At 50.4% G+C, this 57,671-nt stretch carries 52 protein-coding genes, 1 tRNA gene and 1 pseudogene (1 of these 54 running past the window's edge); 21 read left to right on the forward strand and 33 right to left on the reverse strand.

The features are described from left to right. Positions 1–78: 78 nt before the first annotated feature. From A7589_RS23135 to A7589_RS00565, 7 genes are all read right to left on the reverse strand, one after another. Positions 79–303 carry a DUF4222 domain-containing protein gene (locus A7589_RS23135; protein ID WP_108188683.1) on the reverse strand — a complete coding sequence of 75 codons (225 nt, stop codon included), beginning with the start codon at positions 301–303 and terminating at the stop codon, positions 79–81. Positions 304–333: 30 nt separating this feature from the next. Then, the gene (locus A7589_RS23140) at positions 334–762 is read right to left on the reverse strand and encodes a hypothetical protein (RefSeq protein WP_235613303.1); all 429 of its coding nucleotides are present in this window, start codon (positions 760–762) and stop codon (positions 334–336) included. A 226-nt stretch (positions 763–988) separates the two neighbouring features. After that, positions 989–1,180: a helix-turn-helix transcriptional regulator gene (locus tag A7589_RS00545; RefSeq protein ID WP_047668755.1), complete on the reverse strand. Its 192-nt coding sequence runs from the start codon at positions 1,178–1,180 to the stop codon at positions 989–991. 293 nt (positions 1,181–1,473) lie between these two features. After that, positions 1,474–2,718: an integrase domain-containing protein gene (locus tag A7589_RS00550; protein ID WP_108188684.1), complete on the reverse strand. Its 1,245-nt coding sequence runs from the start codon at positions 2,716–2,718 to the stop codon at positions 1,474–1,476. A gap of 206 nt (positions 2,719–2,924) precedes the next feature. Continuing rightward, positions 2,925–3,001, reverse strand: a tRNA-Pro gene (locus A7589_RS00555). Between the two features lie 74 nt (positions 3,002–3,075). Beyond that, positions 3,076–4,836: an LPS biosynthesis-modulating metalloenzyme YejM gene (gene yejM / locus A7589_RS00560; RefSeq protein WP_105282507.1), complete on the reverse strand. Its 1,761-nt coding sequence runs from the start codon at positions 4,834–4,836 to the stop codon at positions 3,076–3,078. A gap of 19 nt (positions 4,837–4,855) precedes the next feature. Beyond that, entirely contained in the window at positions 4,856–5,083 is a 228-nt protein-coding gene (locus tag A7589_RS00565; protein WP_001135667.1) for a YejL family protein, read from the reverse strand. A gap of 181 nt (positions 5,084–5,264) precedes the next feature. Between A7589_RS00565 and yejK the strand changes: the two genes are divergently transcribed. After that, complete coding sequence (yejK, locus tag A7589_RS00570) at positions 5,265–6,272, forward strand: nucleoid-associated protein YejK (protein ID WP_000050780.1); 1,008 nt, start codon at positions 5,265–5,267, stop codon at positions 6,270–6,272. Between the two features lie 164 nt (positions 6,273–6,436). On the opposite strand, the gene rplY is transcribed toward yejK, so the two are convergent. Beyond that, entirely contained in the window at positions 6,437–6,721 is a 285-nt protein-coding gene (rplY, locus tag A7589_RS00575) for a 50S ribosomal protein L25 (protein ID WP_000494183.1), read from the reverse strand. A gap of 124 nt (positions 6,722–6,845) precedes the next feature. Further along, positions 6,846–8,606, reverse strand: a complete 1,761-nt coding sequence (radD, locus tag A7589_RS00580; RefSeq protein ID WP_108188685.1) for a DNA repair helicase RadD — start codon at positions 8,604–8,606, stop codon at positions 6,846–6,848. Positions 8,607–8,755: 149 nt separating this feature from the next. Between radD and rsuA the strand changes: the two genes are divergently transcribed. The 3 genes from rsuA (at position 8,756) to A7589_RS00605 (ending at position 11,346) form a co-directional block, all read left to right on the forward strand. Continuing rightward, the gene (gene rsuA, locus A7589_RS00590) at positions 8,756–9,451 is read left to right on the forward strand and encodes a 16S rRNA pseudouridine(516) synthase RsuA (protein ID WP_001234832.1); all 696 of its coding nucleotides are present in this window, start codon (positions 8,756–8,758) and stop codon (positions 9,449–9,451) included. Positions 9,452–9,478: 27 nt separating this feature from the next. Next, entirely contained in the window at positions 9,479–10,669 is a 1,191-nt protein-coding gene (gene bcr, locus A7589_RS00595) for a multidrug efflux MFS transporter Bcr (RefSeq protein ID WP_000213383.1), read from the forward strand. 332 nt (positions 10,670–11,001) lie between these two features. Further along, on the forward strand, positions 11,002–11,346 hold the full coding sequence (locus A7589_RS00605; protein WP_000202796.1) for a YejG family protein: 345 nt from the start codon (positions 11,002–11,004) through the stop codon (positions 11,344–11,346). Between the two features lie 3 nt (positions 11,347–11,349). Here the strand turns inward: A7589_RS00605 and yejF are convergent, their stop codons facing one another. The 10 genes from yejF to yeiP form a co-directional block, all read right to left on the reverse strand. Further along, entirely contained in the window at positions 11,350–12,939 is a 1,590-nt protein-coding gene (gene yejF, locus A7589_RS00610) for a microcin C ABC transporter ATP-binding protein YejF (RefSeq protein ID WP_000194900.1), read from the reverse strand. Between the two features lies 1 nt (position 12,940). Beyond that, positions 12,941–13,966, reverse strand: coding sequence for an ABC transporter permease (locus tag A7589_RS00615; protein WP_108188686.1), 1,026 nt, complete (start codon positions 13,964–13,966; stop codon positions 12,941–12,943). Continuing rightward, positions 13,966–15,060 (reverse strand): microcin C ABC transporter permease YejB, encoded by a 1,095-nt coding sequence (locus tag A7589_RS00620; RefSeq protein WP_000501604.1) that lies wholly within the window; start codon positions 15,058–15,060, stop codon positions 13,966–13,968. The genes A7589_RS00615 and A7589_RS00620 overlap by 1 nt, the downstream gene beginning before the upstream one ends. After that, positions 15,061–16,875 carry an extracellular solute-binding protein gene (locus A7589_RS00625; protein WP_010354289.1) on the reverse strand — a complete coding sequence of 605 codons (1,815 nt, stop codon included), beginning with the start codon at positions 16,873–16,875 and terminating at the stop codon, positions 15,061–15,063. An 81-nt stretch (positions 16,876–16,956) separates the two neighbouring features. Beyond that, a complete protein-coding gene (locus A7589_RS00630; protein ID WP_000470613.1) occupies positions 16,957–18,513 on the reverse strand; it encodes a cyclic di-GMP phosphodiesterase in 1,557 nt (518 codons plus the stop codon). A 178-nt stretch (positions 18,514–18,691) separates the two neighbouring features. Beyond that, entirely contained in the window at positions 18,692–19,258 is a 567-nt protein-coding gene (mepS, locus tag A7589_RS00635) for a bifunctional murein DD-endopeptidase/murein LD-carboxypeptidase (protein ID WP_000241011.1), read from the reverse strand. Between the two features lie 412 nt (positions 19,259–19,670). Then, positions 19,671–20,384, reverse strand: a complete 714-nt coding sequence (lpxT, locus tag A7589_RS00640; RefSeq protein ID WP_016158632.1) for a Kdo(2)-lipid A phosphotransferase — start codon at positions 20,382–20,384, stop codon at positions 19,671–19,673. Positions 20,385–20,422: 38 nt separating this feature from the next. Further along, the gene (yeiR, locus tag A7589_RS00645; RefSeq protein ID WP_000198831.1) at positions 20,423–21,409 is read right to left on the reverse strand and encodes a zinc-binding GTPase YeiR; all 987 of its coding nucleotides are present in this window, start codon (positions 21,407–21,409) and stop codon (positions 20,423–20,425) included. A gap of 117 nt (positions 21,410–21,526) precedes the next feature. Continuing rightward, positions 21,527–22,993, reverse strand: coding sequence for a mannitol dehydrogenase family protein (locus tag A7589_RS00650; protein WP_001091946.1), 1,467 nt, complete (start codon positions 22,991–22,993; stop codon positions 21,527–21,529). Positions 22,994–23,215: 222 nt separating this feature from the next. Beyond that, positions 23,216–23,788 (reverse strand): elongation factor P-like protein YeiP, encoded by a 573-nt coding sequence (gene yeiP, locus A7589_RS00655; protein WP_001136831.1) that lies wholly within the window; start codon positions 23,786–23,788, stop codon positions 23,216–23,218. Between the two features lie 154 nt (positions 23,789–23,942). Between yeiP and A7589_RS00660 the strand changes: the two genes are divergently transcribed. Then, complete coding sequence (locus A7589_RS00660; protein WP_016158629.1) at positions 23,943–24,197, forward strand: YkgJ family cysteine cluster protein; 255 nt, start codon at positions 23,943–23,945, stop codon at positions 24,195–24,197. On the opposite strand, the gene setB is transcribed toward A7589_RS00660, so the two are convergent. Next, positions 24,194–25,375 (reverse strand): sugar efflux transporter SetB, encoded by a 1,182-nt coding sequence (gene setB, locus A7589_RS00665; protein ID WP_000551965.1) that lies wholly within the window; start codon positions 25,373–25,375, stop codon positions 24,194–24,196. The two genes, A7589_RS00660 and setB, sit on opposite strands and share 4 nt — an antisense overlap. Before the next feature lie 366 nt (positions 25,376–25,741). Between setB and fruB the strand changes: the two genes are divergently transcribed. The 6 genes from fruB (at position 25,742) to A7589_RS00700 (ending at position 33,152) form a co-directional block, all read left to right on the forward strand. Beyond that, the gene (gene fruB / locus A7589_RS00675) at positions 25,742–26,872 is read left to right on the forward strand and encodes a fused PTS fructose transporter subunit IIA/HPr protein (RefSeq protein WP_000487238.1); all 1,131 of its coding nucleotides are present in this window, start codon (positions 25,742–25,744) and stop codon (positions 26,870–26,872) included. Then, complete coding sequence (gene fruK / locus A7589_RS00680) at positions 26,872–27,810, forward strand: 1-phosphofructokinase (RefSeq protein ID WP_000091270.1); 939 nt, start codon at positions 26,872–26,874, stop codon at positions 27,808–27,810. Before fruB ends, fruK begins: the two co-directional genes overlap by 1 nt. 16 nt (positions 27,811–27,826) lie before the next feature. Then, positions 27,827–29,518, forward strand: a complete 1,692-nt coding sequence (gene fruA / locus A7589_RS00685) for a PTS fructose transporter subunit IIBC (RefSeq protein WP_000854431.1) — start codon at positions 27,827–27,829, stop codon at positions 29,516–29,518. Positions 29,519–29,941: 423 nt separating this feature from the next. Continuing rightward, on the forward strand, positions 29,942–30,883 hold the full coding sequence (locus tag A7589_RS00690; protein WP_001208149.1) for a pseudouridine kinase: 942 nt from the start codon (positions 29,942–29,944) through the stop codon (positions 30,881–30,883). Then, a complete protein-coding gene (psuG, locus tag A7589_RS00695; protein ID WP_001292438.1) occupies positions 30,871–31,809 on the forward strand; it encodes a pseudouridine-5'-phosphate glycosidase in 939 nt (312 codons plus the stop codon). Before A7589_RS00690 ends, psuG begins: the two co-directional genes overlap by 13 nt. A gap of 92 nt (positions 31,810–31,901) precedes the next feature. Continuing rightward, a complete protein-coding gene (locus A7589_RS00700) occupies positions 31,902–33,152 on the forward strand; it encodes a NupC/NupG family nucleoside CNT transporter (protein ID WP_000353892.1) in 1,251 nt (416 codons plus the stop codon). A 70-nt stretch (positions 33,153–33,222) separates the two neighbouring features. On the opposite strand, the pseudogene A7589_RS00705 reads toward A7589_RS00700, so the two are convergent. Next, positions 33,223–33,921, reverse strand: a pseudogene (locus A7589_RS00705) (transcriptional regulator YeiL). Between the two features lie 128 nt (positions 33,922–34,049). On the opposite strand from A7589_RS00705, the gene rihB reads away from it, so the two are divergent. Further along, positions 34,050–34,991, forward strand: coding sequence for a ribosylpyrimidine nucleosidase (rihB, locus tag A7589_RS00715; RefSeq protein WP_000415411.1), 942 nt, complete (start codon positions 34,050–34,052; stop codon positions 34,989–34,991). Positions 34,992–35,045: 54 nt separating this feature from the next. Here the strand turns inward: rihB and A7589_RS00720 are convergent, their stop codons facing one another. The 3 genes from A7589_RS00720 to A7589_RS00730 form a co-directional block, all read right to left on the reverse strand. Further along, a complete protein-coding gene (locus A7589_RS00720) occupies positions 35,046–36,134 on the reverse strand; it encodes a sugar kinase (RefSeq protein WP_105282577.1) in 1,089 nt (362 codons plus the stop codon). 2 nt (positions 36,135–36,136) lie between these two features. Continuing rightward, a complete protein-coding gene (gene nfo, locus A7589_RS00725) occupies positions 36,137–36,994 on the reverse strand; it encodes a deoxyribonuclease IV (protein ID WP_000873880.1) in 858 nt (285 codons plus the stop codon). Between the two features lie 73 nt (positions 36,995–37,067). Next, entirely contained in the window at positions 37,068–38,117 is a 1,050-nt protein-coding gene (locus tag A7589_RS00730; RefSeq protein ID WP_000182062.1) for a YeiH family protein, read from the reverse strand. 98 nt (positions 38,118–38,215) lie between these two features. Here A7589_RS00730 and yieE point away from each other — a divergent pair, with 98 nt between their 5' ends. The 3 genes from yieE to cirA all read left to right on the forward strand — a co-directional run bounded on the left by yieE (position 38,216) and on the right by cirA (position 43,047). Then, positions 38,216–39,097, forward strand: coding sequence for a DNA-binding transcriptional regulator YeiE (yieE, locus tag A7589_RS00735; protein ID WP_000548303.1), 882 nt, complete (start codon positions 38,216–38,218; stop codon positions 39,095–39,097). Positions 39,098–39,301: 204 nt separating this feature from the next. Beyond that, complete coding sequence (gene lysP, locus A7589_RS00745) at positions 39,302–40,771, forward strand: lysine-specific permease (RefSeq protein WP_000253268.1); 1,470 nt, start codon at positions 39,302–39,304, stop codon at positions 40,769–40,771. 284 nt (positions 40,772–41,055) lie between these two features. Next, positions 41,056–43,047 carry a catecholate siderophore receptor CirA gene (gene cirA / locus A7589_RS00755; protein WP_000489285.1) on the forward strand — a complete coding sequence of 664 codons (1,992 nt, stop codon included), beginning with the start codon at positions 41,056–41,058 and terminating at the stop codon, positions 43,045–43,047. 31 nt (positions 43,048–43,078) lie between these two features. On the opposite strand, the gene yeiG is transcribed toward cirA, so the two are convergent. Further along, positions 43,079–43,915: an S-formylglutathione hydrolase gene (gene yeiG / locus A7589_RS00760; RefSeq protein ID WP_000425476.1), complete on the reverse strand. Its 837-nt coding sequence runs from the start codon at positions 43,913–43,915 to the stop codon at positions 43,079–43,081. Between the two features lie 257 nt (positions 43,916–44,172). Between yeiG and folE the strand changes: the two genes are divergently transcribed. The 6 genes from folE (at position 44,173) to mglC (ending at position 51,082) form a co-directional block, all read left to right on the forward strand. Continuing rightward, on the forward strand, positions 44,173–44,841 hold the full coding sequence (gene folE / locus A7589_RS00775) for a GTP cyclohydrolase I FolE (RefSeq protein ID WP_001139613.1): 669 nt from the start codon (positions 44,173–44,175) through the stop codon (positions 44,839–44,841). 16 nt (positions 44,842–44,857) lie between these two features. After that, entirely contained in the window at positions 44,858–46,015 is a 1,158-nt protein-coding gene (gene yeiB, locus A7589_RS00780; protein WP_000440936.1) for a DUF418 domain-containing protein YeiB, read from the forward strand. 141 nt (positions 46,016–46,156) lie between these two features. After that, positions 46,157–47,197 (forward strand): HTH-type transcriptional regulator GalS, encoded by a 1,041-nt coding sequence (gene galS / locus A7589_RS00790; protein WP_000628678.1) that lies wholly within the window; start codon positions 46,157–46,159, stop codon positions 47,195–47,197. Between the two features lie 279 nt (positions 47,198–47,476). After that, positions 47,477–48,475 (forward strand): galactose/glucose ABC transporter substrate-binding protein MglB, encoded by a 999-nt coding sequence (gene mglB / locus A7589_RS00795; protein ID WP_001036961.1) that lies wholly within the window; start codon positions 47,477–47,479, stop codon positions 48,473–48,475. A 60-nt stretch (positions 48,476–48,535) separates the two neighbouring features. Then, a complete protein-coding gene (gene mglA, locus A7589_RS00800; RefSeq protein WP_000255011.1) occupies positions 48,536–50,056 on the forward strand; it encodes a galactose/methyl galactoside ABC transporter ATP-binding protein MglA in 1,521 nt (506 codons plus the stop codon). Positions 50,057–50,071: 15 nt separating this feature from the next. After that, positions 50,072–51,082 (forward strand): galactose/methyl galactoside ABC transporter permease MglC, encoded by a 1,011-nt coding sequence (gene mglC / locus A7589_RS00805; RefSeq protein ID WP_001275118.1) that lies wholly within the window; start codon positions 50,072–50,074, stop codon positions 51,080–51,082. A gap of 126 nt (positions 51,083–51,208) precedes the next feature. On the opposite strand, the gene preA is transcribed toward mglC, so the two are convergent. From preA to A7589_RS00845, 8 genes are all read right to left on the reverse strand, one after another. After that, entirely contained in the window at positions 51,209–52,444 is a 1,236-nt protein-coding gene (gene preA, locus A7589_RS00810; RefSeq protein WP_000956052.1) for an NAD-dependent dihydropyrimidine dehydrogenase subunit PreA, read from the reverse strand. After that, positions 52,438–53,676: an NAD(P)-dependent oxidoreductase gene (locus A7589_RS00815; RefSeq protein WP_016231820.1), complete on the reverse strand. Its 1,239-nt coding sequence runs from the start codon at positions 53,674–53,676 to the stop codon at positions 52,438–52,440. The genes preA and A7589_RS00815 overlap by 7 nt, the downstream gene beginning before the upstream one ends. A gap of 263 nt (positions 53,677–53,939) precedes the next feature. Then, positions 53,940–54,179, reverse strand: coding sequence for a DUF2542 family protein (locus tag A7589_RS00820; protein WP_000383083.1), 240 nt, complete (start codon positions 54,177–54,179; stop codon positions 53,940–53,942). 2 nt (positions 54,180–54,181) lie between these two features. Next, positions 54,182–54,901, reverse strand: a complete 720-nt coding sequence (gene sanA, locus A7589_RS00825; RefSeq protein WP_000920075.1) for an outer membrane permeability protein SanA — start codon at positions 54,899–54,901, stop codon at positions 54,182–54,184. A gap of 184 nt (positions 54,902–55,085) precedes the next feature. Beyond that, on the reverse strand, positions 55,086–55,970 hold the full coding sequence (cdd, locus tag A7589_RS00830; protein WP_000553573.1) for a cytidine deaminase: 885 nt from the start codon (positions 55,968–55,970) through the stop codon (positions 55,086–55,088). Positions 55,971–56,100: 130 nt separating this feature from the next. Next, positions 56,101–56,796, reverse strand: a complete 696-nt coding sequence (locus A7589_RS00835) for a CidB/LrgB family autolysis modulator (protein WP_000968208.1) — start codon at positions 56,794–56,796, stop codon at positions 56,101–56,103. Continuing rightward, positions 56,793–57,191 (reverse strand): CidA/LrgA family protein, encoded by a 399-nt coding sequence (locus A7589_RS00840; RefSeq protein WP_001516704.1) that lies wholly within the window; start codon positions 57,189–57,191, stop codon positions 56,793–56,795. Before A7589_RS00840 ends, A7589_RS00835 begins: the two co-directional genes overlap by 4 nt. 130 nt (positions 57,192–57,321) lie before the next feature. Continuing rightward, a protein-coding gene (locus tag A7589_RS00845) for a LysR substrate-binding domain-containing protein (RefSeq protein WP_000024643.1) crosses the window boundary here: on the reverse strand, positions 57,322–57,671 show its 3' end. Its footprint extends 559 nt past the window's final position; the window shows 350 of its 909 coding nt (coding positions 560–909); its start codon lies beyond the right edge, outside the window; its stop codon occupies positions 57,322–57,324.

Below are 57,671 nucleotides of genomic sequence, written 5' to 3' on the forward strand. Positions count from 1 at the left end.
AAATTAGGTAAGGTGGGACAAGTCCAGGCTGTTTTGGGACAAGTTGGGGGGGGAGGTGGGACAAGTCGAGCGAGTGAATCAAGCCGTGTTAGCGCGGTAAACCGACTGTGCCGCCGCAATTTTGCGTTGTCGGGAGGCCACCGTAACAGCCACCATACGCGCACAATCTTCGGTGGTAATGCGTCGTTCACTCACGCCCTTAATCATTACCGTGCTGCCGTATTTATCCCGGAAAATATCGCCGGGGCGGATTTCAGGCCGAGCGAATCCGCTGGCAGTAAAGCCAGAATTTTTTGTTTTCATTTGTCGAATTACGTTTTTGTTAAAGCTGTATTAATGAACTGTCGTCACTTCAACTACGGCATGGATCATCACCTGCGTGAACCCACAGCCGATTAACTCTTCTTTCAATATTGCTATAGCTGCACTAATGCAGGTGGCGTTCACGTTTTGCCGAATATCAATAACGTGGCCTTGATGATTTACAGCGCGTGCGGTTACAGACAACAAAAAAGACGCTGGCGCGTCATGTGTCGCCTTTTGCTTCAGCGGGGTAGCAATCCCGATCCCCGTTTTATAAGGGATTCGGCGAGTATATCCCGTTTTCCGGCTCATGTGGTCGGATGTGTTGAAGGTGTGCCCACCACACAAATCACATTGCCCACCAGCCGTAAATGTGGCATTGTTGGCGATGCATTCAAGTTTAATACATGTTCTCTGGCGACCCTCTGCGGTCGCCTTTATTTTGTTTGTAAAAAGCATATTTATTTTGTCGTTTAATCTATGCGATTGTTCGTTTCCGTTTAAAACGGAAGTGCGATTAGTTCAATTAATTCGTTCGTAAGGTTTGTACTGAGTAATAACATCAGCCATATTTTTTATGGTTGAACGAAAACCTGCCCCTGTTTGGGCATTTTTGCCAGTATTCATAATGTTCTCTCTTAATTGTCTTGTTGCTTGATAGTAATCAGGCGAGCGTTAATCACGCTTACGCTTCGCGAGTTTCTCTCTCTCGTTCTTTCAACCAGGCGAGCACCTCATCTTCATACCAGCCAATGCGACGCAGCCCGATACGGAATCCTTTGGGGAACCCGCCCTTGTTAATCATTTCCGTTAGGGTCGAGTCAGACTTGATGCGTAGCAAGGCCTTTACCTCTGGTCGTAAAAGAATAGCTCTCATCTTATTTCTCCTAAAGACAGCAAATATCACTTTTTGAATGAAAGTGACGGTAACCACATGAAGCATATAAAAAGAATACAAATCTATAAAAAAGCAAGTCAAGATTTATTTAATAAGAGTTGTGTGATTGATTATTTTTTAATTTTCTAACATAAAAAGAATTTAAATATATCTCAATATGAGACAGTAATGAGATAGAAATGAGGCAGAAGCGAGACAGAAATGGGATAGTAATGAGATACAAATTAGTTCCTAACTGACACCAATTAGGAACCAATAATTTTTTAAATATTTTATTTTATTCCGCGTAATCCTCTGTGCCCGCTGGCGATTGTTGTTCCGGTTGCGGCTGCTTCCACAAAATCACCCCACCAGCACATTAACACTTTACGTTTTTCCAGGTAGTTGCTTCGGTTGTATGCCCGTCTAACTTCGTTTGTGTCTACGTGGGCTAGTGCGGCCTCGATTACGTCCGGCTCGAATCCTTCTTCGTTCGCCGCTGTGCTGAATATGGCGCGTAGTCCGTGAGATACCAGCACACCAGCGTAACCCATTCGCCGTAATGCTGCGTTTGCTGTCTGGCTGCTCATTGGTTGCACTGGATTTTTAAGACTGGGGAAAACATGCTCCCTTCGTGCGCTAATCGGCTTCATGGCTTCAAGCACTGCCATCGCCTGAGCGCAAAGGGGGATCACATGATCACGGCGCATCTTCATGCGTCCGGCTGGTATCGTCCAGGTTGCCGCCTCAAGGTTGATTTCTTCCCACCGTGCGGCGGAGGCTTCGGCTGGGCGGGTTGCGGTTAACAACTGCCACTCAATCAGCAATCTGGTTTGCCGTTCTATGCTGGCGATCGATAAATCGTGCATTAGCTGCGGTAGTTGTTCCGGTCGGATGGTTGGCATGTGCTTTTTGGTGGGGGAAGGGAATGCCTTGCGAACGTTCGCGGCGGTGTTGATGTCAATCAGTCCACTGTTGGCAGCAAAATCCATCACTTCATTGATGCGCTGTAAAACGCGTTTCAGTGTTTCCAGGTTGCCACGTGCCTTGATGGGCGTGAGTATCTCAACAAAGCGGCGAGCGGTGAGAGTATCTATCGGTGTGTTTCCGATATACGGGAATACATATTTCTCTAGAGAGCGCCAGATGTCCTTGATCGTATTGTGGGCGAGATTCTGGTTTTTTTTCATTTCGTACCACAATGCGGCCACATTTTCGAACGTGTTGCCCTGTCGTCGAGCCTCTGCTTCGAGTTTTTGCCGTTCGTATTCCTGCGGGTCGGTTCCTGCCGCAATTAACGTCCTGTACTCGCTACGGCGTTTTCTGGCATCAGCCAGGGAGACTTCATCAAGCGATCCCAAACTAATGATTGTTCGTTTTTTGTTCGATGGTCGATAGTAGTTGAATCGCCATAGTTTCGAACCAGACGGCTTAATAACGAGAAAAAGCCCGCCGCCATCCTGTAAGGTGTATTCTTTTTCCGCTGGTTTAGCTGCTTTGATCTGTGTGGTGGTGAGTGGGGTCGCCTTTCTTGCCATACGTTTATGAATCCACGGGAAAAAACAGGTTCTAGTTATACGGATTTAGCTATGCGCCAGCCCGTATAACTAAACATATAACTAAAAAAAACGGCTGAAAACCACTGTTACCGTCGAATAACGATGACTAAAAACAATAAAAAAACCCGCTATTCAATGAATTAGCGGGCTTATTTCATAAAAACGATAATTAATAATGAGCGATTTGGTCGGCACGAGAGGATTTGAACCTCCGACCCCCGACACCCCATGACGGTGCGCTACCAGGCTGCGCTACGTGCCGACTCGTGGCTGCTTATACTACCGTTTTCCACAACGATTGCAAGTAAGATATTTTGCTAACTGATTTATAATTAATCAGTTAGCGATGAAACGCTTCTCGTCTGTCAGCACTTGCAATAACAAACTTAACTGTGGTTTTTCGTCTTTCACTCTTTCGCCACGTAAGTTGTAAGTGCGGTATTTACCGTTATTGTTCAGTACCAGCGTCATTTTCGGGGTGGTAATTGCCAGCGTATCGTTATCCGCCGCAGTCACCCAGTAATGACGGCGCTCAGGGTTGAACAAATCCTGACCTTGCGAATATTCGCTCGCCGGTGTGCTGACGTGTAGCAGACGTTGCATCAGCGTGGTCATCAGATCGGTATGGTCGGTCAGGGTATTAATTCGCTGTGCCGGTGTGCCTGGCCAGTGAATCACTAACGGCACCTGAATATGACCGTGGGACCAGTCAAAGGTTTCTTCCTCTTCGCTCAGCGGAATACCCCGACCGGCAGTAATAATCACCACCGTATTGTCCAGCTTGCCGGACGCTTTCAGCGCATCAAGCACGCGGTTAATCTGGTCATCGACATTACCTGCCGCGCGGCTATATTTCCGTGTAAATGCTTGCTGGTTGCTGTCGTCAATGTTGGTGCCATTGAAAGATACCCATGAGAACCAGCGATTATCTTCTTGCGCGTAGCGGCTCAGCCAGTTGATCCACTGTGTGGCTGTCTGCTCATCGGATTGCGTGCGAACGCTCGGCATTGAGAAGTCTGACAACAATGCCTGACGATACAACGGGCTGGTAAAGCCATCGGATGAGAATAATCCCAGTTGATAGCCTTGCTGGTTAAGCGCGGTAATTAATGCCGCAGGCGTACGGGTCGACAGAATGCCGTCCATATAACTTGGCGATATGCCATAGAACAGGCCAAAGATGCCGTTGTCTGTCGTGTTGCCGGAACTCATATGGCGCGTGAACGAAATATTTTGCTCAGCAAAACCGGCCAGCGCAGGCATCTGCTTCTCAAAGCGTGAGTAGTTCAGGCCATCGACAGTAATCAGCAAGACGTTTTGCCCGGTGCCCATATCGCGGTAGCGCAGTTCGCTTAACGGATACTGAACGGAAACGGCGTCTGGATTACCTTGCTCAATAAGACGGCGTTGATACTCCTGCGCATCAAGCAGACCATGCTTCTCAAGAAAACGTCGCGCCGTCATCGGGTACGAAAGCGGCAGGTTAGCGCGCTGCATGGTGATCGGGCGATAGAAGTTGGCATCGGCCCAGATATACACCACATGCGAGGCGATAAAGGCGATAAATAAGAATGCGGCCAGCGGGCGCGCGAAGCGCCGACGACGCGTCAGGCTGCGCAGCTTTTGCCAGCTCCACGTCGCAAACACCAGTTCAAGCAATAAAATAACCGGCACGCTGATGAACATCAGCTGCCAGTCGCGCGCCATCTCATTTTCGTCTGGGTTGATAACCAGTTGCCAGACGATGGGATTAAGATGGAGATGGAAACGAGTAAAGACTTCGCTATCGATCAGTAATAGCGTCATTCCCGCCGTTGCCAGAATGACGGACAAAAACCTCATCAGCCTCTGGGAGCCGACGATAAAGGTCAGCGGGAAGAGGATCAGCAAGTAGGTGGCGAACACCAGGAAGCTGAAATGGCCGATAATGCTTACGTAGGAATAAATACGACCCGCAAGCGTTGTCGGCCAGTCGGCGATAAACAGGTAACGGCTGCCAATGACGAGCGAAAGCAGAATATTGAACAGTGCAAACCAGTGCCCCCAACTGACCATCTGGGAGACTTTTTCACGGTAGCGCTGACGATGAGTTACCATAACCTGTTATCTGTTTCCCTTAGTGCGCTTTGTCTTCGTTGATAGAGGACTGTAAGGCGCGGGCAAAAGAGTTGGCAATCGCCTGGCGCTGAGCCGGGGCAATGCTGGTGTTGATAAGGTTGGTGACCATATTGCCTAACACCATCAGGGAAAGGTCGGTCGGAGCCTTATGTTTTTCCAGTACGTTGAGCAGCTCTGCGAGCAATTGTTCAACCTGTTCATCACTGTAGCGGGAAATTTGTGGCATAAATCGAAATCAGTTAGTTGATGAAAGGGCAACATATTACCGTAGCAACGGTTTTTTTTCTGCTTTTTTATACTTTAAATCATTCGCGTTACGCCACCTTCTGTAAAATGACCGCCATCTTTTATTGCGTCGCTTAACCGGCGGTGGTTGAATACCGCCCGGTCTTAAAGGAGAGTTTATCATGAGTCTGGATATCAACCAGATTGCTCTGCACCAGCTTATCAAGCGTGATGAGCAGAACCTTGAGCTGGTGCTGCGCGATTCATTGCTGGAACCGACGGAAACCGTCGTTGAGATGGTGGCAGAGCTGCATCGTGTCTATAGCGCCAAGAACAAAGCCTACGGTTTGTTTAGCGAGGAAAGTGAGCTGGCGCAGACGCTGCGCTTACAGCGTCAGGGCGAAGAAGACTTTCTGGCATTTAGTCGGGCAGCAACTGGTCGCCTGCGTGACGAACTGGCGAAATATCCTTTTGCTGACGGCGGCTTCGTGCTGTTTTGTCACTATCGCTATCTGGCGGTTGAGTATTTGCTGATTTGCGTACTGAACAATTTAAGCAGTATGCGCGTTAACGAAAACCTCGACATCAACCCGACCCATTATCTCGATATTAATCATGCGGATATTGTTGCGCGTATCGATTTGACCGAATGGGAAACCAATCCAGAATCGACCCGTTATCTTACTTTCCTGAAAGGGCGGGTAGGGCGCAAAGTGGCTGATTTCTTTATGGACTTCCTCGGTGCCAGCGAAGGGTTGAATGCGAAAGCGCAAAACCGTGGTCTGTTACAGGCGGTCGATGACTTTACCGCCGAAGCGCAACTGGATAAAGCAGAACGGCAGAACGTTCGCCAGCAGGTTTATAGCTACTGTAATGAGCAATTGCAGGCGGGCGAAGAGATCGAGCTGGAGTCGCTGTCGAAAGAACTGGCGGGTGTCAGTGAGGTGAGCTTCACGGAATTTGCGGCTGAAAAAGGCTATGAACTGGAAGAGAGCTTCCCGGCAGATCGTAGCACGCTGCGTCAGTTGACTAAGTTTGCCGGTAGCGGTGGTGGCTTAACCATCAACTTTGATGCAATGCTGTTAGGCGAACGGATTTTCTGGGATCCGGCGACCGATACCCTGACCATTAAGGGCACGCCGCCGAACTTGCGCGATCAGCTTCAGCGCCGGACGTCTGGCGGTAATTAATCGGGTTTGTGTTATGAATGCCAGATGCGGCGTGAACGCCTTCTCTGGCCTGCAAATAACGGTAATACCTGTATGCCTGATAAGACGCACTGCGTCGCATCAGGCATAATCTGCAGATACAAAAAACCCCGCCGGAGCGGGGTTTTTTACAACTTATTCAGCGATTAAGCGCGAACGAAGTCGATGTGCTGCAGCTTCGGTTTGTACGGGTGACGCTGTACGTCCTGAGCTTTAACTTTGATTTCTTTACCGTCAACAACGATGGTCAGAACTTCGCTGTAGAATTCAGCTTTAGCTTGCATGTTCATGACTTTGTCGTGATCCAGCTCGATAGCCAGCGGCGCTTCTTTGCCACCGTAGATGATTGCCGGGAACTTGTTAGCGGCGCGCAGGCGGCGGCTCGCACCCTTACCCTGCTCTTTACGTACTTCTGCGTTGATAGTAAACATTTCTTTCTCTCTTAAATTAATCCTGCTACAGGCGACCCAGCAACAGGTAAGTGATCTGCTTTGCGTATGCAAAAGCGGGCGAGATTCTATACTCAATCGCCTTATACATCAATCAAAACTACTATTAACCGCGTAATTCATGTGCCCGACGAAAACGACCTTCGTAATCGAACACTTTTTCACGCACTTGCCAGTACTGGCCTTTCATTCGCGCAACAACAAAATCCGGATGGCGCAGTAACGCTTGCTGAGCGAGGATATCGGCAGCGGTGATCCAGCGCAGAGGGATGCCCGGTGTGCGCGTATGCGGGCGGATAAAAAACTGCTCGAAGGCGGTTCGCTGGGCGGGCGTTTGCAGACGGAAACGCTCACTCACATCCGCGCCGTCTTCATCGTAATAGGTGATTTTCAACCATTCGCCTTTCTCGTCGTGTCCATGCTGCAAAGACATGCCGCTACAGCGTAATACCAGAGCATCTTTCATTCGTAGCGCCGCTTTTAACATGTCGTCTGGATCAACCAGTACCGTGTCACATTCGCAGCAGCGTCGGGCGGCAATATCATTTTCCGCGTTACATTGCGGGCAATTTTTAAAACGGAAACGGAAGTCACACTGTTCGCGATGACCGTCGTCATCTTCAAACCATCCCTGACAGCGACGACCAAAGTGTTCAATCAATGTCCCGTCGGCGGTCGTTTTGCCCCAGAAGGTGTTGGCAAAACCGCAGGCAGGGCAGAAAACCTGTACCGGAACGTTGTCACTTTTGCCTTTTGGGGTGCCAACTTCTGGCGCGTAGAGATCGTGAGGATTACCCGCATAATCAAGAATTAAGCAATCAGTCTTGCCGGGAGCCAGACGCAGACCGCGCCCGACAATTTGTTGGTAAAGACTCACTGATTCAGTAGGACGCAGAATGGCGATAAGATCGACGTGCGGGGCGTCAAATCCGGTGGTCAGTACCGCAACGTTGACCAGATAGCGAAAACGCTGGGTTTTAAAATCTTCAATTAATACATCACGTTCAGCGCCGGGTGTGTCACCGGTAATGAGTGCTGCATCTTCGGCGGGCAGCAATCCCACAATCTCTTTTGCGTGTTCAACCGTCGCGGCGAAAATCATCACCCCTTTGCGCGTTGCGGCGAACTCCATGATCTGGCTGATGATGTGCGGCGTAATACGTTGTTGTTTTTTCAGCTCGCGATTGAGATCTGCTTCGCTGAACAGCCCATTGCTCTGTGCCTGTAAGCGGCTGAAATCGTATTGCACTACCGGCATATCCAGCCGTTCTGGTGGCGTCAGATAACCGTGTTTAATCATATAACGCAGCGGCAGCTCATAAATGCAGTCACGGAAAAGGGCTTTCTCATCGCCGCGTACCATGCCGTGATAATGGAACTGGTAGATCCAGCCTTTGCCCAGTCGAAAAGGCGTGGCAGTCAGCCCCAGCAGGCGTAAGTGGGGATTCACTTTGGTCAGGTGAGTAAGAATTTGCTGATACTGACTCTCTTCGTCGTCGCCAATACGGTGACATTCATCGACAATCAACAGCGAAAATTCACCCTGAAAGGCATCGAGATTGCGTGCGACCGACTGTACGCTGCCAAACACCACTTTGCCGTGGCTCTCTTTACGCTTCAGCCCGGCGGCAAAAATATCGGCTTCCAGTCCCAGCGCCTGATATTTTGCATGGTTTTGCGCCACCAGCTCTTTGACGTGCGCCAGCACCAGCACGCGACCACGCGCCAGCCGTGCCAGTTCCGCTATCACCAGGCTTTTACCTGCACCAGTAGGCAGCACGATAACGGCAGGAGTTTTATGACGACGAAAATGGTTGAGCGTGGCATCCACGGCTTCTTGCTGATATGGACGGAGTGTAAAAATCATGGTCTCGCGTAGGTAGATTATTCTGCTAATAGTATGCCACGGATCTTTTTCTCTTGAGGGAAGTTATTAGACCGCTATACTGGGCGAACAACAGTTCAGATTTTCGGGTCATTACCCGACCTCCGTTTTTTACAGGCAAAATCACACACATGCGACTTGATAAATTTATCGCACAGCAACTCGGCGTTAGCCGTGCTATTGCCGGGCGTGAAATCCGTGCCACTCGTGTCACCGTCGATGGCGAAATCGTCCGCAATGCAGCGTTTAAACTGCTCCCTGAACACAGTGTGGCTTACGATGGTAACCCGCTGGCACAGCAACACGGACCACGTTACTTCATGCTCAATAAGCCTCAGGGCTATGTTTGTTCTACTGACGATCCGGATCACCCAACGGTGCTCTATTTTCTGGATGAACCTGTGGCGTGGAAACTACATGCAGCAGGGCGGCTGGATATCGACACCACCGGTCTGGTGCTGATGACCGATGACGGTCAGTGGTCGCACCGCATTACTTCTCCACGTCATCATTGTGAGAAAACCTACCTGGTGACGCTGGAGTCCCCGGTGGCAGACGATACGGCAGAGCAGTTTGCTAAAGGCGTGCAGTTACATAACGAAAAAGATCTCACTAAGCCGGCGGTGCTGGAAGTGATTACTCCGACGCAGGTACGTCTGACCATCAGCGAAGGACGTTATCATCAGGTGAAACGCATGTTCGCCGCCGTGGGTAACCACGTGGTTGAGCTGCATCGTGAACGTATTGGCGGCATTACGCTGGATGCTGATTTAGCACCCGGTGAATATCGTCCATTAACTGCAGAAGAAATCGCCAGCGTTAGTTAACACTTTCATTATATTCAGGAGCCCGTTGTGACCACCCGACAGCATTCGTCGTTTGCTATTGTTTTTATCCTTGGCCTGCTGGCCATGTTGATGCCGCTGTCGATTGATATGTATCTGCCCGCGCTGCCAGTGATTTCTGCGCAGTTTGGTGTGCCGGCGGGCAGTACGCAGATGACCCTGAGTACTTATATTCTGGGCTTTGCGTTGGGGCAGTTAATCTACGGACCGATGGCGGATAGCTTCGGGCGTAAGCCGGTGGTTCTCGGCGGTACGCTGGTATTTGCTGCGGCGGCGGTGGCGTGTGCACTGGCGCAAACTATCGATCAGCTGATTGTGATGCGTTTCTTCCACGGGCTGGCGGCGGCTGCGGCCAGCGTGGTCATCAACGCCCTGATGCGCGATATCTACCCGAAAGAAGAGTTCTCGCGGATGATGTCGTTTGTCATGCTGGTAACGACCATCGCGCCGCTGATGGCACCGATTGTTGGCGGTTGGGTGCTGGTGTGGCTGAGCTGGCATTACATTTTCTGGATCCTCGCCGTGGCGGCGATTCTGGCTTCGGCGATGATCTTCTTCCTGATCAAAGAAACGTTACCGCCGGAGCGTCGTCAGCCGTTTCACATCCGTACCACTATTGGTAACTTCGCTGCGCTGTTCCGTCATAAGCGTGTCCTGAGTTATATGCTGGCCAGCGGTTTTAGCTTTGCCGGGATGTTCTCGTTCTTAAGCGCCGGACCGTTTGTCTACATTGAAATTAACCACGTCGCGCCGGAAAACTTTGGTTATTACTTTGCGCTGAATATTGTTTTCTTGTTCGTGATGACCATCTTTAACAGTCGCTTTGTTCGCCGCATTGGCGCGCTGAATATGTTCCGATCGGGGCTGTGGATACAATTTATTATGGCGGCGTGGATGGTCATCAGTGCGCTGCTGGGACTAGGGTTCTGGTCGCTGGTGGTTGGGGTGGCGGCGTTTGTGGGGTGCGTGTCGATGGTGTCATCCAATGCGATGGCAGTGATTCTGGATGAGTTTCCGCATATGGCGGGAACGGCATCATCGCTGGCAGGAACCTTCCGCTTTGGTATTGGCGCCATTGTCGGTGCATTGCTCTCCCTTGCGACCTTTAACTCCGCATGGCCGATGATCTGGTCGATTGCGTTCTGTGCGACCTGCTCCATTCTCTTCTGTCTGTACGCCAGTCGGCCGAAAAAACGGTGATCTATTGCACAACGGGGAAGCTAAAAGGCTTCCTTTGTTGATGCATATCAACCGCAAATCTATCAATCTCCCGTCATTTGTTTATTTTATGTAAAATCAATTTGTGTAAAAAGTCACATCATTGTAGTTAAAAAGGTTGAGTTAGATCGCAGAAACGGGTACATATAGCCCCGCAAACGTGACCACGCCCGCAGATATTATTTAAATCAGAGCCATAGAGGCCACGCAGGCGAGGCATCAATCTTTACGATCTGTTTAAAGACGGATTGTTGATGATGTGTTAAAATTGATGTAAACAAATTGTGAAGTAAATGTGCTTCCGGGGAAAATAAGTGACTTCATTACAACTCTCAATCGTCCATCGACTGCCGCAGAACTATCGCTGGTCTGCTGGTTTCGCAGGTTCGAAGGTTGAACCGATTCCGCAAAATGGACCGTGCGGTGACAACAGCCTGGTGGCGCTTAAATTGCTTAGCCCGGATGGTGATAATGCATGGTCGGTGATGTATAAACTAAGTCAGGCGTTAAGCGACATAGAAGTTCCATGCTCGGTACTGGAGTGTGAAGGTGAACCGTGCCTGTTTGTAAATCGCCATGATGAGTTTGCTGCGACATGCCGACTGAAAAATTTTGGTGTGGCAATTGCCGAGCCCTTCTCAAATTACAATCCTTTTTAAGCGTCAGCTTAACGCCAGTAGCTGACGCGTATACTCCTGCTGTGGTGCGGCAAATACGCGTGCGCACGGCCCTTGTTCCACCACTTCCCCCTGTCGCAGTACGATAACCTGATGACATAGCGCGCGGACGACGTGCAAATCGTGGCTGATAAACAAATAGGCCAGTTGATGCTTTTGTTGCAATGATTTCAATAGCGTCAATATTTGCGCCTGTACCGTTTTGTCGAGCGACGATGTTGGTTCATCAAGAATGATCAGTGAAGGCTTAAGAATCAACGCCCTGGCAATCGCTATGCGTTGTCGTTGCCCCCCGGAAAACTCTGCCGGATAACGGTGGCGCGTTTCAGGATCTAATCCCACTTCATGCATCACCTCTTTCACTTGTTCTTCGCGTTGTGCGGCAGAAAGCGTCGGCTGGTGAACCCGTAATCCCTCCTCAATAATCTGCAATACGTTGAGTCGTGGATTGAGCGAGGAGTTTGGATCCTGAAATACCACCTGAATGCGATGGCGAATCGGCAATAGCTGGCGGCGATTTAAATTTTGCAATGGCTGACCGTCAAAGACGATGCTGCCCTGAGAGTTAATCAGTCGCAGTAGCGCCAGTCCCGTAGTGCTTTTACCGGAACCGGACTCGCCCACTAAACCCAGCGTTTCACCTGCCCGTAGCGTAAAACTGACACTTTTCACCACCACGTTATGATCGACAACGCGTTTTAAAATCCCCTTGCGAATGGGGAAGGCAACCTGAAGCTGTTCAACATCAAGCAACGTTGAGGCAGGCTCTGGCAACGGCACCGGGTCGCCTGACGGCTCGCTGTTGAGTAGCTTTTGCGTGTAAGAATGAGCAGGGGAGGCAAATAGCGCAGTGGCGTTATTTTGCTCCACACAGTGACCGTTTTGCATCACTGCCACGCGGTGAGCCAGTTTTCTGACGATGCTGAGGTTATGAGTAATAAACAGCATCCCCATATTCAGTTCATGTTGCAGTTCGCGCAACAGCTGCAAAATCTGCGCCTGGACAGAGACGTCCAGCGCGGTGGTCGGTTCATCGGCAATTAATAATTCCGGGCGCGTTAATAGCGCCATCGCAATCATCACCCGCTGGCGTTCGCCGCCAGAGAGCTGATGCGGGTAATCTGTCAGTCGTTTTGCTGCGTGACGGATACCTACGCGATCAAGGCAATTTAATATCTCGCCACGTGCCGCTTCTCGTCGCATCCCGCGATGGAGTGAAAGCACTTCATAAAGCTGTTTTTCCAGGGTATGCAATGGATTTAACGACACCATTGGCTCCTGGAAGATCATGGCTATCTTATTACCGCGTACGCCGCGCAACGTTTGCTCGCTGGCATGAAGCAGCGATTCGCCATGAAAACGAATATCTCCAGCAAGATATTCAACCGGTGGGGAAGGGAGCAGACGTAAAATAGACAGTGCGGTAACGCTCTTGCCGGAACCTGACTCACCTACCAGTGCCAGCGTTTCGCCAGCCTCAATCTGTAGTGAAACATCATTCACTACGGTACGAACAGTTTGCTGATGGCGAAAACCCACCGACAAGTTTTCAATCGCTAACAGAGTTTGCGTCATGCTACACCGCCTTATTAGGATCAAATGCGTCGCGGACTGCTTCACCAATAAAGATCAGCAGAGACAACAATATCGCCACCGACAAGAAGGCGGTGATCCCAAGCCACGGTGCCTGAAGGTTATTTTTCCCTTGTAACAGCAGTTCGCCGAGCGACGGTGAACCGAGCGGCAGACCGAAGCCGAGGAAATCGAGCGAGGTCAGGGTAGTTATTGAACTGCATAAAATAAACGGTAAAAAGGTAAGGGTAGCGACCATGGCATTTGGCAACATATGACGCAGAATTATACTGCGATCGCTGACGCCAAGCGCCTGAGCTGCACGGATGTAGTCGAAATTGCGGGTACGTAAAAACTCTGCGCGCACCACGCCGACCAGACTCATCCAGCCAAACAAAACGGTAATTGCCAGCAGCCACCAGAAGTTAGGCTGCACGACACTGGAGAGCAGAATAATTAAAAACAGCGTTGGCATTCCCGACCATACTTCAATAAAGCGTTGTCCCCAGAGATCGATTTTACCGCCGTAATAGCCTTGTAGCGCCCCCGCCAGCACGCCCATCACGCTGGAACAGAGTGTCAACATCAAACCAAACAGAACTGAGATCCGCGTACCATACAGAATGCGCGCCAGCACATCGCCGCCATTGGCATCCGTTCCCAGCCAGTTTTGCCGGGAGGGTGGAGAAGGGAAGGGCTTATCGGTAGCAAAGTTGATACTGGTAGCACTAAAGCGAATCGGTGCCCACAGTACCCAGCCGTTATTTTCCAGCCGTTGTTTCAGCCACGGGTCCTGATAATCAGCCTGACTTGCCAGCGGACCGCCAAAATCGCTTTCGCTGTAGTTTTTCAACAACGGGAAATACCAACTGCCGTCATAACGCACCAGCAACGGTTTATCGTTGGCGATAAGTTCAGAACACAAACTCAAACCAAACAAGACGAGGAAAATCCATAACGACCAGTAACCGCGACGGTTATGACGAAAACGCGCCCAACGGGCCTGATTGACGGGGCTGAGTCGCGACATTAACGTCCCTCAAAATCTATACGCGGATCGACCAGCGTATAGCTGATATCACTGACAATATTCAGCAGCAGGCCAATCAGGGTGAAAATATACAAGGTACCAAACATTACAGGATAATCGCGCGAGACGGTCGCTTCGTAGCCCAGTAAGCCAAGACCATTGAGTGAAAACATCACCTCAATCAGCAGCGAGCCGGTAAAAAACATGCTGATAAACGTCGCCGGAAAACCGGCAATCACCAGCAGCATGGCGTTGCGGAACACATGTTTCCAGAGAATATTTTTTTCACTTACCCCTTTCGCACGGGCGGTCACCACGTATTGCTTGCGCACTTCATCAAGGAATGAGTTTTTTGTCAGCATGGTCAGCGCCGCAAAGCCGCCAATCACTGTCGCCAGCACCGGCAGCGTGATATGCCACAGATAATCGGTAATTTTCTGATACCACGGCAGCGAATCAAAGTTAGCGGAAACCAGGCCGCGTAGAGGGAACAGGTCGAAATAGCTGCCGCCTGCGAAGAAGACAATCAGCAGGATGGCAAACAAAAAGGCCGGAATGGCGTAGCCGATGATGATAAATGCGCTACTCCAGACGTCAAAGCGGCTACCATTATAAACAGCTTTGCGAATGCCTAACGGAATCGACACCAGATAGATAATCAGCGTGCTCCACAATCCGAGGGTGATGGAAACCGGCAGACTGTCTTTAATAAGTGTCAGCACCGAGGCGCTGCGAAACAGGCTGTCGCCGAAATCAAAGCGGATGTAGTCCCAGAGCATTTTGAAGTAACGTTCGTGGATCGGCTTATCGAAACCGTAGCGATGAGTGATCTCGGCGATCACTTCTGGATCTAATCCGCGTCCGCCACGGTAATTACTGTCGCTGATATTGCCGACGCCCGTTTGCGCATGGCTGGCACGAACACCTTCGCCGCCTGCGCCGGGTAATACTCCGGCATTACCAAACTCAATGGCGGCGATAGCCTGATCGACCGGACCGCCAGGCGCAATTTGCACGATGAAAAAGTTGATGGTGATAATCGCCCATAACGTTGGGATCACCAGCAACAGACGGCGAATCAGATAAGCGCCCATCTACTCTCCCTGTTGTCTGGCTGACGGCAGTTTGCCCGCTTTATTGACGTCATACCACCAGGTATCGATACCGAGGCTGTAAATGGGGCGCACTGCTGGGTGAGAGAATTTATCCCACCAGGCAAGACGGTCTTCCGCCATGTACCACATCGGCAGCATGTAATAATTCCACGTTAACACGCGATCCAGTGCGCGCCCCAACGGCAGTAATTTTTCTTTATTTCCCTGCGCGGCAATAATCTGGTTGATCAGCGAGTCGATAACCGGACTTTGCACGCCGGGGGCATTATAAGTGGAGTTGATATATTCCGATGACCAGGAAATCTGTAAATCGGAACTGGGCCACGGCATTGCTCGCCACACGCGCGGCATCATGTCATAGTCGCGACTGCGCATTCGGTTGGTGATTTGCGAGTTATCCACCTTGCGAATGTCCATATTGATGCCCAGCCGTTGCAGGCTGTGCTGGAACGGCAATACCCACTGACTATTGCTGCTCGAAGGCAGCAATAACTCAAAGCTGAGCGGTTGACCCGTTGTGGTATTTACGCGTTGCTGCCCCTTCAGCACCCAGCCCGCTTCGTTGAGAAGTTTGTCGGCTTTTAACAGGTTGTCACGATCGTAGCCATCGCCTTTGGATACCGGCGGCTGGTAGATTTGCGTGAAGACTTCTGGCGGTAACTCTTTTTTCATCGGCGCCAGAAGCACCAGTTCAGCTGCGTCGGGGTAATTTCTGGCCGCGTATTCGGTATTCTGAAAATAACTGTTAGTACGACTCCAGGCATTGTAAAACAACGCCTTGTTCATCCATTCAAAGTCAAAGGCGAGAGTGATGGCTTCCCGGACCCGGCGATCGCTGAATACCGGACGCTGGATGTTAAACGCCAGCCAGCGCGTATCCTGTGCTGATTCGTTCTTTTGCTCGTCTTTGATAATGTATTTTTTGTCGAAATTTTTACCGGTATAGCGCGTGGCCCAGTTTTTGGCGTCGTTTTCCATACGCAAATCAAAAGCGCCGGCTTTAAATGCTTCAAAGGCGACATTATCGTCGAGGTAATAATCGTAGCGAATGGTGTCGAAATTCCAGCGCCCACGGTTTACCGGTAAGTTTGCCGCCCAGTAATTTTTCACGCGGGAATAAACAATATTCTGCCCCATTTTCCAGGACGTAATTCGGTACGGACCACTGGCAAGTGGAGGCGTGGCGAGCGGGTCGCTAAGTTTGTGATCTTTCCAGTACTTTTCTGGAAACACCGGCAGCGAAAACAGACTAAGCATATCTTCTTTACCGGGTTTGGCTAATTCAATGCGCACGGTTAAAGGCGCAATGGCTTTAACGGTAGTGCCTTTATAAACCAGACGAAATTGCGGCACGCCTTCGGTCATAAATTTTTGAAAAGTGAATTCAACATCGCGGGCAGTAATGGGCGAACCATCATGAAAACGGGCGCGCGGATTAATTGCGACCTCCACCCAGGAATAATCGTCAGCATAGCGCGCGCTTTCGGCAATCAGCGGGTAATAACTGCCTGGCTCGTCATCGGAGGTGGTAAATAGCGTGTCGTACAGCTGCTCGGTACGTGCGCCAGGGTTACCGCGCAGTGCATAGCGGTTGAAATTATCGAAGGTTCCAATGGAGGATAACGTTATTTGCCCACCTTTTGGCGCGGCGGGGTTCACATAATCAAAATGGTTGAAATTAAACGCGTACCGGGGTTCTCCCAGCACCGCAAAGGCATAGCTTTCCTTGATAGCCTGCGCCTGCACACCAAAGGTGAACAGAGCGATAAACAGCAGCAGTATGCGCACAATCATCTGCAACGGATTTCCTTTTACTCATCATTAGCCGCAATCCGGCATACTTTCACTATGAATAATAAGGGACGCACGCACACCTTACCACTGTGGCGTATGAGGTTTCTCCAGCCAGCGGATAAAATCATCCAGCGGCAGGGGGCGGCTAATCCAGTAACCTTGCAGGAAATTAACGCCACGTTCGCGCAGCCAGCGCGCCTGTTCCGGTGTTTCGACCCCTTCAGCAACTGTCAGCATATTGAGGCGTTTCGCCAGTGTCAGCACCGCGTCAAGTACCGGTGAGGTGACCGTTTCCGTACCTATGGCGTTGATAAAGCCACGGTCAATTTTCAGATAATCGAGTGTGAAGCGTTCCAGATAGATAAGCGCACTGTGTCCGGTGCCGAAGTCATCAATGGCAATTTCTACGCCGACAGAATGCAGCCATGCGAAAAGCTGTGATGCTTCATGCTCTTTCAGCATATCGCGTTCGGTAATTTCCAGTACAATCTGGAAATGGTGCGCAGGCAGGGAGGCAATCAGCCGGTGTATATCGGCTTTAAAGCTCTCGCTGTGCAGATGATCCGGCGCGATGTTAATGCCAAATTTCACGCCCACCGGCAGTACGTTTTCTAATTTTGCGGCATCACGCGCAATCAGCTCAAACAGATGCTGGGTGAGAGGCACAATCATCTTTTGCGATTCGGCATAGTGAATGAAAGCATCCGGGGGAATTTCACCCACTACCGGGTGACGCCAGCGTAGCAGTACTTCCAGGCCGGTTACCCGCAGTGTTTGTGCATCAACCACCGGTTGATACACCACGTAAAATTGCTCACGTTTGATGGCCATCATAATTTCTCTGCCAGGGCGCATACGCACGCTCATCAGGTAATAGCAGAGCAGGCCAACGACAGTTCCACTCATGCCTCCGAGTAAAAACGCGTACCACACATCGTTCCATGTCCAGTCATCAGCATAAAGCCGAACGGTCAGCGGAAGGCCTGCAATTTTGGTTTCGCGTACAGGCGTGCCGGTTAACTCACGGACGTTCATCAAATGCGACGTAAAGGTCGATAGCGCAGTATCACCAATAATGAGTGCGATACCGTTGAAATCTTGCTGGTGATAGCTATAGAAAATATAAGGCGTCAGGTTCAGATTCAATGCCGCAAAAACGCCGCTATTTTTTAATAAAGGGTTACGATACCAGATGACGATCGTTGGTTTATTGGGCACCATCGGTGTGCCTGGCAATATTGCCATATCAATATCTTTGCCGATATTTAGTGCCGGGATCAGTTCACTGAGTGGGATATCCATCTCACCAGTCGCAGATGAGCAGAAGCTTTTTTTATCCTTTACCAGCACAAACGTTCGCACATTCATGCTAAATGCTGCGCGTGCAGTCAGCTCCGGGTTTGCTTGCTGGCAGGTATCTAAGGTAAGCGGCTGGAGCCTGTCAGTGGTGGATTTCAGGTCGGCAAAATAGGTATTGAGATATTTTTGTACGTCGTTAATCAAGGTGTCGTATTTGACTTCGTGTTTATGCCAGGCCACTAAAAACTGAAGACAGCTGACCAGTATCGCAATCATCACGCCCGCAATAATGCAGGTGAGCAGGATCTTACGTCCAGAAGAGGGAGCTCGTATGAACATGGTTCCGATAATATCCTGAAAATACGACAACACTAAAAGGAAAGAATGACGGGACTATAGCCTGGTTCAAGATGTGGAAACATCATTTTCTCGGATCAGAAAAACCAAAAAGCACTGCCTAAGCAGTGCTTTTCGTTAACTCGTCAGGATAGCCAAGGGATTGCATCCAAACGATTTATTAGCTACGGCTGAGAACCCGACGTGCTTCGTTGTAACGCTTCTTCCAGTACGGCTCATTCATGCTGGAAATAATTACACCACTGCTGGTGGATGCGTGAACAAACTGATTATTACCGATATAAATACCGACATGGCGTCCGGTTGAACCCGCGCGGAACAGGACTAAGTCGCCTGTACGCAAATTACTGCGGGAAACTGATTTCCCCATTTCCTGCTGTTCATACGTTGAACGCGGAAGTTCTAAGCCAAATTGTTCACGGAATGTACGTTGTACAAAACCAGAACAATCGATACCTTTTTTGGTGCTGCCGCCCAGACGATAACGAACGCCTTTCCAGTCAGCATACTGATCCATAATTCGCGATTTCACGTCGACATTACGAACCAGGTTTTCAAATTCATCCTGAGAAGCTTGCAGTGATGATGTTTCACTACCCACTGCACGTGTCTCAGGATGCATATTCTTTGCGGTGTTGTTTGCACTACATGCAGAAAGCAGAACCGCTACTGCAATCGCGGGAATGCCGCGCAAGATATATCTCAAAATCGGTTGAGATTTGACCATGTTGTTTGTTTTCCCTTGAAGTCCTTAACGATAAATATCGTTATAAAAAAATGCCAAGCGACACGAGACTAATTACCTGGGCATGTTGAAACAATTCCTTAAGGCCAAATCTGTGGACTAACGCACAAAATTATATGCTGTGAGGATAATTTAACGCCGAGGCAAAACGAGTTCGAGATTACCCGATTGGCGCGGTCTTGGCGAGCGGTTTTACATGATTTTTTATAAGAAAAAGTGATACAGAAAGTTAATAAGTGGGATTGGTCAATTAAAGAACAATTGTGCGAAAAACATGCAATCCATTCATTTACTTAAAGAATGAGCACTGTGTTCGATGAATGAAAGCAATGGTGCGTATCATCAGGATTATCCTCACTATAAAAATAAACCTGATGATGTTAATTACTGTGAGTTATTTGTTTTGGAAATGTTTACTTTTTCCCGGTAGTGATTTGTCAAAAAAGGTGATTAATCGATCACTTAATGGCGTCAATAGCACCCAGGGTAAACCGATCAATATCACGGTCATGGAGCCGACAATGATATCGGTAAACCAGTGTGCACCAATCATTACTCTGGGAAATGCAAAAACCACAAAAATAATAATGCCGATAAGACCTGCGACTTTTCCGAAATAACGCCACATAAAGGCGGAAAAAATAAGTAGCATCATGCCGTGATCGCCGGGAAAGCTATCTCGTGATGCATCTTTCGTGGGTACAGGTAGCAGTTCGCTGACGCGGTTAATATCTGTAAAGGTTAATGTCGGACTGGCTCGTTTGACCGGAATTAATGCCTGACCCAACTGGTTTAATACCACTGCGGTTAACAGCATTACCAGCCCAATAATTACGATACGCCGTCTTCCGGAGGCGTTTTCTCTCAGCCAGAAACTCAGCATCAGCATTCCCATTGCCAGCAGTGAACAACCGTCGAAGGCACGATTATTGGTCAATGCAACCAGCCATAAAAAGGCCTTACTTTCGACCAGTTTCTGATTAAAAAAATAAAAAATATCCGCATCAATCGGTAACCAGAATCCATGATTAACGGGTATGTACCAGGAAAGAAACAGCACGAGGCCGACAACGTTCAACAACACTATTTGCGGCAAATTTTTAATCATATTTTCTCTAATTATCTTACTGAAAAACGCAGGCAACCTTACGCGCTGGTCGCTAAACGAAGCTTCAACAGCGCGCTTTGTAAGGCGTTCCAGTCAGTTTCGCCGCTGGAGATCAGCTCAATACGGCTATCCGGCGGTGCAACGTTTTGCGTTTCAATGTGCAGGTCATCGCCCTGTCGGTTGATTCGCACCAGCCCTTCTGGAATGCGCATTACGCCTTTTACGCGTTCCACCGGTGCAAGTCGTGCCCATTCCAGAATGCCAATGGTGTCGAACACCGTGTCGGCGTCAAAAATCCAGCCGCAGGCCTGATGTCCTTGTCCGCTGTTCAGACTGCGACGCCAGCGTTGATGTTCTGGCAGACTTAAAGCCGCTAACCCTTTTTTCACGGTATGCTGATGTGAATGGGCGGCGCTGGCAGGCAACTCGGTTAAATTGCGACGGGGTAAATCCAGAAGATGACCTTCAATTTGCCCATGTTCGCAGTGAATTAATTGCCGATCGCCACCATTTTGTTGCCACCAGCGTTGCAACGCTTGCTCGCTTTCGGGCGTCGTGCGGTCGGATTTATTGGCAACAATGATGTCTGCGGCAGCCAACTGGTCACGGAAGTTTTCATTTTTGACGCTTTTTTCGTCCAGCAGCAGGCGTGGGTCGAGAATACACAACGTGGCGCGCAAGTCGATCCAGGGTTCATAGACTGGTGCGGTTAATAGATCGAGGATCTGTTTCGGATGGCCCAGCCCGGTTGGCTCTATCAACAAGCGGTCTGGTTTTCCCTGGCGCAGCAAAGTATTCAACCCTACCTGCATGGGTAAACCATTAACGCAGCACATGCAGCCGCCGGGGATCTCTTTCAGCAATGCGCCGCTATCGGCGAGCAAAGCGCCATCAATTCCGACTTCCCCAAATTCATTAACCAGTACCGCCCATTTTTCGTTTGGATCTTTATGGGCTAGCAGATGAAGAATCGACGTGGTTTTCCCGCTGCCGAGAAAACCGGTGATGAGGTTGGTCCTGGTCACAGCGGCTCCGCAATACTCTGATAAGTTAACTGTGCGTTAATCCTGGCTAAAAAAGGCAGAAAAGAGAAGGGGAGAGCGGACGAAGGCGGGCTTCATCCGCTTTAACCGCAGAAATCGTTAAATTTTGAGAGTGTTTAATAGCGCCTGATGCGCCCCAAACTGCGCGATTTGTTGCCAGGCTTGTTCGATAGCCTGCACAAAATGCGGGTTATTTGGCAGGTCATCACCGAAAACTTCACGCAGAGAAAGCAGGGCGATTACGCGTTGTTCACTGCTGCTGTTCGCAACCAGGTCGCGAATTTTATCGCTAAGTGGATCGCGAACATCAATAGCATTTCCGGCATCATCAACACCGCTCACATACCGCATCCAGCCTGCAACGCCTAATGCCAACAATGACCAGTCTGTTCCGCGCGCCAGATGTATGCGAATGCCTGCCAGCATACGCTGCGGTAATTTTTGGCTGCCATCCATCGCGATTTGCCAGGTCTTATGTTTCAGCGACGGGTTAGCAAAACGTGCAATTAACTTATCCGCATATTGTGTTAAATCGACATCTTTGATCCGCAGCGTCGGCGCCTGCTCATCCAGCATTAACGTTCTGGCGGCACGGCGAAATGCGCGATCCTGCATACAATCACTGATGTGGGCGAATCCTGCGAGATAACCCAGATAAGCGAGAAAAGAGTGACTACCATTAAGCATACGCAGTTTCATCTCCTCCCACGGCAGGACATCATTCACCATTTGTACACCTGCGACTTCCCAGGCAGGGCGCCCCGTGACGAAGTTATCTTCCACCACCCATTGGATAAACGGCTCGCAGCTAATCGCACAGGGATCATTTACGCCCAGATGTTGGCTAATTTCCTCCAGTGATTCGTCGGTTGCTGCCGGGACAATGCGGTCTACCATGGTTCCCGGAAAGCTGACGTGATCTTTTATCCATTCCGCAAGTTCTGGCGAACGTTTTTCCGCCATCCCCAGCACCGCGTTTTTCACCACATGGCCATTATCGGGAATGTTGTCGCAGGAGAGCACGGTAAACGGTGCAAGGCCGCGTTCACGGCGGCGTTTCAGTGCTTCGACGAGAATGCCTGGCGCGGAGTGAGGCTCTTCAGGGTTTTGTAGATCGTGAATAATCCGCGAATTGCTGGTGTCGAGTGCACCGGTCGCCGGGTCAATGCAATAGCCTTTTTCGGTAATCGTCAGGGAAACAATTGCCACCTGCGGCTCGCAAAACTTCTCAATAATTGCCGCTAATGAATCCAGTTTTGCATTCAGGCACTCGCGAACGGCTCCAATAATAATCGCCTGGTTACCGTCTGCGCCTTTCTCTAACACGGTGTATAAATGATCCTGCGCGCGAAGCTGGCTCATCAGCTGATCACCACTGAACAGGCTGATTTCACAAATTCCCCAGTCACCACCCAACGCACTCAGCACACGGTCGGTTAATAGTGCCTGATGCGCACGGTGGAAGGCTCCAAACCCAAAATGAACGATACGGGATTTCAATTGTTGCCGATCGTAGCGGGGCGAGTGTACGTGCTGCGGGAGTGTAACGGAGGCGATTGTATTCATAGGAGTCACGTCTTAGTAACGATTAATTAACAACGACAGTGTAAAGTTATATGACAGCAATTGAAATTGGTCTGGATTGTTAATGCGGTGAAGTGTGAGGGCGATCAATGTACTGGTGAATATTGCGGGAGAACGATGTTCAGGAAGCGCAAAATAGAAGATTGGTATAATAAATTAAAAAAGGGACAGCCTGAGCTATCCCTTTTCTGAATGTGGCTGAAATTAGTCAGCACGTCCCATATAACGGCGTTCTTCTATATGGATACGAATTTTTTCGCCCGGGCTTAAATATTCTGGTACTTGAATGACCAGACCGGTGCTCAATGTCGCCGGTTTGTTACGGGCGCTGGCAGACGCGCCTTTGATGCCCGGTGCGGTTTCAACGATTTCCAGATCAACGGTTTGCGGCAGTTCAAGTGCCAGCAGTTGACCGTCCCAGGTCAGAACCTGCATATCCGGCATACCGCCTTCTGGCATAAACATCAGTTCTTCTTCGATCTGATCTTTTGTGAAGGTATACGGGGTATAGTCTTCTTTATCCATAAAGACATATTCGTTGCCATCGACGTAGGAGAAGTCAACGTAACGACGGGTCAGCGTTACGGTGTCAACGATATCATCGCCTTTGAAGCGTTCTTCCACTTTCAGCCCGGTACGGACATCAGAAAAACGCATTTTATACAGCGTAGCGGCACCACGGGCGGTTGGCGACTGAATATCAATATCCTTAACCAGCAGCAATTTGCCGTTGTAATTCAGTACCATACCTTTTTTAATTTCGTTCGCTCTTGGCATCGAAAAATTCCTGTTATCGAAAATGTCAAAAATATCGCGTCAAACTACTCGCGACGAGCCTTTCAGGCAAGTGGTATTCGCACTTTTGCTGGTGCAAAAAAGGTGGTACTGTGCACGCTCATCAATCCGGTGGTTAACCTTAAGAGAACAACGTATGGAATGCCGTCCGGATTGCGGGGCGTGTTGCACTGCCCCTTCAATTTCCAGCCCTATACCCGGTATGCCAAATGGCAAGCCCGCCAATACGCCCTGCATTCAGCTTGATGAACAGCAACGTTGTAAAATTTTTACATCGCCGCTACGTCCGAAAGTTTGCGCAGGTTTACAAGCCAGTGCTGAAATGTGCGGTAACACGCGTCAGCAGGCGATGACCTGGCTTATCGATCTGGAAATACTGACCGCGCCTTAAACATCTTTAATCCGCAGTAAGCAGAACAGAGTGGCGATAATCATCACCATCGCAAACCAGAACACGGCGTGATAATTCCAGATTTCGGCGACTATGCCCGCCACTGACCCCGCGATGATCCAGCCCACACGCGAGGTATTGGTATAGAGCGTGGTTGCTGAACCCGCCTGACCAGGCATCAGATCCTGAAAATAGAGCATCCCGATGCCACCCAGAATGCCAATAAAAATAGCATTCAGTAGCTGCAAGCCCAACAGAATGACAGGTGAATGCGCCATCAGCATACCTGCGTAAAAACAGACGCCACCCACGGCGGCAACGCGCATTAAGAAACGCTTACCCAGACGTTTGGCAAAATAACCCGCAATCAACATGGTCGGGATTTCCAGGCCTGCGGCGGTTCCCATCATCACGCCCGCCAGTTTCTCAGGAAGATGTAATTCGTTGATAATAAACAGTGGCATGTTGATGATGTACAGGCTATTTGACCCCCACATCAACGTACAAATGACAAACAGCAGTAGCGTATCGCGACGATTACGGCGCGGCGCTTCAACCGTGCCGGTCGCCAGCGGAACCTCTTTTTGCATCGATGGTAAAAAGAGCCACACCATCACGCCGCAGATAATAAACGCCACTGCTGCGCTGAGATACATCACCGTAAAGCTGAACCCCATCGCCAGAGCATAAGCCAGCGGCGGACCAATGACCCATGCCAACGAAACCTGAGCACGTAAAAAAGAGCTGAACATCACAGCTTCACGCCCGGTTTTGTCAGCGTGCTCACGGGCAAGAGCAAACATTTGCGGGTTGGCGGTAGAGCCAAAACTACTAAGAAAGACACCAACGAACAGCAAAACAAAGTAGTTGCGGTTCCAGGCAAAAAGGGTGCAGGCCAGCACGCCTAACAGGCAGCAAAAGACAATCAGTGATTTACGATCGCCGCGCTTATCAGAGCGTCCAGCGAGAAACTGACTCACCAGAATCCCGATGACAGCACTGCCGGTAAAGAAGAATCCCACCATCGCCGGACGGGCGTGCACTTCATCGGTAAGGAATATACTGAGAGTTGGGGTTTGCAGAGCGCCCGCAATACCGGTGAGAAAGGCAACGATTAAAAACGCCGTCGATGTCAGGTCAAACGATTTCGCGCTGGAGACTGCGGGGGAGTTATGCATGCTGGTCGATCACTGAAAGATGGAGACGCGGAGTTTACGCTGCTTGTCAGAAAATAAACAGTCAGTGAAATCAAACTCGCCACGAATAATCAAAATGCCATTTCACTCTTGTTGATTGTCTGCTGACGCTGCTGAAATGAAATTGCTGACAACGGATTCTCCTGTCAGCAATTAGGAAAAATGACAAAAAATTGTGCAGCACATCAAACTTTTGGTCATAACTTTACAGCTTCCCTTGCGTGCTGAAACAGAAGTATTATGCTTTCTTGAAACGTTTCAGCGCGATCTTGTCTTTAACCCTAAGCCAGGTTGGCGCTTTTTTCTCATAGAGGCTGAATCGTTTCAATTCAGCAAGAGAGGAGAACTATGTTCCAGTTATCCGTACAGGACATCCATCCGGGCGAAAAGGCCGGAGACAAAGAAGAGGCGATTCGCCAGGTCGCTGCGGCGCTGGTGCAGGCCGGTAATGTAGCTGAAGGCTACGTCAATGGCATGCTGGCGCGCGAGCAGCAAACCTCAACGTTCCTCGGCAATGGTATTGCCATTCCCCACGGCACCACCGACACCCGCGATCAGGTGCTTAAAACCGGCGTTCAGGTGTTTCAGTTCCCGGAAGGCGTCACCTGGGGTGACGGTCAGGTGGCGTACGTGGCGATCGGTATTGCCGCCAGCTCGGACGAACATCTGGGTCTGCTGCGCCAGTTGACCCACGTACTGAGCGATGATTCCGTTGCTGAACAACTGAAGTCAGCCACCACAGCAGAAGAACTGCGTGCGTTGCTGATGGGCGAAAAGCAGAGTGAACAGCTGAAGCTCGACAACGAAATGCTGACGCTGGATATCGCCGCCAGCGATCTGCTGACTCTTCAGGCGCTGAACGCTGCGCGTCTGAAAGAAGCGGGGGCCGTTGACGCCACCTTCGTCACCAAAGCCATCAATGAACAGCCGCTGAATCTCGGACAGGGCATCTGGCTGAGCGATAGCGCCGAAGGCAACCTGCGTAGCGCGATTGCGGTAAGCCGTGCGGCAAATGCTTTTGATGTGGACGGCGAAACGGCAGCCATGCTGGTGAGTGTGGCAATGAATGACGATCAGCCCATCGCTGTTCTTAAGCGTCTCGCCGATCTGTTACTCGACAATAAAGCTGACCGTTTGCTGAAAGCGGATGCGGCAACATTGCTGGCACTGCTGACCAGCGATGATGCGCCGACTGACGACGTGTTAAGCGCGGAGTTTGTGGTGCGCAACGAACACGGCCTGCATGCTCGTCCAGGCACCATGCTGGTCAATACCATTAAACAATTTAACAGTGATATTACCGTGACAAACCTTGATGGCACCGGCAAACCGGCAAACGGACGTAGTCTGATGAAAGTTGTGGCACTTGGCGTTAAGAAAGGTCATCGCCTGCGCTTTACCGCTCAGGGGGCGGATGCTGAACAGGCACTGAAGGCAATTGGCGACGCCATCGCCGCAGGTCTTGGGGAGGGCGCGTAATGAGCAGACGTGTTGCTACGATCACCCTCAATCCGGCGTATGACCTTGTTGGTTTCTGCCCGGAAATTGAACGCGGCGAAGTGAACCTGGTGAAAACCACCGGTCTTCATGCGGCGGGTAAAGGTATCAACGTTGCCAAAGTTCTGAAAGATCTGGGTATTGATGTCACCGTTGGCGGCTTCCTGGGTAAAGACAATCAGGACGGATTTCAGCAACTGTTCAGCGAGCTGGGCATTGCCAACCGTTTCCAGGTTGTACAGGGGCGTACCCGCATTAACGTTAAGCTGACGGAAAAAGACGGCGAAGTCACTGACCTCAATTTCTCGGGGTTTGAAGTCACTCCTGCCGACTGGGAACGCTTTGTGACTGATTCTCTGAGCTGGCTCGGTCAGTTTGATATGGTCTGTGTCAGCGGCAGCTTACCGTCAGGCGTCAGCCCGGAAGCATTCACCGACTGGATGACTCGCCTGCGTAGTCAGTGTCCTTGCATTATCTTTGATAGTAGCCGCGAAGCATTAGTGGCAGGTTTGAAAGCGGCACCGTGGCTGGTGAAACCTAACCGTCGCGAGCTGGAAATCTGGGCAGGCCGTAAACTGCCTGAAATGAAAGATGTCATTGAAGCTGCACATGCGCTACGTGAACAAGGTATCGCGCATGTCGTTATTTCACTGGGTGCCGAAGGCGCGCTTTGGGTTAATGCCTCCGGCGAATGGATCGCCAAACCACCGTCAGTCGATGTCGTAAGCACTGTTGGCGCAGGGGATTCCATGGTTGGCGGCCTCATTTATGGCTTGCTGATGCGTGAATCCAGTGAACACACACTGCGTCTGGCAACGGCTGTTGCAGCCCTGGCGGTCAGTCAAAGCAATGTGGGTATTACCGATCGTCCGCAGTTGGCCGCAATGATGGCGCGCGTCGACTTACAACCTTTTAACTGACAGCAGGAGAGGCATAATGAAAACGCTGCTGATTATTGACGCTAATCTCGGTCAGGCACGCGCCTATATGGCGAAGACCCTGCTGGGCGCGGCGGCGCGAAAAGCAAAACTGGAAATCATCGACAATCCGAACGACGCTGAAATGGCGATTGTTCTGGGTGATTCCATCCCGAACGACAGCGCGCTGAACGGTAAAAATGTCTGGCTGGGCGATATTTCCCGCGCAGTCGCGCACCCTGAGCTGTTCCTGAGTGAAGCCAAAGGCCATGCGAAGCCTTACACTGCGCCGGCCGCTGCGACAGCACCGATTGCCGCCAGCGGCCCGAAACGCGTGGTTGCGGTGACTGCTTGCCCAACTGGCGTAGCACATACCTTTATGGCTGCTGAAGCCATTGAAACCGAAGCGAAAAAACGTGGCTGGTGGGTGAAAGTTGAAACCCGTGGCTCCGTTGGTGCGGGTAACGCGATCACGCCTGAAGAAGTGGCAGCAGCGGATCTGGTGATTGTGGCAGCAGATATCGAAGTGGATCTGGCGAAATTTGCCGGTAAACCGATGTATCGCACTTCTACCGGTCTGGCGCTGAAGAAAACGGCGCAGGAGCTGGATAAAGCGGTTGCTGAAGCGACGCCTTACGAACCGGCGGGCAAAGCTCAAACGGCAACCACTGAAGGTAAGAAAGAGAGTGCAGGCGCGTACCGTCACTTGCTGACAGGCGTTTCCTACATGCTGCCAATGGTGGTTGCGGGTGGTCTGTGTATCGCGCTTTCCTTTGCTTTTGGTATCGAAGCGTTTAAAGAGCAAGGGACGCTGGCGGCGGCGCTGATGCAGATTGGCGGTGGTTCAGCCTTTGCGCTGATGGTGCCGGTACTGGCGGGGTACATTGCCTTCTCCATTGCCGATCGTCCGGGTCTCACGCCGGGTCTGATTGGCGGTATGCTGGCGGTCAGCACAGGTTCTGGCTTCATTGGCGGGATTATTGCGGGCTTCCTGGCGGGTTACATCGCGAAGTTAATCAGTACGCAACTGAAACTGCCACAGAGTATGGAGGCGCTGAAACCGATTCTGATCATTCCGCTGATTTCCAGTCTGGTGGTCGGTCTGGCGATGATCTACCTGATCGGTAAACCGGTTGCTGGCATCCTCGAAAGTCTGACTCACTGGCTGCAAACCATGGGTACTGCGAATGCGGTTCTGCTGGGCGCGATCCTCGGTGGCATGATGTGTACTGACATGGGCGGTCCGGTAAACAAAGCGGCGTACGCGTTTGGTGTTGGTCTGCTGAGTACCCAAACCTATGGCCCGATGGCGGCGATTATGGCGGCAGGTATGGTGCCACCGCTGGCAATGGGTCTGGCAACAATGGTGGCGCGTCGCAAATTCGACAAAGCGCAGCAGGAAGGCGGCAAAGCGGCTCTGGTACTTGGCCTGTGCTTTATTTCGGAAGGTGCAATTCCGTTTGCTGCCCGTGATCCGATGCGAGTGCTGCCGTGCTGTATCGTTGGTGGGGCGCTGACTGGCGCAATCTCAATGGCGATTGGTGCGAAACTGATGGCACCGCACGGTGGTCTGTTTGTTCTGCTGATCCCTGGCGCCATTACGCCGGTACTGGGTTACCTGGTGGCAATTATTGCTGGTACGCTGGTGGCGGGTCTGGCCTATGCCTTCCTGAAACGTCCGGAAGCGGACGTTGTGGCGAAAGCAGCATAATAAAACGTGAACTACAGGGCAGAAATTTTCTGCCCTGTATCATTTGATGAGTGCAAGATGAGTGATAAATTGTTGACGGCAATTCTATGATTTTGAATGGTTTTATTTTCCAATAGAAAGCTGACACTCTCATCAAACAGTAACGTCATTTCCTCAAGGGCAGATTAATTTCTGCCCTTTTTTATTGTTTCCGTTCTGTGCATCACTTCACAATTTCTTCGCTTTTTCTAAAACCGCCAATAATAGCGTTTTGTGAGCCTGTTCAAATCTGCTCATTTTGCCCCTCTGGCGGTAATTTACTTTAAGTAAAACATGCATACTATGAGCACATGTTTAAATATGAACACATGTTTAAACCGTCTTTGCAGTACCTATATTCTTGTGGATTGACAGAGTTGGTAATTTTTTACCAGGGGACGTGCTATGCGCGAAAAGGATTATGTCGTAATTATAGGTTCGGCGAATATTGATGTCGCCGGATATTCACATGAATCATTAAACTATGCGGATTCAAATCCAGGGAAAATAAAATTTACTCCCGGTGGAGTAGGGCGCAATATCGCACAAAACCTCGCATTGCTGGGGAATAAAGCCTGGCTACTGAGCGCAGTAGGCAGTGATTTTTATGGTCAATCGCTGCTAACGCAAACCAATCAATCCGGCGTTTATGTCGATAAATGTCTGATTGTGCCAGGGGAAAATACGTCGAGCTATTTATCATTACTCGATAATACCGGTGAAATGCTGGTTGCTATAAATGACATGAATATTAGCAACTGTATTTCAGCGGAATATCTCGCACAGCACCGTGAATTTATTCAGGGGGCTAAGGTCATTGTCGCAGACTGTAATATCAGTGAAGAGGCATTGGTCTGGATTCTGGACAATGCCGCCGACGTACCGGTATTTGTCGATCCGGTTTCGGCCTGGAAATGCGTCAAAGTACGTGAGCGATTAAGTCAAATTCACACCCTGAAGCCAAACCGTCTGGAAGCAGAAACCCTGAGCGGGATTGCGCTTTCCGGAAGTGAAGATGTGGCAAAGGTTGCCGCCTGGTTCCATCAACATGGCCTGAACCGATTGGTTCTGAGCATGGGTGGCGATGGTGTTTATTACAGTGATATCAGCGGCGAAAACGGCTGGTCTGCACCGATTAAAACCAATGTCATTAATGTTACCGGAGCGGGCGATGCCATGATGGCGGGACTTGCTTCGTGTTGGGTAGACGGAATGCCGTTTGCCGAATCTGTTCGTTTCGCACAGGGATGTTCGTCAATGGCGCTCTCCTGTGAATACACCAATAACCCCGATTTATCGATTGCCAACGTTATATCGTTAGTGGAGAACGCAGAATGTCTGAATTAAAAATTTCCCCTGAATTATTACAAATTTCCCCGGAAGTGCAGGACGCTTTAAAAAACAAAAAACCGATTGTGGCGCTGGAATCGACCATTATCTCTCACGGGATGCCGTTCCCGCAAAACGCCCAGACCGCAATTGAAGTAGAAGAAACTATTCGTCAACAGGGCGCTGTACCAGCCACTATCGCTATTATTGGCGGCGTGATGAAAGTGGGCTTAAGCAAAGAAGAAATTGAATTGCTGGGTCGTGAAGGACATAACGTAACGAAAGTTAGCCGTCGCGATTTACCTTTTGTTGTTGCTGCCGGAAAAAATGGTGCAACCACCGTTGCTTCCACCATGATTATTGCTGCGCTTGCAGGAATTAAAGTATTTGCCACCGGCGGTATTGGCGGTGTTCATCGCGGGGCGGAAAATACTTTCGATATTTCCGCCGATTTACAGGAACTGGCGCACACTAATGTCACCGTAGTTTGTGCCGGAGCAAAATCTATTCTCGATTTAGGCTTAACCACCGAATATTTAGAAACTTTCGGTGTGCCGTTGATTGGTTATCAGACCAAAGCATTGCCTGCGTTTTTCTGCCGCACCAGCCCGTTTGACGTCAGCATTCGTCTCGACAGCGCCAGTGAAATTGCCCGTGCAATGGCGGTGAAATGGCAAAGCGGGCTGAACGGTGGCCTCGTGGTAGCGAACCCGATCCCGGAACAGTTTGCTATGCCGGAACACACTATCAATGCGGCGATCGATCAGGCGGTAGATGAAGCTGAAGCTCAGGGAGTCATTGGTAAAGAAAGTACGCCATTCCTGCTGGCGCGCGTTGCTGAACTGACTGGCGGTGACAGCCTGAAATCCAACATCCAGTTGGTGTTTAACAACGCCATTCTGGCGAGCGAAATTGCCAAAGAATACCAGCGTCTCGCGGGTTAATTTCTGACGGGCAGAAAGCCGTCGCCCGTACTCATCATACATACCGAAACCTGGCGCTGGCGCCGGGTTTACGGGCATGAAGGGAAATCATTATGGATATAATGAGAAGTGTTGTGGGGATGGTGGTGTTACTGGCAATAGCGTTTGTGTTGTCAGTGAATAAAAAGAGCATCAGTTTGCGCACGGTTGGAGCCGCGCTGCTGCTGCAAATCGCCATTGGCGGCATTATGCTCTACTTCCCACCGGGAAAATGGGCGGTAGAACAGGCAGCATTGGGCGTCCATAAAGTCATGTCCTACAGCGATGCGGGTAGCGCCTTTATTTTTGGTTCGCTGGTGGGGCCGAAAATGGATGTCCTGTTTGATGGCGCGGGCTTTATCTTCGCCTTTCGCGTACTTCCGGCGATTATTTTCGTTACTGCGCTCATCAGTCTGCTGTACTACATTGGCGTGATGGGACTGCTGATCCGCATTCTTGGCAGTATTTTCCAGAAAGCCCTCAACATCAGCAAAATAGAATCTTTTGTCGCGGTCACCACCATTTTCCTTGGGCAAAACGAGATCCCGGCGATCGTTAAACCGTTTATTGATCGCATGAATCGCAACGAGTTGTTTACCGCAATTTGTAGCGGCATGGCATCTATTGCCGGTTCGATGATGATTGGTTATGCCGGAATGGGTGTGCCGATTGACTATCTGTTAGCTGCATCGCTGATGGCGATCCCCGGCGGTATTTTGTTTGCGCGTATTCTTAGCCCGGCGACCGAGCCTTCGCAGGTGACATTTGAAAACCTGTCGTTCAGCGAAACGCCGCCAAAAAGTTTTATCGAAGCAGCGGCAAGCGGTGCGATGACCGGACTGAAAATTGCCGCAGGTGTGGCGACGGTGGTGATGGCGTTTGTGGCGATTATTGCGCTGATCAACGGCATTATCGGTGGAATTGGCGGCTGGTTTGGTTTTGCCAATGCCTCTCTCGAAAGTATTTTTGGCTATGTGCTGGCACCGCTGGCGTGGATCATGGGCGTGGACTGGAGTGATGCCAATCTTGCGGGTAGCCTGATTGGTCAGAAACTGGCGATTAACGAATTTGTCGCTTACCTGAGTTTCTCGCCATATCTGCAAACGGGCGGCACGCTGGACGTGAAAACAGTTGCCATTATCTCCTTTGCGCTTTGTGGTTTCGCTAACTTTGGTTCTATCGGTGTTGTCGTTGGGGCGTTCTCGGCTATTTCGCCAAAACGCGCGCCGGAAATCGCCCAGCTTGGATTACGTGCGCTGGCAGCGGCTACGCTCTCCAACCTGATGAGTGCGACCATTGCCGGGTTCTTTATTGGGCTGGCGTAATGCTCGATTTGTAAGCCGGATAAGACGCGTCAAGCGCCGCATCCGGCTATCGCGCTATTGCAAATAATTTTTACTGCATCATCCCGGAGAATTTATTCTCCGGGTCCATCTCCAGCGCCAGTCCCAACAACTGCTTTCTGTTTTTAATCAGATACCCTTTCTTATTTTTAATTAATAAACCGTCGTGAATGAATTGTGCGAGAACATATAAAAGGTGTCGGTAAGAAACGCCTAAATACTCTGCCGCTTGCGTATGCTTTTCGTGATAAAGTTCACCTTCCTGCGAGAGTAATATAAATGCTGCCAGGCGATTCACTAACGGAAATGATTGATTCTGAGTTAAAGAAATAATATTGCGATAATTTTTATGACTTAAGGCGACGCAGAGTTTTCGTAAAAATAGCGTGTCGTTTAATAATAGCGGGCGGTAGTGTTTCATGGGGAGCGCAATACACCAACACTCTTCAATAGCCTGCACCGCACGCGGTTCATGGTCTTTATCGATTAACTCAATCTCGCCAATAAAACAGGGCGCGGCAAAGAAATCAATCAGCGACACGCGTCCATTGGCAAGCGTGGCGTAAAGCCTGGCGCGGCCTCGCGTCAGATAAAACAGCTAGGACGGCTGTTGCCCTTCCTGCACAATGTAGTCACGCGCTAAAAAATGAAACAGCCGCGTATCGGCTGAAACATCCGTTGAAAAGCACTCATTAAATGCGGACTCACCAATCAGTTGCTGTTTAAGTTCATTATTGTGGATTTCTTTCACGATGTTTATCCGCTATGAGATTTCTCATATTTAGCATACGTACGCTGTTGTTAAGATTCAATCATCGGCCGGTCGAATTTTCTTTGCTGTAGAAAAAATAACGCAACTTGAAACAGGGGAAATAAACAATGGAAAAGAGAAAAATTATTCTGGATTGTGATCCGGGTCATGATGATGCTATTGCCATAATGATGGCCGCGAAACATCCGGCGATTGATTTATTAGGTATTACCATTGTGGCGGGTAATCAGACGCTTGATAAAACATTAATTAATGGCCTGAATGTTTGTCAGAAACTGGAGATTAATGTTCCGGTTTATGCAGGGATGCCGCAGCCCATTATGCGTAAACAAATTGTTGCTGATAATATTCACGGCGAAACCGGTCTGGATGGCCCGGTGTTCGAACCGCTGACTCGTCAGGCAGAAAGCACCCATGCGGTGAAATACATCATTGATACCCTGATGGCAAGTGAAGGCGATATCACTCTGGTGCCGGTAGGGCCGCTTTCAAACATCGCCGTGGCGATGCGTATGCAACCGGCGATCCTGCCAAAAATCCGTGAAATTGTGCTGATGGGTGGCGCTTACGGAACAGGTAACTTCACGCCGTCTGCCGAGTTCAACATCTTTGCCGACCCGGAAGCCGCACGCGTGGTGTTCACCTCCGGCGTTCCGTTGGTGATGATGGGCCTCGATCTCACTAACCAGACCGTGTGTACCCCGGATGTGATTGCGCGGATGGAAAGGGCGGGCGGCCCTGCTGGCGAGCTGTTCAGCGACATCATGAACTTCACTCTCAAAACGCAGTTCGAAAACTATGGCCTGGCTGGCGGTCCGGTGCATGACGCCACCTGTATCGGTTATCTAATCAACCCTGATGGTATTAAAACCCAGGAAATGTACGTCGAAGTGGACGTCAACAGCGGCCCTTGCTACGGGCGTACCGTCTGCGACGAGCTGGGCGTTCTCGGCAAGCCCGCTAATACCAAAGTCGGCATCACCATCGATACCGACTGGTTCTGGGGATTAGTCGAAGAGTGCGTGCGCGGCTACATCAAAACCCACTAAGTGTTGATAACAAGGCCGGATGATACGCGTCAAGCGTCGCATCCGGCAGCATTGTTACACCATCGGCACTAATGAAAGCGCGTTATCGGCAGACAGGGTAGGGTTATTTATGCTGCCGCTGGCGCGCGAAATTGCCGCGCAGGCCATCGCAAAACGGGCGCTGTCACGGAAACTGTTTCCTTCCAGAAAGCTATACACCAGGCCTGCCATAAAACCATCGTCGGCACCAAAACTGTCCACCGTCGTATGCGTTGGCGCAGTCAGCAAAAATTGCTCGCCATCCTTTTCGCTGCAATAAACGGATTCATCGGGCAAATAAACAAACAGTTGCTGAACACCTTGCTGATGCAACGCATTCACTGCGGCATTACGGTCAGCATCGCTGGTGATCGCCTTTCCCCATAAAATTTCCAGTTCCTGCAAAGTGGGTTTCAGGGTGTGAATATGCGCCAGCCAGTGTTTGATTTTGCTCGCTTTGAATTCTGAAACGGTATCGACAAATACCGGGATTTCATCGGCGAGGGTAAAGACCCACTCCAGCGCCTCGGCAGTCAGGTTGCAATCTGCCAGTACCACGCCCGCATGACGAAGTAAATCACGTGATCCGTTCAATAATTGCGGCGTTAACTGTTCCAGCAGATGGGTATCATTAATCGCCAATACGGTTTGTTCGTCTTGATTGGCAATTGCCAGATACGTCGATGTGCTTTGACCATGTAAACGAACGCAACCAGAGACATTCACCCCGGCACGGCGCGTCTCTTCTAAGAGCATCTCGCCATAAAAATCATCGCCAATCACCGAGAGTAAATGGACGTCGCGGCCTAACAATGCCAGATTGTGGGCGATATTGCGCCCAACGCCGCCTGCCGAACAATGAATCGTACCGGGATGAGAAGCTGCTTGCGGATAACGGATATCCGCCATCCCGCGAATATCCATATTGATTGTCCCCACCACTACGCAGTATTCCTGCTCAGTGAGAATGTAACCTTTGCCTTTAATCCGCCCTTTGCGCATTAAATCCATAATATGCGCCGCAACGCGCGAACGGCTAATTTGCAGCATGTCAGCAATTTCATTCTGCTGAATCAGCGGGTTACGCCGTAAAATTGCAAGGATCTCCTTTTCCCGGTTATTCATCTTCAGGCTACCGCTTTTTCAGTTTGTTGCGCTTTTAGCCAGGCGATCTCTTCTGCCCAGATATCCGGGTTGATGGTTTCAAGGATCAGCGGAATGCCGTCGAAACGGTCGTCCTGCATGATCCAGCGGAACGCATCATGACCGATATTGCCTTCACCGAGGCTATGATGGCGGTCAACGCGGCTGCCAAAGGTGCTTTTCGCATCGTTGAGGTGCATCCCACGCAGATATTTAAAGCCGACAATACGGGCAAAATCCGCGAACGTTTTTTCGCATTCGGCAGGAGTACGCAAATCATACCCGGCTGCGAAAGCATGGCAGGTATCAATGCAGACGCCAACGCGGGATTTATCTTCCACACCGTCGATAATCGCCGCGAGATGTTCGAATTTAAACCCTAAGTTGCTGCCCTGACCGGCGGTATTTTCAATCACCGCTGTCACGCCTTGTGTTTTATCCAGCGCAATGTTGATGGATTCCGCAATGCGCGCAAGGCAATCCTCTTCTGAAATCTGCATCAGATGGCTGCCAGGATGGAAGTTGAGCAAAGAAAGTCCCAGTTGTTCGCAACGCTGCATTTCATCTATAAACGCATCGCGTGATTTTTCCAGGGCTTCAGCGACCGGATGTCCGAGGTTAATCAGATAACTGTCGTGGGGAAGAATTTGCGCCGACGTGTAGTGATATTTTTCACAGGCGGCTTTGAATTCATCGATGGTCTGTGTCGTGAGGGGGGCGGCACGCCACTGACGTTGATTTTTGGTGAACAAGGCAAACGCGGTTGCGTCAATTTCGGCGGCGCGAATTGCGGCATTTGCCAGACCGCCAGCAGCACTAACGTGCGCTCCAATGTATTTCATGTGTGGACTCCTGTTAAACCCGCTGGAGGAAAACGGTAATGATAGCGGGTTAACAGGAGCAAGATGTAGTGGTTTATGCGATGACGCTTTGAATTACATAGTTAATCGCAGCACCACCAACAATCAGCCAGGCAAACAGTACCAGTGCCATCAGCAGAGGTTTCGCCCCGGCTTTTTTCAGCGCGCTGACGTGAGTAGTCAGACCCAGCGCCGCCATCGCCATTGCCAGCAGGAAGGTATCCAGCGTTACCAGCATGTTCACCACGCTCTGCGGTAACAGGTGGAACGAGTTAAAGATGGCAACCACGATGAACAGGATGGCAAACCACGGAATGGTGATTTTGCTTTTCTCGCCGCCATTAGCCCCAGACAGCTGTTTAACACGTGCCGCCAGCAGGATGAGGAACGGAGCCAGCATCATCACGCGCAGCATTTTGGAAATAACTGCTGCGTTTTCTGCATCCGGGCTGATGGCATGACCTGCCGCCACCACCTGCGCCACTTCGTGCACAGTAGAACCAATGTAGATACCGAAAGTTTCCGGACTAAACCATTGAGACATCAGCGGATATATCGCCGGGTAGAGGAAAATCGCGACGGTCCCGAAGATAACGACGGTTGCAACAGCCACGGTCACTTTACTGGCTTCCGCTTTCACTACCGGCTCAGTCGCCAGAACCGCCGCAGCACCACAAATACTGCTACCGGCACCGATCAACCAACTGGTGTGCTTATCCAGGCCAAACACTTTCTGCCCCAGGAAGCAGGCCAGCAGGAAGGTGCTGGACAGTGTCAACACGTCAATGATGATCCCACTGATACCGACATCGGCAATTTGTGAAAACGTCAAACGGAAACCGTAAAGAATAATACCCAGACGTAGTAAATGTTGCTTGGCAAACAGCACACCGCCGTCACAGCTTTTCCAGATATGCGGATATACTGTGTTACCTAAAACCATCCCCAACAAGATTGCGAGAGTGAGGGCACTAAACCCGGCACCCGCAACAGCGGGAATGGAACCACCCCACAGGGCGACCCCGGTGATAACTGCACTCAGGGCTAACCCCGGAATGAAATGCCACAGTGTACGATGTTGTTTCTGTAAGGTGATATTCGTCATAACCCTCTCCTTTATCCGGGCATAAGGTTACGACTAACTGGTTTAAAAATAAAATTGATTATATATTTATAATTAATCTTTATAAGTGGTAAGCGACTATGCACATCACCCTTCGACAGTTGGAAGTTTTTGCAGAAGTATTGAAAAGTGGATCCACCACCCAGGCGTCGGTGATGCTGGCGTTGTCGCAATCAGCAGTGAGCGCGGCGTTGACCGATCTGGAAGGGCAGCTAGGCGTGCAACTGTTTGATCGCGTGGGTAAAAGACTGGTGGTCAATGAGCACGGACGGCTGCTTTACCCGCGTGCGCTCGCGTTGCTGGAACAGGCCGTCGAAATCGAACAACTGTTTCGCGAAGACAACGGCGCGATTCGTGTCTACGCCAGTAGCACCATTGGTAATTACATCCTGCCCGCAGTTATCGCCCGTTATCGCCATGATTACCCGCAGTTGCCGATTGAACTTAGCGTTGGTAACAGCCAGGACGTGATGCAGGCGGTGCTGGATTTCCGCGTTGATATTGGCTTTATTGAAGGACCATGCCACAGCACTGAAATCATTTCTGAGCCGTGGCTGGAAGACGAGCTGGTGGTTTTCGCCGCGCCGACTTCGCCGTTGGCTCGTGGTCCGGTCACCTTAGAACAACTGGCCGCTGCGCCGTGGATCCTACGCGAACGCGGTTCCGGCACGCGGGAGATTGTCGATTATCTGTTACTGTCGCATTTACCGAAATTTGAGATGGCGATGGAATTAGGTAACTCCGAAGCTATCAAACACGCGGTGCGTCATGGGTTGGGAATTAGCTGCCTGTCGCGACGGGTAATAGAAGATCAATTACAGGCTGGCACATTAAGTGAAGTTGCTGTCCCTCTACCGCGCCTGATGCGTACGTTGTGGCGTATTCATCATCGGCAAAAACACCTTTCCAACGCGCTACGGCGCTTTCTGGACTATTGCGATCCCGCTAATGTGCCGCGTTAAGTCGCGATACAGGAACATGCTGGTGCTGTGTCGATTTCGTGACGCAGCGCCAGCGTCATGCATTCGCCAGAAAAGAGATTGGCTGCTTTACTTATAATTCCTGGGCGATCATGAAGGTCTCTTATAAAAGCGCATTTCTACCGGAAGGATTGCAAATCGTCTGCTACAATCGCGCCTCATTTTTAAGATGGATAGCATTTTTGTATGGTTTCCGAAACTAAAACAACAGAAGCGCCGGGCTTACGCCGTGAATTAAAGGCGCGTCACCTGACGATGATTGCCATTGGCGGCTCCATCGGTACGGGTCTTTTTGTTGCCTCTGGCGCAACGATTTCTCAGGCAGGTCCGGGCGGGGCGCTGCTCTCGTATATTTTGATTGGCCTGATGGTCTACTTCCTGATGACCAGTCTTGGCGAACTGGCGGCGTATATGCCGGTTTCTGGTTCGTTTGCGACTTACGGTCAGAACTATGTGGAAGAGGGCTTTGGCTTCGCGCTGGGCTGGAACTACTGGTACAACTGGGCGGTGACTATCGCCGTTGACCTGGTGGCTGCGCAGTTAGTCATGAGCTGGTGGTTCCCGGATGTTCCCGGTTGGATCTGGAGTGCGCTGTTCCTTGGCGTCATTTTCCTGCTGAACTACATTTCGGTCAGAGGCTTTGGTGAAGCGGAGTACTGGTTCTCACTGATCAAAGTCACAACAGTGATTATCTTTATCGTCGTCGGCGTGATGATGATTATCGGTATCTTCAAAGGCGCGCAGCCTGTGGGCTGGAGCAACTGGACGATAGGTGAAGCACCGTTTGCCGGTGGTTTTGCGGCGATGATCGGTGTGGCAATGATTGTCGGCTTCTCCTTCCAGGGAACCGAACTGATTGGTATTGCTGCGGGCGAATCTGAAGATCCTGGGAAAAATATTCCGCGTGCGGTGCGTCAGGTATTCTGGCGAATCCTGCTGTTCTATGTGTTTGCGATTCTGATCATCAGCCTGATCATTCCGTACACCGATCCAAGCCTGCTGCGTAACGACGTGAAAGACATCAGCGTCAGCCCGTTCACGCTGGTGTTCCAGCACGCGGGGCTGCTTTCTGCGGCGGCGGTGATGAACGCGGTCATTCTGACTGCAGTACTGTCGGCGGGTAACTCCGGTATGTACGCATCTACCCGTATGCTTTACACCCTGGCGTGTGACGGAAAAGCGCCGCGTATTTTCGCCAAACTGTCACGTGGCGGTGTACCGCGTAACGCGCTGTATGCCACGACGGTGATTGCCGGTCTGTGTTTCCTGACCTCCATGTTTGGTAACCAGACGGTGTATTTGTGGCTGCTGAACACCTCCGGGATGACAGGCTTTATCGCCTGGCTGGGGATTGCTATCAGCCACTATCGTTTCCGTCGCGGCTATGTATTGCAGGGACACGACATTAACGACCTGCCGTACCGTTCGGGCTTCTTCCCGTTGGGACCGATCTTCGCTTTCATTCTGTGTCTGATTATTACCCTGGGCCAGAACTACGAGGCGTTCCTGAAAGATACCATCGACTGGGGCGGCGTAGCGGCAACGTATATAGGTATCCCGCTGTTCCTGGCCATCTGGTTTGGTTACAAGTTGATTAAAGGAACCCACTTCGTGCGTTACAGCGAAATGAAGTTCCCGCAGAACGATAAGAAATAAGTCTCCTCCCTTCCTTGTTAAGCCCTCTCAACCGAGAGGGCTTTTTCTTTTCCTTGATATTCATGCGGATATAAAATTTAACAATTGAATTGATAATTGTTATCGTTTGCATTATTGTTACGCGGAAATCAAAAAAGGCTGACAAATCAGAGGCTGTTCAGGCTTTCTGGAGTGATCTCCTGCCTATAAAAAGTCCACCGCGATGCTGCCGTACGCAAGGGGACGTGAAGAAGATGTGAGCGATAACCCATTTTATTTTCGTAGTTACCTCATGGAGATATGGAATGTTTAGGTTGAACCCTTTCGTACGGGTCGGGCTGTGTTTGTCCGCAATTTCTTGTGCATGGCCTGTGTTGGCGGTTGATGATGATGGCGAGACGATGGTTGTCACCGCATCTTCCGTTGAACAAAACCTTAAAGACGCACCTGCCAGTATCAGCGTCATTACCCAGGAAGACCTGCAGCGTAAACCAGTACAGAACCTGAAAGATGTCCTCAAAGAAGTGCCGGGCGTACAACTGACTAACGAAGGGGATAACCGCAAGGGCGTCAGTATTCGTGGGCTGGACAGCAGTTACACGCTGATTCTTGTCGATGGTAAACGCGTTAACTCCCGCAATGCTGTCTTTCGCCACAATGACTTTGATCTGAACTGGATCCCGGTTGATTCCATCGAACGTATTGAAGTGGTACGTGGCCCGATGTCCTCGTTGTACGGTTCTGATGCGCTTGGCGGCGTGGTCAATATCATCACCAAAAAAATCGGTCAAAAATGGACGGGCACTGTTACGGTCGATACCACCATTCAGGAACATCGCGATCGTGGTGACACGTACAACGGTCAGTTCTTCACCAGCGGGCCATTAATTGACGGTGTGCTGGGAATGAAAGCCTACGGCAGCCTGGCGAAACGTGAAAAGGATGACCCGCAAAACTCAACCACCACTGATACCGGAGAAACACCGCGTATTGAAGGATTCTCCAGCCGCGACGGCAATGTCGAATTTGCTTGGACGCCGAATCAAAATCACGATTTTACCGCCGGTTACGGTTTCGACCGTCAGGATCGTGATTCCGACTCGCTGGACAAAAACCGCCTGGAACGCCAGAACTACTCTGTCAGCCATAATGGTCGCTGGGATTACGGCACCAGCGAACTGAAATATTACGGCGAGAAAGTCGAAAACAAAAACCCTGGCAACAGCAGCCCAATTACCTCTGAAAGCAATACCGTTGATGGCAAATACACGCTGCCGCTGACGGCGATTAATCAGTTTGTCACGGTTGGCGGTGAATGGCGTCACGATAAACTTAGTGATGCAGTAAACCTGACCGGTGGCACCAGCACCAAAACGTCTGCCAGCCAGTACGCGCTGTTTGTGGAAGATGAATGGCGGATCTTTGAGCCGCTGGCGCTGACGACCGGCGTGCGTATGGATGATCATGAAACCTACGGCGATCACTGGAGCCCGCGTGCCTATCTGGTCTATAACGCTACCGACACCGTTACCGTGAAAGGTGGCTGGGCAACGGCTTTTAAAGCGCCTTCTTTGTTGCAGCTTAGCCCTGACTGGACGACAAATTCCTGCCGTGGTGCATGTAAAATTGTCGGCAGCCCGGATCTGAAACCAGAAACCAGCGAAAGTTGGGAACTGGGGCTTTACTACATGGGTGAAGATGGTTGGCTGGAAGGGGTTGAATCCAGCGTGACTGTTTTCCGCAACGATGTGAAAGATCGTATTAGCATCAGCCGCACGTCTGACGTTAACGCTGCACCGGGTTACCAGAACTTTGTCGGTTTTGAAACGGGCGCTAACGGACGACGGATACCGGTATTCAGCTACTACAACGTTAACAAAGCGCGAATTCAGGGCGTGGAGACTGAGTTGAAAATTCCGTTCAATGACGAATGGAAGCTGTCACTCAACTACACCTACAACGATGGTCGTGATGTCAGCAATGGCGAAAACAAACCGCTTTCCGACCTGCCGTTCCATACCGCTAACGGTACGCTGGACTGGAAACCGCTGATGCTGGAAGACTGGTCATTCTATGTTTCTGGTCACTATACCGGACAGAAACGTGCCGACAGTGATACGGCCAAAACGCCTGGTGGCTATACGATCTGGAATACCGGCGCGGCCTGGCAGGTGACCAAAGACGTCAAACTGCGTGCGGGCGTGCTGAACCTGACTGATAAAGATCTCAGTCGTGACGACTACAGCTATAACGAAGACGGACGTCGTTACTTTATGGCGGTGGATTATCGCTTCTGATGAGAAGGTGCCCGGCGAACCGGGCTAAGTTTTACTTCAGTAAATGCTGCGCATGGAAGCGCAGATGATCCTCTATAAAAGAGGCGATGAAGTAGTAACTGTGGTCATAACCCGGCTGAATACGTAACGTCATTGGCCACGCTTTCTGACGAGCGGCCTCTGCCAGCACCGCAGGCTGAAGCTGGTCGGCAAGAAACTGATCGCTATCGCCCTGATCAATAAGCGTCGGGATCGCATTCTGCGCATTACTGGCGTACATCAACGCGCAACTGTCCCATTCCTCCCAGTCATTTTTATCCTCGCCCAGATAGGCGCTAAACGCTTTGATTCCCCACGGGACGCTGCACGGATTCACAATTGGCGCAAAGGCGGAAACGCTGGTGTATTTGCCAGGGTTTTTCAGCGCCATAATCAATGCGCCGTGACCTCCCATCGAATGACCGCTAATGGCGCAGCGATCGCTGACGTTAAATTGCGACTGAATCAGCGCCGGTAATTCATCGCGCAGATAATCATACATCCGGTAATGCGCCGACCACGGCGATTGCGTAGCGTTAAGATAAAAACCTGCGCCCTGGCCTAAATCGTAGCCGTCATCATTGGCAACCTGTTCGCCGCGCGGGCTGGTGTCTGGCATTACCAGTACAATCCCCAGTTCCGCCGCCACGCGCTGGGCACCCGCTTTGGTGGTGAAATTTTCGTCATTACAGGTTAATCCCGAAAGCCAGTACAGCACTGGCGGCGGGGCGTTATCGCGGGGAGGCGGGAGAAAGATGCTGAACGTCATCGGACAGTTTAAGGTACTGGAGTCGTGCCGCCAGCGTTGCTGCCAGCCTTCAAAACAGCGGTGCTCTTCGAGCATTTCCATGCGTGGCTCCTTGTTATGTTGTTTGCAATTTTTTCATCATACCGTTTATTCAGTGTGTTGTGAGTAACTTTCACTTCCGCATATGCATAACGATGTTTTAACATCTACGGCTGAAAGGCAGCGGCAATTACAATAATTATCGCTGTGAATACTGGATTATGTGCGTCACCTCACGCACAATAATCAGGCTGCTAATCAGCTTAATAACTTTGCCCCCACGCAGGGCGGAGGCGTCACACCTGCAGGAGAAAATATAAATGCCATCACTCAGTAAAGAAGCGGCCCTGGTTCATGAAGCGTTGGTTGCGCGAGGACTGGAAACACCGCTACGCCCGCCCGTGCATGAAATGGATAACGAAACGCGCAAAAGCCTTATTGCCGGTCATATGACCGAAATCATGCAGCTGCTGAATCTCGACCTGGCTGATGACAGTTTGATGGAAACACCGCATCGCATCGCCAAAATGTATGTCGATGAAATTTTCTCCGGTCTGGATTACGCCAACTTCCCGAAAATCACCCTCATTGAAAATAAAATGAAGGTCGATGAAATGGTCACCGTGCGCGATATCACCCTGACCAGCACCTGTGAACACCATTTTGTCACTATTGATGGCAAAGCGACGGTGGCCTATATCCCGAAAGATTCGGTGATCGGTTTGTCAAAAATTAACCGCATTGTGCAGTTTTTTGCCCAGCGTCCGCAGGTGCAGGAACGTCTGACCCAGCAAATTCTCATTGCGCTACAAACGCTGCTGGGCACCAATAATGTGGCGGTCTCCATCGATGCGGTGCATTACTGCGTGAAAGCGCGTGGCATCCGCGATGCAACCAGCGCCACGACAACGACCTCCCTCGGTGGTTTGTTCAAATCCAGTCAGAATACGCGCCACGAGTTTCTGCGCGCCGTGCGTCATCACAACTGATTAAAAGGCAGGAACCATGGAGCGCAACGTCACGCTCGATTTTGTTCGCGGCGTCGCCATTCTGGGGATCCTGCTATTAAACATCAGCGCCTTTGGACTCCCAAAGGCGGCTTATCTCAATCCCGCCTGGTACGGCGCTATTACGTCGCAAGATGCCTGGACATGGGCATTTCTCGATCTCATCGGCCAGGTGAAATTCCTCACGCTTTTTGCGCTGCTGTTTGGTGCGGGACTGCAAATGTTGCTGCCCCGTGGCAGACGCTGGATCCAGTCGCGGCTCACCCTGTTAGTCTTGTTGGGCTTTGTTCACGGATTGTTATTCTGGGACGGCGATATTCTGCTGGCTTACGGGCTGGTGGGCTTAATCAGCTGGCGGCTGGTGCGCGATGCGCCATCGGTAAAAAGCCTGTTTAATACCGGCGTCATGTTGTATCTGGTAGGGCTTGGCGTTTTGCTGTTGCTGGGGTTGATTTCTGACAGCCAGACCAGTCGCGCCTGGACGCCGGATGCGTCCGCCATTTTGTATGAAAAATACTGGAAACTTCACGGCGGCGTGGAAGCCATCAGTAACCGTGCCGATGGAGTAGGGAACAGTTTACTGGCACTGGGTGCGCAGTATGGCTGGCAACTGGCGGGGATGATGCTAATTGGCGCGGCATTGATGCGTAGCGGTTGGCTGAAAGGGCAGTACAGCTTGCGCCACTATCGCCGTACCGGTTTTGTGCTGGTGGCGATTGGGCTGATGATTAACCTTCCTGCTATCGCACTACAATGGCGGCTGGACTGGGCGTATCGCTGGTGCGCCTTCTTACTTCAGATGCCGCGTGAACTGAGTGCGCCATTTCAGGCGATGGGTTATGCGTCGTTGCTGTTCGGCTACTGGCCACAATTAAGCTGTTTTAAGCTGGTGCTGGCGATCGCCTGCGTCGGACGGATGGCGCTGACCAACTACCTGTTACAAACGCTGATTTGTACCACGCTGTTTTATCATCTCGGTTTATTTATGCAGTTTGACCGTCTGGAATTGCTGGCGTTTGTTATTCCGGTATGGCTGGCGAATATCCTCTTCTCTGTTATCTGGCTACGTTACTTCCGCCAGGGGCCGGTAGAATGGCTCTGGCGTCAGCTAACCCTCCGAGCTGCCGGATCTGCATTGTCTAAAACATCAAGATAACGATCTCGATCACATTCATTAACAAAACGGCTGTAACCGTTTCCATTGCTGTGACTCGATTCACGAAGTCCTGTATTCAGTGCTGACAAAATAGCCGCCAGCAAGCAGTAACCTACTGCAATCTCACAACAGGTAGTGAATATGATCACCATTCGTGATGTAGCGCGTCAGGCTGGCGTCTCTGTGGCAACGGTTTCCCGGGTGCTAAATAACAGTACTCTGGTGAGTGCGGACACGCGTGAAGCGGTAATGAAAGCCGTGAGTGAACTGGATTACCGACCAAACGCCAATGCCCAGGCGCTGGCAACCCAGGTGAGCGATACCGTTGGCGTGGTGGTGATGGACGTTTCTGATGCATTTTTCGGTGCACTGGTGAAAGCCGTCGATCTCGTTGCCCAACAACATCAGAAATATGTATTGATTGGCAACAGCTATCATGAAGCGGAAAAAGAGCGTCACGCCATCGAGGTGTTAATTCGCCAGCGTTGTAATGCGTTGATTGTTCATTCAAAAGCGTTAAGCGACGACGAACTGGCGCAGTTTATGGACAACATTCCCGGTATGGTGCTGATTAACCGCGTTGTACCGGGTTACGCTCATCGTTGCGTTTGCCTGGATAATCTCAGCGGTGCCCGAATGGCGACGCGCATGTTGCTGAATAACGGGCATCAACGCATCGGTTATCTTTCTTCCAGCCACGGCATTGAAGATGACGCAATGCGCAAAGCAGGCTGGATGAGTGCGCTGAAAGAGCAGGATATTGTTCCGCCGGAAAGCTGGATTGGCACCGGCACGCCGGACATGCCCGGCGGTGAGGCGGCAATGGTCGAGCTACTGGGACGCAATCTGCAACTTACTGCTGTGTTTGCTTATAACGACAATATGGCCGCTGGCGCACTGACGGCGTTAAAAGATAATGGCATTGCGATTCCGTTACATCTCTCCATCATCGGTTTCGATGATATCCCCATCGCCCGTTACACCGACCCGCAATTAACGACCGTGCGTTATCCCATTGCTTCGATGGCAAAATTAGCTACCGAACTGGCCTTGCAGGGCGCAGCAGGCAATATTGATCCGCGAGCCAGCCACTGCTTTATGCCGACGTTAGTGCGTCGGCATTCTGTCGCAACACGCCAGAATGCGGCGGCGATCACTAACTCAACAAATCAGGCGATGTAACCGCTTTCAATCTGTGAGTGATTTCACAGTATCTTAACAATGCGATAGCTATGATTGCACCGTTTTAACGTTGTAACCTATATGTAACAGTGAATAATCACTTTTATCGAGGCTATAGCGTCATAACAACAATTAAAGCCGTTTTCTGGAGCGTTACCGGACATGGAAGAACGAATTTTAAAACGTGAGCTTCGGCGTTCAGTAACACTTCATTAACTATACTGCCCCGCCGAGCATTTATCTCAAGCACTACCCTGCATAAGAAAAACCGGAGATACCATGAATAAGAAGGTGTTAACCCTGTCTGCTGTGATGGCCAGCATGTTATTCGGTGCCGCTGCACACGCTGCTGATACCCGTATTGGTGTGACGATTTATAAATATGACGATAACTTTATGTCCGTGGTGCGTAAGGCTATCGAACAAGATGCGAAAGCCGCGCCAGACGTCCAGTTGCTGATGAATGATTCACAGAATGACCAGTCCAAGCAGAACGATCAGATTGACGTGCTGTTGGCGAAAGGGGTGAAGGCGCTGGCAATCAACCTGGTTGACCCGGCTGCTGCGGGTACAGTGATTGAGAAAGCGCGCGGACAAAACGTACCAATCGTTTTCTTCAACAAAGAGCCTTCCCGTAAGGCGCTGGATAGCTACGACAAAGCCTACTACGTTGGCACCGACTCGAAAGAGTCTGGCATTATTCAGGGCGATTTGATTGCTAAACACTGGGCGGCGAATCAGGGTTGGGATCTCAACAAAGATGGTCAGATTCAGTTCGTACTGCTGAAAGGTGAACCGGGCCATCCGGATGCAGAAGCGCGCACCACTTATGTTATCAAAGAGCTAAACGACAAAGGCATTAAAACTGAACAGTTACAGTTAGATACCGCTATGTGGGACACCGCTCAGGCGAAAGATAAGATGGACGCCTGGCTGTCTGGCCCGAACGCCAACAAAATCGAAGTGGTTATTGCTAACAACGATGCGATGGCAATGGGCGCGGTAGAAGCACTGAAAGCGCACAACAAGTCCAGCATTCCGGTGTTTGGCGTCGATGCGCTGCCAGAAGCTCTGGCACTGGTGAAATCCGGTGCACTGGCGGGCACGGTGCTGAACGATGCTAACAACCAGGCGAAAGCGACCTTTGATCTGGCGAAAAACCTGGCCGATGGCAAAGGTGCGGCTGATGGCACCAACTGGAAAATCGACAATAAAGTTGTCCGCGTTCCTTATGTTGGCGTAGATAAAGACAACCTGGCTGAATTCAGCAAGAAATAAGACTGATTGGGCGCAGTCGTTTACTGCGCCCTTATTGTATGGCCAACAAGGTAAAATTATATGGTCAGCTCAACGGCTTCGTCTTCCGGGGAATACTTGTTGGAAATGAGCGGTATCAACAAGTCCTTTCCTGGTGTTAAGGCACTTGATAACGTTAATTTAAAAGTCCGGCCACATTCTATCCATGCATTAATGGGGGAAAACGGCGCAGGAAAATCAACATTATTAAAATGCCTGTTTGGTATTTATCAAAAAGACTCCGGCACCATTTTATTCCAGGGTAAAGAGATCGATTTCCATTCTGCAAAAGAAGCCCTGGAAAATGGTATTTCGATGGTACACCAGGAGTTAAACCTGGTATTACAACGTTCGGTGATGGATAACATGTGGCTGGGGCGATATCCCACCAAAGGCATGTTTGTCGATCAGGACAAAATGTACCGCGAAACCAAAGCGATTTTTGACGAACTGGATATTGATATCGATCCGCGTGCGCGCGTCGGCACATTATCCGTTTCGCAAATGCAGATGATCGAAATCGCCAAAGCGTTTTCCTATAACGCGAAAATTGTGATTATGGATGAACCGACTTCTTCGTTAACCGAAAAAGAGGTCAATCATCTGTTCACTATTATTCGTAAATTAAAAGAGCGCGGCTGCGGTATTGTTTATATCTCGCATAAAATGGAAGAAATCTTCCAGTTATGTGATGAAGTTACCGTATTGCGCGACGGCCAGTGGATCGCTACCGAACCGCTGGCAGGGCTGACGATGGACAAGATCATCGCCATGATGGTTGGGCGTTCTCTTAACCAGCGTTTCCCTGACAAAGAAAACAAGCCGGGCGAAGTCATCCTCGAGGTGCGTAACCTGACGTCACTGCGCCAGCCGTCGATTCGTGATGTCTCGTTTGATCTACATAAAGGGGAGATCCTCGGTATTGCCGGTCTGGTGGGGGCGAAACGTACCGATATTGTTGAGACGTTATTTGGTATTCGCGAGAAATCGGCTGGCACCATTACGTTGCACGGCAAAAAGATCAATAACCATAATGCCAACGAAGCCATAAACCACGGATTTGCTCTGGTAACTGAGGAGCGCCGCTCAACGGGAATTTATGCCTATCTGGATATCGGTTTTAACTCGTTAATTTCCAATATTCGCAACTACAAAAATAAAGTTGGTTTACTGGATAACTCGCGGATGAAAAGCGATACCCAGTGGGTGATTGATTCGATGCGGGTAAAAACACCGGGGCATCGGACGCAAATTGGTTCGCTCTCCGGTGGTAATCAGCAAAAGGTGATTATTGGTCGCTGGCTACTAACGCAACCAGAAATATTAATGCTCGATGAACCGACGCGCGGTATTGATGTCGGGGCGAAGTTTGAGATCTATCAGTTAATTGCCGAACTGGCTAAGAAAGGCAAGGGAATTATTATTATCTCCTCCGAAATGCCTGAGTTGTTAGGGATAACAGACCGTATTCTGGTTATGAGCAATGGTCTCGTTTCCGGAATTGTCGATACAAAAACAACAACGCAAAACGAAATTCTGCGTCTTGCGTCTTTGCACCTTTAAGATTAGGGGCTTCCCATGAGTGCGTTAAATAAGAAAAGTTTTCTTACTTACCTGAAAGAGGGCGGTATTTACGTCGTTCTTTTAGTCTTGCTGGCGATTATTATTTTCCAGGACCCAACATTTTTAAGTCTGTTGAACTTAAGTAATATTCTCACCCAGTCATCGGTGCGTATTATTATCGCACTCGGTGTGGCAGGGTTAATTGTCACCCAGGGGACCGACCTTTCTGCGGGGCGTCAAGTAGGGCTGGCGGCCGTGGTGGCAGCGACATTATTGCAGTCCATGGATAACGCCAACAAAGTGTTCCCGGAAATGGCGACGATGCCGATTGCGCTGGTTATTCTGATTGTCTGTGCCATTGGTGCGGTGATCGGTTTGATCAACGGTCTGATTATCGCTTATCTCAACGTGACGCCGTTCATTACCACGCTCGGCACGATGATCATCGTCTATGGCATCAACTCGCTCTATTACGATTTCGTCGGGGCGTCGCCAATTTCTGGTTTTGACAGTGGCTTCTCTACCTTTGCTCAGGGCTTTGTCGCGCTGGGGAGTTTCCGTCTCTCTTACATCACCTTCTACGCGTTGATTGCGGTGGCGTTCGTCTGGGTGTTGTGGAACAAAACCCGCTTCGGTAAGAACATTTTTGCCATTGGCGGTAACCCGGAAGCGGCAAAAGTATCTGGTGTCAACGTCGGCCTGAACCTGCTGATGATCTACGCGTTGTCTGGTGTGTTCTATGCCTTCGGCGGGATGTTAGAAGCCGGACGTATCGGCTCTGCCACCAACAACCTCGGCTTTATGTATGAGCTGGATGCTATCGCGGCGTGCGTGGTAGGCGGCGTATCGTTCAGCGGCGGTGTGGGGACGGTGATTGGCGTGGTGACCGGGGTAATTATCTTTACGGTCATCAACTATGGCCTGACGTACATCGGCGTAAACCCGTACTGGCAGTACATCATCAAAGGGGCGATTATTATCTTCGCCGTGGCGTTGGATTCACTGAAATACGCGCGTAAGAAGTGATATGAATGTGGCTCGCATTCGGTCATAAATGCACATAACATCATGATCTGTGTGGTTTTGTAGGCCGGATAAGGCGTTCGCGCCGCATCCGGCGACAGGTGCAAAATGCCGGATGCGACGCTGGTTCTACAACGTTACCGGGTGTTCTTTTTCTCCTTTCTTAAACTTCACTTCCCCGAGATCAATACAACCCACCGGACAGACATGACCGCAAAGCAGACAACCGACGCACTTCTCGGTATTACAGTGCGGCGTGCGCGATTTCTCATCCCATTCCATCGCCTGATGCCCACCGTCGTAGCAGGAAATATAACAGCGCCCACAGCCGATACATTTATCAAGATTAATATGGGGATAGACGATATAACTGCGGTCTAAATCTTCCGCCGGGACAATATTATGATTCGCCAGGCCAACCATCTCCTGCAATGAATCAAACCCCTGATCGGCAAGATAATGCGACAACCCGCTCGTCATATCTTCCACAATGCGATAACCGTACTGCATGATGCCAGTGGTCACCTGCAACGTCGCCGCGCCGAGTAATAAAAACTCCGCTGCATCTTCCCAGGTCTCAATACCACCGATACCGCTAATCGGGAAATCACGCAGTTCCGGATGGGTACGCATTTGCTGAATAAAGCGCAGGGCGATTGGTTTCACCGCTTTACCGGAATAACCGGAAATACTCGATTTACCGTTGACGATCGGCATACCAATTTTCTGATTAAGATCGATATTGGTGATGGATTTGACGGTGTTAATCGCCGCAATGCCATCTGCGCCGCCGCGTTTCGCCGCCAGCGCCACTTCGCACATATCACCGATATTCGGCGTCATCTTCGCCAGCATTGGCAGCGTGGAACCGCGTTTCACCGCACGACAATATTTTTCTACCAGTTCCGGACTTTGCCCGACATCGCTCCCCATCGCATGAGAGGTCATCTGCGGGCAGGAGAAATTACATTCGATCATATCGGCGCCTGCTTTTTGCACCAGACGCGCCAAATCCTCCCATTGTTGCTCATTTTCCCCCATGATCGAGGCGATCAGCACCTTGTCAGGGTAATCTTCTTTCAACCGACGCAAAGCGGCCAGATTCTCCTCCAGGGGATGTTCGGCAATCTGCTCCATATTTTTGAAGCCAATAAAACCGGTATCTTCTTTCACCAGATGATCAAAACGTGGCGAAACTTCGTTGGCGATAAAAAAGCCGATCGTTTTGAACACCACGCCGCCCCAGCCGGTGTCGTAGGCTTTGGCGCACATCTCGTAGCAGTTGCCGACCGGCGAAGAAGAGAGGCAGAACGGGTTGGGAAACTTCACGCCGCAAAAGGTAATAGAAAGATCTTTCGTTAACATGAGCAAGCTCCCTCTAAATAGTGATGAATCGCCTCGGCGGCTTCTTTCCCGGTCTTCACGGCATAAACCACGGTTTTGTCGCCCTCAACAATATCGCCAGCGGCAAACAGTTGTGGGTCGCGAGTCTGGTAATTTTTCGTTTCGATGATGTTGCGCTTCGGCTCCAGCGCCGCAAAAGCGGTAAGTTCGGCATGTTGACCGACGGCGAGAATAATTTTGTCCGCAGCCATTGTCAGTTCACCCGGCAAACGAACATGTTTAAAGGTAACTTTATTGCCCTCTACCGCCACTGGCGTAAAGCCATCAATAATCGATACCCCCAATTTCTGGGCGCTGGTGAACTCTTTCTTGCTTGCCGGAAATTCATCTAACTCTTCGCGCGCCACACAGGTCACCGCCTGGCAGCCGAGAACTTTCAGCGTGCTGGCAACGTCCATCGCGACATCGCCGCCGCCAATAATTAATGCGCTTTGCGGGATGCGGATATCGCCTTGTGCCTGACGCGCGCGTTGCAGGAAATCGACGGCGATCTCAACGTCGCTATGCTCAAACAGCGGCAGCCGAGAACCGCTCGATAACCCCACGGTGACCAGCACTGCGCGGTTTTCTGCTTTCAGTTGTTCCAGCGAAAGCGTTTTGCCAATTTCACAGTTGCACTTAATGGCTACACCCATTTTTTCGATGCGAGCGATTTCCGCATCCAGCACCGACTGCGGCAAACGAAATTGCGGAATACCGTTACACAACCAGCCACCGGGCTGCGCTTCTTTTTCATAAATTGTGACGTCGTAGCCCAGATTGGTCAGCGTCACGCTGGCTTGTAATCCGGCAGGACCAGCACCAATAATCGCGACTTTACCGCGCGTCTTGCTGCCTGGTTGATAAATTTCCATTCCGGTTTGTTGTTCAAAATCAGTAACAAAACGTTGTAAGCGACCAATATCAATGGGGTCATCGACACCCGCACGGGTACAACCGCTCTGGCATAATTTTTCCGTAGGGCACACTCTGGCGCAAACGGCACCAAGGGCATTATTTTCGCGAATTGTCTCGGCAGCACCTTTAAAATTACGAAAATAGATTGAGCGAATAAATTTCCCCGGATCGGTTTGCGCCGGGCAAGCCTGGCTGCAGGGCGCGTCGTGACATAATAAACAGCGGGAGGCTTCTTTAATCGCCAGTAAAGGCGTAAAAGCCGGAGTGAGTTCATCCAGATAATTTTGTTGCGGCATGTGATCTTCCTTAATGCTATGGGTAATTAAGGCGAACGCCTGTTTTACCCGCAATACTTCAAGTGGCATGTGCTGCAACATCGCACCTTTCTGCAACTCAAATTATTTTGGGTAAATATAACGTACTAATATTAAGGCTAAGCGTGTGGGGGAATTTAAACTGTGAAAAGATTCACAAATAGCTGCGGTTCAGAATGTTATATCCGCAGCCTGAGGGTGAACTAATAATTATTCTCAATAATTAACGAGAGGAAGAAATAATATTACCGGTAAAAAATAAGATAAATAATCATACCGATGGATAAAAGTCCGAAGCCGCTATATGCCACTATATAAGCGAAGAAGAGTCCGGGATTTTTGTCACGCCAGACATACACCGGTTCCAGGGAATTTTTAACCCGTTTATCAATTGCACCAGCACGCCAGCCTTTCCAGGCTTCGCGAAAACAAAATACAGGGATCAGGAAAAAAACGGCAATGACAAAAAACTGCTGAACATCCATAACTACTTTCCTTGTTTCTTTTCTAATTCAAGTAATTGTTCGGGGGTAACGGCCGGATACCCCTGCGCATCTTCCGGCACCTGGTGCATTGCCGGAATAGGAACCAGAGGACCTAAAAAGCGTGGCTCACGTTTAAAGATATAAAGATCAGCCAGAGCGCCGAAACGAGCGGCAAATTCACGAATACGTACCGACCACATATCTTTGGGTGATGGTACGGCATAACACTGCGCCTGAATCCCCATATGCAGAGCGATAAATAATGCCCGCTCACAGTGGAAACGCTGAGTGATAATAATGAAGTCGTTAGTATCGAATACTTTGCGCGTGCGTACGATAGAGTCGAGGGTTCGAAAACCTGCGTAGTCGAGAACAATATCAGCCGGATCAACACCAGCGGCAATTAAATCTTTGCGCATGGTCATCGGTTCGTTATAACTCTGCAACGCGTTATCGCCGCTAAGTAATAGATAATTCACCTTACCGCTGTTATAGGCATTTATTGCGCCCTGAATACGGTAGCGGTAATACTGATTAATTACCCCGGTGCGATAATACTTCGCGGTGCCAAGTACCACGCCGACCTGGCGGTAGGGGAGATCCTGTAACTCGTCGTAGATATAAGGCGCAGTTTTCCAGCTCATCCAGCGATCGAGGCCGAGCACAGTCAACAGCAGCAAGCCGATCAGGACTAACAGGCTGTAAAACACGCGCTTTAACATGCAGAAAACTCGATCTTGGGGAATTTCAATCAGGCTACTTTACCTGCGGGCTTTGCGCAAGAAACGGCAAACTGTTTGCCGGGATTTTCGACACCAGGATAAGTTGGCAAGCCTGATGCGACGCTTATCAGTGTGCCAGACCTGTAGGCCGGACAAGGCGTTCACGCCGCATCCGGCATCAGGCTTAAGCGAGAAGAACGCGGTCGATATTGTTGCAGCCGAGAGCTTTCAGCGTTGCGGAGGTTGCATCCCACTGAATCAACGGCGCATCGGCTTTTTCTGCCAGAATCGCGCGCTGAATATCCGGGTAGTCATAACCCTTGAGATTCAACAGAATTAACGCTCCTTGTAATGGCGGCAGAGTCGGGTTGAACGCCGCGTTTTCAGCGTAGCTGCCGCTGAAAATACGACCGTCTTTACATTCCAGCGCCACGCCGCTTGGGGACTTGCTGTAAGGCATGTGTGAACGGTTTGCCGCTGCAATCGCCGCCTGAGAAAGCGCATCGCCGGTCAGTGCAAAGCCGTGATCCTGCTCATCCATCAGCAGCGTTTTAATCTCCAGATCTTTCGGCCCAAAAGCATCCGGCAGATAGTCACGCAGCGCGTGCGCTTCGCGACCCGGTAGATGAATACGCAGATCCAGACCGCTATTCAGTTCATTCATAAACTGGCGGCAGTGACCGCAAGGCGTGTAGTTAACGGTGATGGCGGCGAGTGCTTTCTCACCGCTCAACCAGGCGTGGCTGATAGCACTTTGTTCAGCATGAACGGTTTGCTGCATTGTCGCGCCAATAAATTCCATATTGGCACCAAAATACCAGGTTCCACTCACGCCGCGCGCAATAGCGCCAACATTAAAATTCGACAATGGCGTGCGGGCACAGGCCGCCGCCAGCGGCAGCAGTGCGAAAGCCAGCGCGTCTTCGTCCAGCCCCGTTGCGCTCTTCAGCGAAGAGACCTGCTCTTTGGTCAACAACGCGGGAAAATACTTGTCTGCCAGAATGGGTTCCAGTGCAGATTGCAAGTTATCCGCAAGTTGGGCAAAAGCAGTTTGAAAACGTGGATGCATGGCGTTGCCTCATAATCATGTAATGGGATAACAGTTTACGAACCCGTTATGCCTTTATATGTGATCTGAATCTCATTAATTATGCAACGCGTGAAACTTACATCAAAAATGCGCGACGCATCGCAAAATTTTAGCCCATTACAGCCAGAATTATCGGGAAAAGGAACGGTGCGATCAGCGAGGTAATAATCCCGCACAGCACCAGTGCCAGCGAACTAAATGCGCCTTCCTGATAATCCAGCTCGGCACAGCGTGCCGTACCGAGGGCGTGTGAGGCCGTCCCCATCGCCAGACCGCGCGCCGCTTTGGTGCGAATACGCATCGCATTAAGCAATGTATGACCAAACACCGCGCCCAGAATACCGACGAAAATGACGCAAACTGCGCTAATTGCAGGGATACCGCCAATACTGCCGCCAACCGCCATCGCAATTGGCGTAGTCACCGATTTCGGCAGGATTGACGCGGCGATTTCCGGTGAAGCGCCCATCAGCAATGCCACGGACGTGCCTGTCACCATCGCGACCACGCTGCCGATAAAGCAAATGGTGATGATCGACTTCCAGCGCGCGCGGATCTGATGCAGCTGTTCATATAAAGGATAGGCCAGCGCCACCACCGCCGGTTGCAGCAGATCGTTTAAAACCTCACTCCCTTTAAAATAGCTGTCGTAAGAGATACCGGTCAGCATTAAAAAAGGAATGATCACCACCATTGCCACCAGCAACGGGTTGAGCAATGGAAATTTATACCGGGCTGCCAGTTTGCGGGCGGCAAAAAAGACAATCAATGTCAGCGGTAACGACCACCAGATATTCGCCATCATTTCTCTGATCCTTTCTGACCTATGACTTTACGTTCACCGTGTACCAGGTGCGAACTCCAGCTCACCACCAGAAAAACCACCAGCGTACTAATGGCACAGGAAACCACTACCGGGCCAAACTGTGCGCGTAGCAAATCAAAATATTGCATAACGCCTACGCCAATCGGCACAAACAATAGCGCCATATAGCGAATCAGTACGTAGCACCCCGGATTGACCCACTTCGCCGGAAGAATTTGCAAGGCCAGCAGGACAAACAGGATCAGCATCCCGATGATGCTGCCCGGAATGGTTACCGGTAGCAGGGAAGCAATGAAAATGCCTGCATACAGGCAGGCATAAATAAGGACAAAAGCGCGTAAATATTGCCAGATAATGTTCAGTGTCTTACTCATGATCAACACCCCAGATGAGATGGATTCATCATACAATTAATCTGTAAAACGTGCTACCGATCACATCATGAAATCTGAGCATAGTTGAATTACAGGAGACGGAGATCGGGCAAGCGCCCAATTCAGAGGTCTAATTCTGGTTCAAAAAGTGCAGAAACCGACTTAGCGCACGGGAGGGCGTTTCGTTATTACGCCAGAACACGCCGACGCTGCCTTTCTGTTCTATCTTCGGCAGATTCAGGATCACCAGTTGCCCCTGACTGGCATAGCGTTGCGCCAGACGTAAAGAGAGTATAGAAATCATGTCGCTGCTTTGTAGCAGGTTGGTGCTGACGTTCATTGACGCCGATTCAATGGTGTTTTCTGGCAGCATCACGCCATGTTCTACCAGCGCATTATCAATACTGAGACGAATAGGTGTCCCGGTCGGCCAGACTATCCAGCGCCAGTTAGCCAGATCATTCCAGCCAAGAGCGGCAT

It is taken from the genome of Escherichia sp. MOD1-EC6475, assembly GCF_003046645.1.
In the GTDB taxonomy this organism is placed as follows: domain Bacteria; phylum Pseudomonadota; class Gammaproteobacteria; order Enterobacterales; family Enterobacteriaceae; genus Escherichia; species Escherichia ruysiae.

Excerpts from the sequence above, each read along its gene's own strand:
- A7589_RS00690 (WP_001208149.1), top strand. The coding sequence starts at position 29,942 with ATGCGCGAAAAGGATTATGTCGTAATTATAGGTTCGGCGAATATTGAT.
- A7589_RS00650 (WP_001091946.1), bottom strand. The coding sequence starts at position 22,993 with ATGAATACAATCGCCTCCGTTACACTCCCGCAGCACGTACACTCGCCC.
- A7589_RS00545 (WP_047668755.1), bottom strand. The coding sequence starts at position 1,180 with ATGAGAGCTATTCTTTTACGACCAGAGGTAAAGGCCTTGCTACGCATC.
- nfo (WP_000873880.1), bottom strand. The coding sequence starts at position 36,994 with ATGAAATACATTGGAGCGCACGTTAGTGCTGCTGGCGGTCTGGCAAAT.
- mglB (WP_001036961.1), top strand. The coding sequence starts at position 47,477 with ATGAATAAGAAGGTGTTAACCCTGTCTGCTGTGATGGCCAGCATGTTA.
- A7589_RS00620 (WP_000501604.1), bottom strand. The coding sequence starts at position 15,060 with ATGGGCGCTTATCTGATTCGCCGTCTGTTGCTGGTGATCCCAACGTTA.
- cdd (WP_000553573.1), bottom strand. The coding sequence starts at position 55,970 with ATGCATCCACGTTTTCAAACTGCTTTTGCCCAACTTGCGGATAACTTG.
- A7589_RS23135 (WP_108188683.1), bottom strand. The coding sequence starts at position 303 with ATGAAAACAAAAAATTCTGGCTTTACTGCCAGCGGATTCGCTCGGCCT.
- A7589_RS00820 (WP_000383083.1), bottom strand. The coding sequence starts at position 54,179 with ATGGATGTTCAGCAGTTTTTTGTCATTGCCGTTTTTTTCCTGATCCCT.
- lpxT (WP_016158632.1), bottom strand. The coding sequence starts at position 20,384 with ATGATTAAAAATTTGCCGCAAATAGTGTTGTTGAACGTTGTCGGCCTC.
- radD (WP_108188685.1), bottom strand. The coding sequence starts at position 8,606 with ATGATTTTTACACTCCGTCCATATCAGCAAGAAGCCGTGGATGCCACG.
- yieE (WP_000548303.1), top strand. The coding sequence starts at position 38,216 with ATGCACATCACCCTTCGACAGTTGGAAGTTTTTGCAGAAGTATTGAAA.
- psuG (WP_001292438.1), top strand. The coding sequence starts at position 30,871 with ATGTCTGAATTAAAAATTTCCCCTGAATTATTACAAATTTCCCCGGAA.
- A7589_RS00550 (WP_108188684.1), bottom strand. The coding sequence starts at position 2,718 with ATGGCAAGAAAGGCGACCCCACTCACCACCACACAGATCAAAGCAGCT.
- A7589_RS00815 (WP_016231820.1), bottom strand. The coding sequence starts at position 53,676 with ATGCCGCAACAAAATTATCTGGATGAACTCACTCCGGCTTTTACGCCT.
- sanA (WP_000920075.1), bottom strand. The coding sequence starts at position 54,901 with ATGTTAAAGCGCGTGTTTTACAGCCTGTTAGTCCTGATCGGCTTGCTG.
- A7589_RS23140 (WP_235613303.1), bottom strand. The coding sequence starts at position 762 with ATGCTTTTTACAAACAAAATAAAGGCGACCGCAGAGGGTCGCCAGAGA.
- setB (WP_000551965.1), bottom strand. The coding sequence starts at position 25,375 with ATGCATAACTCCCCCGCAGTCTCCAGCGCGAAATCGTTTGACCTGACA.
- A7589_RS00840 (WP_001516704.1), bottom strand. The coding sequence starts at position 57,191 with ATGAGTAAGACACTGAACATTATCTGGCAATATTTACGCGCTTTTGTC.
- yejM (WP_105282507.1), bottom strand. The coding sequence starts at position 4,836 with ATGGTAACTCATCGTCAGCGCTACCGTGAAAAAGTCTCCCAGATGGTC.
- A7589_RS00565 (WP_001135667.1), bottom strand. The coding sequence starts at position 5,083 with ATGCCACAAATTTCCCGCTACAGTGATGAACAGGTTGAACAATTGCTC.
- galS (WP_000628678.1), top strand. The coding sequence starts at position 46,157 with ATGATCACCATTCGTGATGTAGCGCGTCAGGCTGGCGTCTCTGTGGCA.
- mepS (WP_000241011.1), bottom strand. The coding sequence starts at position 19,258 with ATGGTCAAATCTCAACCGATTTTGAGATATATCTTGCGCGGCATTCCC.
- rplY (WP_000494183.1), bottom strand. The coding sequence starts at position 6,721 with ATGTTTACTATCAACGCAGAAGTACGTAAAGAGCAGGGTAAGGGTGCG.
- A7589_RS00720 (WP_105282577.1), bottom strand. The coding sequence starts at position 36,134 with ATGAATAACCGGGAAAAGGAGATCCTTGCAATTTTACGGCGTAACCCG.
- A7589_RS00615 (WP_108188686.1), bottom strand. The coding sequence starts at position 13,966 with ATGTCGCGACTCAGCCCCGTCAATCAGGCCCGTTGGGCGCGTTTTCGT.
- A7589_RS00625 (WP_010354289.1), bottom strand. The coding sequence starts at position 16,875 with ATGATTGTGCGCATACTGCTGCTGTTTATCGCTCTGTTCACCTTTGGT.
- cirA (WP_000489285.1), top strand. The coding sequence starts at position 41,056 with ATGTTTAGGTTGAACCCTTTCGTACGGGTCGGGCTGTGTTTGTCCGCA.
- yejK (WP_000050780.1), top strand. The coding sequence starts at position 5,265 with ATGAGTCTGGATATCAACCAGATTGCTCTGCACCAGCTTATCAAGCGT.
- rihB (WP_000415411.1), top strand. The coding sequence starts at position 34,050 with ATGGAAAAGAGAAAAATTATTCTGGATTGTGATCCGGGTCATGATGAT.
- rsuA (WP_001234832.1), top strand. The coding sequence starts at position 8,756 with ATGCGACTTGATAAATTTATCGCACAGCAACTCGGCGTTAGCCGTGCT.
- yejF (WP_000194900.1), bottom strand. The coding sequence starts at position 12,939 with ATGACGCAAACTCTGTTAGCGATTGAAAACTTGTCGGTGGGTTTTCGC.
- yeiB (WP_000440936.1), top strand. The coding sequence starts at position 44,858 with ATGGAGCGCAACGTCACGCTCGATTTTGTTCGCGGCGTCGCCATTCTG.
- A7589_RS00700 (WP_000353892.1), top strand. The coding sequence starts at position 31,902 with ATGGATATAATGAGAAGTGTTGTGGGGATGGTGGTGTTACTGGCAATA.
- folE (WP_001139613.1), top strand. The coding sequence starts at position 44,173 with ATGCCATCACTCAGTAAAGAAGCGGCCCTGGTTCATGAAGCGTTGGTT.
- mglC (WP_001275118.1), top strand. The coding sequence starts at position 50,072 with ATGAGTGCGTTAAATAAGAAAAGTTTTCTTACTTACCTGAAAGAGGGC.
- A7589_RS00835 (WP_000968208.1), bottom strand. The coding sequence starts at position 56,796 with ATGATGGCGAATATCTGGTGGTCGTTACCGCTGACATTGATTGTCTTT.
- fruB (WP_000487238.1), top strand. The coding sequence starts at position 25,742 with ATGTTCCAGTTATCCGTACAGGACATCCATCCGGGCGAAAAGGCCGGA.
- A7589_RS00730 (WP_000182062.1), bottom strand. The coding sequence starts at position 38,117 with ATGACGAATATCACCTTACAGAAACAACATCGTACACTGTGGCATTTC.
- yeiP (WP_001136831.1), bottom strand. The coding sequence starts at position 23,788 with ATGCCAAGAGCGAACGAAATTAAAAAAGGTATGGTACTGAATTACAAC.
- mglA (WP_000255011.1), top strand. The coding sequence starts at position 48,536 with ATGGTCAGCTCAACGGCTTCGTCTTCCGGGGAATACTTGTTGGAAATG.
- fruA (WP_000854431.1), top strand. The coding sequence starts at position 27,827 with ATGAAAACGCTGCTGATTATTGACGCTAATCTCGGTCAGGCACGCGCC.
- A7589_RS00660 (WP_016158629.1), top strand. The coding sequence starts at position 23,943 with ATGGAATGCCGTCCGGATTGCGGGGCGTGTTGCACTGCCCCTTCAATT.
- preA (WP_000956052.1), bottom strand. The coding sequence starts at position 52,444 with ATGTTAACGAAAGATCTTTCTATTACCTTTTGCGGCGTGAAGTTTCCC.
- fruK (WP_000091270.1), top strand. The coding sequence starts at position 26,872 with ATGAGCAGACGTGTTGCTACGATCACCCTCAATCCGGCGTATGACCTT.
- lysP (WP_000253268.1), top strand. The coding sequence starts at position 39,302 with ATGGTTTCCGAAACTAAAACAACAGAAGCGCCGGGCTTACGCCGTGAA.
- A7589_RS00630 (WP_000470613.1), bottom strand. The coding sequence starts at position 18,513 with ATGTTCATACGAGCTCCCTCTTCTGGACGTAAGATCCTGCTCACCTGC.
- yeiG (WP_000425476.1), bottom strand. The coding sequence starts at position 43,915 with ATGGAAATGCTCGAAGAGCACCGCTGTTTTGAAGGCTGGCAGCAACGC.